This window comes from Xanthomonas sp. NCPPB 4037, from assembly GCF_041475695.2.
GTDB lineage: Bacteria > Pseudomonadota > Gammaproteobacteria > Xanthomonadales > Xanthomonadaceae > Xanthomonas > Xanthomonas campestris.
Window position 1 is genome coordinate 2910479 of record NZ_CM191261.1, and the last position, 57671, is coordinate 2968149.

Annotated in this window: 36 protein-coding genes, 1 other RNA gene and 1 pseudogene (2 of these 38 running past the window's edge); 19 read left to right on the top strand and 19 right to left on the bottom strand. The window is 66.6% G+C overall.

Going from position 1 to position 57671, the window contains the following annotated elements; translation table 11 throughout:
- On the bottom strand, window positions 1-681 hold the 5' end (the start) of the coding sequence (locus ACCQ01_RS13145; RefSeq protein ID WP_228432140.1) for an NAD-dependent succinate-semialdehyde dehydrogenase. It extends 684 nt beyond the left edge of the window; 681 of the gene's 1365 nt are visible here — the first part of the coding sequence; its start codon is at window positions 679-681; its stop codon lies off the left edge, out of view.
- A gap of 494 nt (window positions 682-1175) precedes the next feature.
- On the opposite strand from ACCQ01_RS13145, the gene ACCQ01_RS13150 reads away from it, so the two are divergent.
- Complete coding sequence (locus ACCQ01_RS13150; protein WP_372358804.1) at window positions 1176-1355, top strand: hypothetical protein; 180 nt, start codon at window positions 1176-1178, stop codon at window positions 1353-1355.
- Between the two features lie 155 nt (window positions 1356-1510).
- Here the strand turns inward: ACCQ01_RS13150 and ACCQ01_RS13155 are convergent, their stop codons facing one another.
- From ACCQ01_RS13155 to ACCQ01_RS13205, 11 genes are all read right to left on the bottom strand, one after another.
- Window positions 1511-2359 carry an ABC transporter permease subunit gene (locus ACCQ01_RS13155; protein WP_042597719.1) on the bottom strand — a complete coding sequence of 283 codons (849 nt, stop codon included), beginning with the start codon at window positions 2357-2359 and terminating at the stop codon, window positions 1511-1513.
- Window positions 2356-3267, bottom strand: coding sequence for an ABC transporter permease subunit (locus ACCQ01_RS13160; protein WP_115573119.1), 912 nt, complete (start codon window positions 3265-3267; stop codon window positions 2356-2358). The genes ACCQ01_RS13155 and ACCQ01_RS13160 overlap by 4 nt, the downstream gene beginning before the upstream one ends.
- A non-coding RNA gene (locus ACCQ01_RS13165) (sX9 sRNA) lies at window positions 3259-3334 on the bottom strand. The genes ACCQ01_RS13160 and ACCQ01_RS13165 overlap by 9 nt, the downstream gene beginning before the upstream one ends.
- A gap of 76 nt (window positions 3335-3410) precedes the next feature.
- Window positions 3411-4541 carry an ABC transporter ATP-binding protein gene (locus ACCQ01_RS13170; RefSeq protein ID WP_043921804.1) on the bottom strand — a complete coding sequence of 377 codons (1131 nt, stop codon included), beginning with the start codon at window positions 4539-4541 and terminating at the stop codon, window positions 3411-3413.
- Between the two features lie 102 nt (window positions 4542-4643).
- On the bottom strand, window positions 4644-6137 hold the full coding sequence (locus ACCQ01_RS13175; RefSeq protein WP_161963389.1) for an efflux transporter outer membrane subunit: 1494 nt from the start codon (window positions 6135-6137) through the stop codon (window positions 4644-4646).
- Window positions 6138-6141: 4 nt separating this feature from the next.
- Entirely contained in the window at window positions 6142-7728 is a 1587-nt protein-coding gene (locus tag ACCQ01_RS13180) for an MDR family MFS transporter (RefSeq protein ID WP_228432144.1), read from the bottom strand.
- Window positions 7725-8924, bottom strand: coding sequence for an HlyD family secretion protein (locus ACCQ01_RS13185; RefSeq protein WP_115005073.1), 1200 nt, complete (start codon window positions 8922-8924; stop codon window positions 7725-7727). Before ACCQ01_RS13185 ends, ACCQ01_RS13180 begins: the two co-directional genes overlap by 4 nt.
- A 203-nt stretch (window positions 8925-9127) precedes the next feature.
- A complete protein-coding gene (locus ACCQ01_RS13190; protein ID WP_114998962.1) occupies window positions 9128-10243 on the bottom strand; it encodes a polyamine ABC transporter substrate-binding protein in 1116 nt (371 codons plus the stop codon).
- Window positions 10244-10460: 217 nt separating this feature from the next.
- Window positions 10461-11828, bottom strand: coding sequence for an aspartate aminotransferase family protein (locus ACCQ01_RS13195; protein WP_228432150.1), 1368 nt, complete (start codon window positions 11826-11828; stop codon window positions 10461-10463).
- A gap of 546 nt (window positions 11829-12374) precedes the next feature.
- Complete coding sequence (locus ACCQ01_RS13200) at window positions 12375-13760, bottom strand: glutamine synthetase family protein (RefSeq protein ID WP_014508026.1); 1386 nt, start codon at window positions 13758-13760, stop codon at window positions 12375-12377.
- A 6-nt stretch (window positions 13761-13766) separates the two neighbouring features.
- Window positions 13767-14522, bottom strand: a complete 756-nt coding sequence (locus ACCQ01_RS13205) for a gamma-glutamyl-gamma-aminobutyrate hydrolase family protein (RefSeq protein WP_228432153.1) — start codon at window positions 14520-14522, stop codon at window positions 13767-13769.
- Window positions 14523-14651: 129 nt separating this feature from the next.
- Here ACCQ01_RS13205 and ACCQ01_RS13210 point away from each other — a divergent pair, with 129 nt between their 5' ends.
- From ACCQ01_RS13210 to ACCQ01_RS13225, 4 genes and pseudogenes are all read left to right on the top strand, one after another.
- Window positions 14652-16031, top strand: a complete 1380-nt coding sequence (locus ACCQ01_RS13210) for a glutamine synthetase family protein (protein WP_228432158.1) — start codon at window positions 14652-14654, stop codon at window positions 16029-16031.
- Window positions 16031-17344, top strand: a complete 1314-nt coding sequence (locus ACCQ01_RS13215) for an NAD(P)/FAD-dependent oxidoreductase (RefSeq protein WP_228432160.1) — start codon at window positions 16031-16033, stop codon at window positions 17342-17344. Before ACCQ01_RS13210 ends, ACCQ01_RS13215 begins: the two co-directional genes overlap by 1 nt.
- Before the next feature lie 74 nt (window positions 17345-17418).
- Complete coding sequence (locus ACCQ01_RS13220; protein ID WP_042597728.1) at window positions 17419-18717, top strand: diguanylate cyclase; 1299 nt, start codon at window positions 17419-17421, stop codon at window positions 18715-18717.
- A gap of 85 nt (window positions 18718-18802) precedes the next feature.
- Window positions 18803-19258, top strand: a pseudogene (locus tag ACCQ01_RS13225) (bacteriohemerythrin); the annotation flags it as partial.
- Between the two features lie 416 nt (window positions 19259-19674).
- Here ACCQ01_RS13225 and ACCQ01_RS13230 read toward each other — a convergent pair.
- From ACCQ01_RS13230 to ACCQ01_RS13250, 5 genes are all read right to left on the bottom strand, one after another.
- Entirely contained in the window at window positions 19675-20955 is a 1281-nt protein-coding gene (locus tag ACCQ01_RS13230; protein WP_228432163.1) for an MFS transporter, read from the bottom strand.
- Window positions 20956-21365: 410 nt separating this feature from the next.
- On the bottom strand, window positions 21366-21635 hold the full coding sequence (locus ACCQ01_RS13235) for a hypothetical protein (RefSeq protein ID WP_228432166.1): 270 nt from the start codon (window positions 21633-21635) through the stop codon (window positions 21366-21368).
- Complete coding sequence (locus ACCQ01_RS13240; RefSeq protein WP_042597733.1) at window positions 21625-23973, bottom strand: FdhF/YdeP family oxidoreductase; 2349 nt, start codon at window positions 23971-23973, stop codon at window positions 21625-21627. Before ACCQ01_RS13240 ends, ACCQ01_RS13235 begins: the two co-directional genes overlap by 11 nt.
- Window positions 23970-24815: a formate dehydrogenase accessory sulfurtransferase FdhD gene (gene fdhD, locus ACCQ01_RS13245; protein WP_011037498.1), complete on the bottom strand. Its 846-nt coding sequence runs from the start codon at window positions 24813-24815 to the stop codon at window positions 23970-23972. Before fdhD ends, ACCQ01_RS13240 begins: the two co-directional genes overlap by 4 nt.
- A 6-nt stretch (window positions 24816-24821) precedes the next feature.
- Window positions 24822-26501, bottom strand: coding sequence for an OFA family MFS transporter (locus ACCQ01_RS13250; RefSeq protein WP_011037499.1), 1680 nt, complete (start codon window positions 26499-26501; stop codon window positions 24822-24824).
- A 358-nt stretch (window positions 26502-26859) separates the two neighbouring features.
- Between ACCQ01_RS13250 and aptA the strand changes: the two genes are divergently transcribed.
- The 7 genes from aptA to ACCQ01_RS13285 all read left to right on the top strand — a co-directional run bounded on the left by aptA (window position 26860) and on the right by ACCQ01_RS13285 (window position 38118).
- Complete coding sequence (gene aptA / locus ACCQ01_RS13255; protein WP_228432168.1) at window positions 26860-28212, top strand: omega-aminotransferase AptA; 1353 nt, start codon at window positions 26860-26862, stop codon at window positions 28210-28212.
- Window positions 28213-28452: 240 nt separating this feature from the next.
- Window positions 28453-29307, top strand: coding sequence for a plasmid replication/partition related protein (locus ACCQ01_RS13260; RefSeq protein ID WP_042597741.1), 855 nt, complete (start codon window positions 28453-28455; stop codon window positions 29305-29307).
- A gap of 274 nt (window positions 29308-29581) precedes the next feature.
- Entirely contained in the window at window positions 29582-30886 is a 1305-nt protein-coding gene (locus ACCQ01_RS13265) for a DUF445 domain-containing protein (protein WP_012438094.1), read from the top strand.
- A gap of 155 nt (window positions 30887-31041) precedes the next feature.
- Window positions 31042-35136, top strand: a complete 4095-nt coding sequence (locus ACCQ01_RS13270) for a CHASE domain-containing hybrid sensor histidine kinase/response regulator (RefSeq protein ID WP_228432171.1) — start codon at window positions 31042-31044, stop codon at window positions 35134-35136.
- Window positions 35137-35169: 33 nt separating this feature from the next.
- A complete protein-coding gene (locus tag ACCQ01_RS13275; RefSeq protein ID WP_042597746.1) occupies window positions 35170-36153 on the top strand; it encodes an HD-GYP domain-containing protein in 984 nt (327 codons plus the stop codon).
- A gap of 327 nt (window positions 36154-36480) precedes the next feature.
- Window positions 36481-37911 carry a DHA2 family efflux MFS transporter permease subunit gene (locus ACCQ01_RS13280; protein ID WP_103702160.1) on the top strand — a complete coding sequence of 477 codons (1431 nt, stop codon included), beginning with the start codon at window positions 36481-36483 and terminating at the stop codon, window positions 37909-37911.
- Between the two features lie 12 nt (window positions 37912-37923).
- Window positions 37924-38118 (top strand): hypothetical protein, encoded by a 195-nt coding sequence (locus ACCQ01_RS13285; RefSeq protein WP_228432173.1) that lies wholly within the window; start codon window positions 37924-37926, stop codon window positions 38116-38118.
- A gap of 309 nt (window positions 38119-38427) precedes the next feature.
- Here the strand turns inward: ACCQ01_RS13285 and ACCQ01_RS13290 are convergent, their stop codons facing one another.
- Window positions 38428-43437, bottom strand: a complete 5010-nt coding sequence (locus ACCQ01_RS13290) for an NAD-glutamate dehydrogenase (protein WP_228432176.1) — start codon at window positions 43435-43437, stop codon at window positions 38428-38430.
- Between the two features lie 288 nt (window positions 43438-43725).
- Between ACCQ01_RS13290 and ACCQ01_RS13295 the strand changes: the two genes are divergently transcribed.
- The 3 genes from ACCQ01_RS13295 to ACCQ01_RS13305 are packed head-to-tail and all read left to right on the top strand — an operon-like array spanning window position 43726 to window position 48893.
- Window positions 43726-44385, top strand: a complete 660-nt coding sequence (locus tag ACCQ01_RS13295; RefSeq protein ID WP_228432179.1) for a TetR/AcrR family transcriptional regulator — start codon at window positions 43726-43728, stop codon at window positions 44383-44385.
- A gap of 14 nt (window positions 44386-44399) precedes the next feature.
- Window positions 44400-45710 (top strand): efflux RND transporter periplasmic adaptor subunit, encoded by a 1311-nt coding sequence (locus ACCQ01_RS13300; RefSeq protein ID WP_228432182.1) that lies wholly within the window; start codon window positions 44400-44402, stop codon window positions 45708-45710.
- A 12-nt stretch (window positions 45711-45722) separates the two neighbouring features.
- Window positions 45723-48893, top strand: coding sequence for a multidrug efflux RND transporter permease subunit (locus tag ACCQ01_RS13305; RefSeq protein WP_042597756.1), 3171 nt, complete (start codon window positions 45723-45725; stop codon window positions 48891-48893).
- A 935-nt stretch (window positions 48894-49828) separates the two neighbouring features.
- Here ACCQ01_RS13305 and ACCQ01_RS13310 read toward each other — a convergent pair.
- Window positions 49829-50824: a LacI family DNA-binding transcriptional regulator gene (locus tag ACCQ01_RS13310; protein ID WP_115005109.1), complete on the bottom strand. Its 996-nt coding sequence runs from the start codon at window positions 50822-50824 to the stop codon at window positions 49829-49831.
- A gap of 162 nt (window positions 50825-50986) precedes the next feature.
- Here ACCQ01_RS13310 and ptsP point away from each other — a divergent pair, with 162 nt between their 5' ends.
- From ptsP to ACCQ01_RS13330, 4 genes are all read left to right on the top strand, one after another.
- Complete coding sequence (ptsP, locus tag ACCQ01_RS13315) at window positions 50987-53503, top strand: phosphoenolpyruvate--protein phosphotransferase (RefSeq protein ID WP_228432185.1); 2517 nt, start codon at window positions 50987-50989, stop codon at window positions 53501-53503.
- Window positions 53500-54456 carry a 1-phosphofructokinase gene (pfkB, locus tag ACCQ01_RS13320; protein ID WP_228432188.1) on the top strand — a complete coding sequence of 319 codons (957 nt, stop codon included), beginning with the start codon at window positions 53500-53502 and terminating at the stop codon, window positions 54454-54456. Before ptsP ends, pfkB begins: the two co-directional genes overlap by 4 nt.
- Before the next feature lie 152 nt (window positions 54457-54608).
- Window positions 54609-56348, top strand: coding sequence for a PTS fructose transporter subunit IIC (locus ACCQ01_RS13325; RefSeq protein WP_228432191.1), 1740 nt, complete (start codon window positions 54609-54611; stop codon window positions 56346-56348).
- Window positions 56349-56519: 171 nt separating this feature from the next.
- On the top strand, window positions 56520-57671 hold the 5' portion of the coding sequence (locus ACCQ01_RS13330; RefSeq protein ID WP_228432194.1) for a carbohydrate porin. The gene runs 126 nt beyond the window's last position; the window shows 1152 of its 1278 coding nt (coding positions 1-1152); its start codon is at window positions 56520-56522; the stop codon falls past the right edge of the window.

Sequence of the window (57671 nt, forward strand, 5' to 3'; positions counted from 1 at the left end):
CATCACGCACTTCTTCAGCTGATCGCCTGCGTTAGCGGCCAGCGAGCGGCCGGCACGTTCGCTGCCGGTGAGCGTGACTGCCGCAATGCGGTCATCGCGCAACACCTCGGCAGCCTGGTCGTTGTCGATATGCAGCACGTCGAACACACCCGGCGGAATGCCGGCGGCGTCTAGCACCTCCTTCATCGCATCGGCGCAACGCGGCACGTTGCTGGCGTGTTTGAGCAGCGCGACATTGCCGGCCATCAGGCCCGGCGCGAGAAAGCGAAACGCCTGCCACAGCGGGAAATTCCACGGCATCACCGCAAACACGCAGCCCAGCGGTTCATAGCGCACATAGCTGGACTGCGCCTCGGTTGGAATGGCGCGTGGCGCCAGGTACTCGGCCGCATGCTCGGCGTAATAGGCGCAGCCCTGCGCGCATTTATCGATCTCGGCCAGGGCTTCGCGACGCAGCTTGCCCATCTCGACGGTCATGATGCGCTGCAGGTCCTCGCGCCGCTTGGTCAGCTCCTCGCCCACCCGCCGCAACAAGGCGCCGCGCTCGGCCAGCGGCAGCGCCGCCCAGCTCGGAAACGCCTTGGCGGAAGCAGCCAGACGCGCCTCGATGGCGGCGGCGTCCAGCGTGTGCTGGGTATGTTCGACCTGGCCATTGGCCGGGTTGACGGTGTCGTAGGACATGATGGTCTCCTGTTACAAGGCGGCCATGCTAGTCGCCGGGAAGTTGCAGCCGCGTCACAACCGCTGCAAATCGCTGCAACGCTGTGTTTACCGCACCGCGCAGTGACGCACCTCTTCCGCACAGCTTGTGGCTCAATGGCAGCCGGGATGATGCACCCAGACAAGGTAACGAAAGCAGCCCTGCCCTATTCGCCAGTGCAACCGCGCAAAATGCTCCAGCATTTTGCAATGGCAGATTGATCCACCCAGGGAAGACCACCACGATGCGCCGGAATCTCATTGTTCTGGTTGTACTTGGCACCAGTGCGTGCCTTGCTGGATGTGCAGCCCTCCAGGACCTTCTGCGTGACCCGCGGCCCGGCCCGGCCGGGTTTGTCACTGTGAGCTGCACCAGCCTACAGCCCGACCCCGCGCAACCCTGCGAGCAAGAAGCGCTGCAAGCGTGCTCGGACACTGCCATCCGCCAACTCATCACCGCGCGGTCGTCACCGAACATGGTCCCGATCTTTCCTGACAAGCGAAAGTCCAAGAACGACGGCAAGGACAACCGCAAGGACCGCAACGACGAACAATCCAGCGTGGAGCAACGCGGCTACGACATCAGGGCCGAGTATCAGTGCTACCTGACCAAGCCACAGCCCTGGGACAGCGGATACACGCCTTCGACCAGGTAAGCACCGCCGATCGACTTGTTGCGCTTATCGGCCGGACTGCGCACTACGGGGTCGGAATCGACTTGCAGCTTTCGCACACACCGATGGCTCTAGCGTTTGCATCTATCTGGCGGCAGGTCGCTGCGGTGATTGGCCACCTCAGCGCCAGCGCGCCCTCAGGGAGCAGACTGCAGCGCAAGTTGCGCATCGCGTAGACGGCGTTTTTCACTGCGCGCCAGCAACCACCACCCGATCACCGCCGCCACCGACACCGCCAGCACCATCACCGTGGCCAGCGCATTGATCTTGGGGCTGATGCCCAGGCGTACCGACGAAAACACCTTGATCGGCAGCGTGGTGGAGCTTGGGCCCGCCAGGAAACTGGCAATGACCACATCGTCCAGCGAGAGCGTGAATGCCAACAGCCAGCCCGACGCAAGTGCTGGCGCGATGATCGGCAAGGTGATCAGGAAGAACACCTTCAGTGGCGTGGCGCCCAGATCCATGGCGGCTTCTTCCAGCGAGCGGTCCAGCTCCTGCAGCCGCGAGGAAATCACCACGGTCACGAATGAGACGGTGAAGGTGACATGCGCCACCCAGATGGCGACCGCGCCGCGCGGCGCGATGCCGAGCACGCCGCCCATCGAGACCAGCAGCAACAGGATCGACAGACCAATGATCACCTCCGGCATCACCAGCGGTGCGGTGATCAGCGCACCGAACAGCGTTTTGCCGGGAAACCGCCGCATGCGCACCATCGCCATCGCCGCCATGGTGCCGAGCACGGTGGACGCGCATGCGGTCCAGAACGCCACTTCCAGGCTCATCCAGGCCGCGTCCAGCAATTGGCGGTCACGCAGCAACTCGCCATACCAGCGGGTGGAAAAACCGCCCCACACCGTGGCCAGGCGCGAGGCGTTGAACGAATACACCATCAGCAACAGGATCGGCAGATACAAAAAACCGAACCCCAGCGCGAGCACACTGCCGCCCAGCACACGCCCACCGCGCGCGGCGCGCATCATGTCAGCCGCCCTTCCAGCTCGCGCTGCTGGTGACGGTGGAAGATCACGATCGGCACCAGCAGCAGCACCAGCATCACCGTGGCCACCGCGGCGGCCACCGGCCAGTCGCGGTTATTGAAGAATTCGCCCCATAGCACGCGGCCGATCATCAGCGTATCGGGACCGCCCAGCATCTCGGGAATCACGAACTCGCCCACCGCCGGAATCATCACCAGCATGCAGCCGGCGACGATGCCATTGCGCGACAGCGGCAAGGTGATGCGCACGAATGCCTGCCACGGCCGCGCGCCCAGGTCGTAAGCCGCCTCCAGCAGCCGCGAATCGTGCTTGACCAGGTTGGCATACAGCGGCAGCACCATGAAGGGCAGATAGCAATAGACGATGCCGATGTAGGCGGCGATCGGCGTGTACAGCAACTGCAGCGGTTGCTCGATCACACCCAGCGCCAGCAGGGCCTGATTGAGCAGGCCGTTGCCATCGAGAATGCCGATCCATGCGTACACACGGATCAGGAACGAGGTCCACGACGGCAACACCACCAGCATCATGGCCACGTTGCGGGTGGCCAGCGGCAGGCGCGCGATCACGTATGCCATCGGGTAGCCGATCAACAGCGCCAGTGCGGTGGAAATCGCGGCGATCTTGATCGAACTCAGGTAAGCGGCCACGTACTGGCTGTCGCGCAGCAGGGCCAGGTAGTTGCCCAGATGCAGTTTGAGGCTCACCGCGCCATCGGCCGCATACGCAAACAGCGGCGTGTACGGCGGCATCGCGGTTGCGCGTTCGGCAAACGAAATCTTCAGCACGATCAGGAACGGGATGGCGAAGAACACCAGCAACCACAGATACGGTGCGGCGATCACGCCCCAACGCGCACCCGGCAGACCACGACTAAGAGTGGTTAGCAAAACGTAGCGAGCAGTCGCCAGGGGGGCGCGGACGGCGCGGAGGAACCGCAGTGTACGTGTGGTACATGAGGATTCCGAGCACCGGCCGCGCCCCCCTGGTGACTGCGCAGTAGTTTTGCTGGCCACTCTTGGCAGGCGCGGCCTCATGCGGTGAGCACCACGCCGTCGTCCTCGCCCCACCCCACCCACACCGCATCGCCCCAGGTCAGCGCTTCGCTGGCCCAGCGTTGCCGATTGGCGAAATGCGCCATCAGCTTGATGCCGCTGGGTAGGCGCACGTGGTAGACCGAGTGGCTGCCGAAATAGGCAATGTCTTCGATCACGCCCTGCGCCTTGTTGCAGGCCTGCGCCGGCTCCTGCTTGCCGATGCCGAGTTTTTCCGGGCGTACTGCAAACGCCACAGCCTGCCCTTCGAACCCGGTGATGCCGTGGCCGATGCGAATCGGCGCGGCGAATGCCGCGGTGGTGAGACTGACCGAATCCGGCGCGTCTTCGGCGATGACCGCCTCGATCAGATTGACCGAGCCGATGAATTCGGCCGCGAAGCGGTTGGCCGGCTGCTCGTAGATTTCATCCGGCGTGCCCACCTGCTGGATCCAGCCGTGGTCCATCAGTGCGATGCGCGTCGCCATGGTCATGGCTTCTTCCTGGTCGTGGGTGACCATCACGCAGGTGACGCCGGAGGTTTCGATGATGTTGACCAGTTCCAGCTGCATCTGCGAACGCAGCTTCTTGTCCAGCGCGCCCATCGGCTCGTCCAGCAGCAGCAGCTTGGGCCGCTTGGCCAACGAGCGCGCCAGCGCCACGCGCTGCTGCTGCCCACCGGACAACTGATGCGGCTTGCGCTTGGCCAGGCGCGCAAGTTGCACCAGCTCGAGCATCTCGCCCACCCGCTGGGCCACCGCCGCCTTGGGCAAGCCTTCCTGCTTGAGCCCGAAGGCGATGTTCTGCTCCACCGTCATATGCGGGAACAGCGCATACGACTGGAACATCATGTTGATCGGCCGCTCGTACGGCGGCAACGCGTCGATGGGCTGGCCATCGAGCACGATGCTGCCCTTGGTGGGCCGCTCGAAGCCGGCAAGACAGCGCAGCAAGGTGGATTTGCCGCTGCCCGAGCCACCCAGCAGCGCGAAGATTTCGCCCTTGCGGATCTGCAGGCTGACATCGTCCACCGCCACGAAGCCGTCGAACTCCTTGCGGACCTCGCGGATCGACAGATACCCCGCATCGGCGGCGGCAGGTGCGGGCAAGACGGCTTCGGAAAGGGCCATGCATCCTCTCGGTGACAACAACGCGCCGGCGCCACCGTGGCGCCGTGCACGCATCATGGCAAAAGCGTGCCGGCGCTGCAGTGCGCGCCGACACGCGTGGCGCTAGCGGGCGGCGGCCTGCGGCGGCTCGCTCCAGCCCAGGCCCAGGCTCTTCTGCAGCGCCACGTAATACACCAGCAATTGCACCTGCGCCTGCGCGGCGGCGTCCTGCGCGGACAACTGCTGGCGCTGCACATCGAGCAGGTCGATGCTGGAGGTGGCACCGGCATCGCGGCGCTGCTGCATGAGCCCGGCAGAGCGCGTGGCCGAGGCCTCGGCCTGCCGCGCTACCACCAGTTGCTGGCGTGCCGAGCCAAACCGCGACAGTGCGGTATTGGCGTCCTGCAGCGCCGCCAGCACCGCGCCTTCATAGGCGGCCTCGCGCCCGGCATTGCCGGCACGCGCCTGTTCGACCTGCGCGCGGGTGCGGCCGAAGTCGAAGATCGACCAGCGCAGCATCGGCACTGCCAGTTTGGTCAGCGCATCGGAATTGAAATCGCTGGGCGAACCGGCCACCCAGCTCAGGCCGCCAAGCAGGCTGACCTGCGGGAAGTAGCCATTCAACGCCTCGCCGATCTGCGCACTGGACGCGGCCAGCTCGCGCTCGGCCTTGCGCACGTCCGGGCGCCGACGGATCAACGCACCGGCATCGTCCACGCGCACCTGGGTGGGCAGCATCGGCAGCGGTTGCGGTGCGGCAAGCTGCGCATCCAGCGCGCCCGGCTCGCGGCCGACCATCAACGCCAGCTGGTCCAGCGCTTCCTGTTGCTGCATCTGCAGCGGCAGGCGCTGGGCCTCCTGCTGCTGCACCTGGGTGGCGATCTGCTCGACCTGCAGGTCCGAGGCGGCACCCTGGCCGCGGCGCTGCTGCACCAGGGCCAGCGACTGCCGGATCTTGTCCAGGTTGCTGTCGGCAATCGCCAGGCGCGCCTGCAACCCGCGGTAGTTGAGATACACCTGCCCCACTTCGGCAGCCAGCTGCACCTGCGCGTCGGCCAGTTCGGCTTCGGACGCCTGCGCCTGGGCCAGCGCGCCTTCGGCGGCGCGGCGGCGGCGGCCAAACAGGTCCAGCTCCCAGCTGGCATCGAAGCCGGCGGTATAGAGCTCGGTCTTTTCCAGGTTCAGCGCCTGGCTGCCCTGCGCCGGGGGCTGGCCCTGCTGGCCGTTCTGCAGCCCGCCCAGCGTGTCGACGATGGTCTGCGGCGGTTCGGCATAGGCATACAGCGCACTGGCGTTGAGCTTGGGCAGCCGCTCGGCGCGACGCTGGTTGGCCAGCGCCCGATTGGCGCGCAGACGCGCCTGCGCCGCGCGCAGGTTGGGGCTGTCGGCCAGCGCCTGGGTCACGAGCTGAGTCAGCTGCGCATCGTGCAGGTCTTCCCACCAGTGATTCAGTGGTGCGGCGGCGACCACGTCGGCCGCACTGGCGCGATGCAGCGTGGGCGCCTGCACGGCGGTTTCGGCCACCGCGGGCGGCTTGGTGTAGTTGGGGCCGAGCATGCAGCCGCCCAGCAGCAGGGAGGCCAGCGCTGCCGCCAGCGGCATACGCGCCAGGCGCAGGGAATCAGTGCATTGCAAGGTGCGTCCCCTTGGGTAACGGCTTGAGCAAAAAGGCCAGCGGAATCGTGCAGACCACGATCACGCCAAAGATCCAGAACAGGTCGCTATAGGTCACCACCAACGCCTGCTGTTGCACCAGGCGCGCAAGTTGGGCAACCGCACGGATCGCCGCCTCGCCACCGGCGCTGCCCTGCATCTGCGCGTTCAACCCGGCCAGGAAATCCTGCGCGCGGCTGGCATTTGCAGTGACGGCGCTGCCGATGGTCTCGGTGTGGAAGGTCATGCGCCGCTCCTGGAAGGTGGAGATCAGCGCCAGTCCCACCGAGCCGCCGAGGTTGCGGCCGGCGTTGAACAGCCCGGACGCATCGCCGGCCAGCTCGGGCGGCACCGAGGAAATGGCCGCTTGGTTGAGCGACATCATCGCCAGTGCCAGGCCGCAGCCCTGCAACAACTGCCCGGCGACAAAATGCATGCCCACGGTGTCGGCGGTCAGCGACAGGTTGACGAAGCATGCCGCGGCAAAACACAGCAGCCCGGCGATCACCAGGATGCGCACGTCCACCACCTCCAGCAGCTTGGGCATCATCGGCATCAACAGCACCGTGGGCAGGCCGGACAGCAGCAACACATAGCCAGCCTGTTCGGTGTTGTAGCCGGAGATCACCGACAGGAACTGCGGGATCATGTACATGACCCCGAACAGGATCATGCCCACCGCCATGATCATGATGAACACCGCGCCGAAGCTGCGGTGCAGCAGCAGCGACAGCCGGATCACCGGTGCGCGCTGGCGAAACTGCGAGATCACCAGCGCCAAAAATCCACTCAGCGCGAATACGCTGAGCGTGTTGATTTCGCTGGACTCGAACCAGCGCTCGCGCTGGCCTTCTTCCAGCACCACGGTGAGCCCGCCCAGGCCGGCGGTGAGCCCATAGATGCCCAGCCAGTCCGCATCCAGCAGGCCGGCCCAGTTGCCTTTTTCGTGCTTGAGCCCGAGCAGCAACAGCGCCACCAGGCCTACGCAAATCGGCACGTTGATAAAAAACGCGTAGTGCCAGCTGACGTTTTCGGTCAGCCAGCCACCGAGCAGCGGGCCGATCACCGGGCCCATGATCACGGTCATGCCGAACAAGGCGGTGCCCATGGTCTGCTGGCTGGGCGGCAGGCGCGTGGCGACGATGGTCAGCGCGGTAGGGATCAACGCACCGCCGGCCAGGCCCTGGCCCACGCGGCCGATGATCATCATGGTCAGCGAGGTGGACAGCCCGCAGACCACCGAGAAGGCCGTGAACATCACCGCGCAGATCAGCAGGAAGTTGCGCAGGCCCAGCGTACGCACGAACCAGCCGGTGAGCGGGATCATGATGATTTCCGCCACCAGGTAGGCGGTGGAGATCCAGGTGCCCTCGGTGCCGCTGGCGCCTACTTCGCCCTGGATGGTGGGCAGCGCGGCGTTGACGATGGAGATGTCCAGCGTGGCCATGAACGAGCCGATGGTGCCGGCCAGTACCGCCAGCCACGCGCCCGGTTCGGCTTTCTCGCGTCCGGCGCTGCCGCCGGCACGCTCGCCGGTGGCCGCCGCGGCATTCATCGCGCGCGCTCCTGCGCCTGCACGCGGTCCGATTCCTCCTCGGCGCGCTGCTTGGCGTCCTTGGCCGAGCGCGTATCCACGGTGACCTCTACCGACATGCCCGGCACCAGCACCTTGCGCGCTTCCTCACCGGCCAGCACGCGGATGCGCACCGGCACGCGCTGCACCACCTTGGTGAAGTTGCCGGTGGCATTCTCCGGCGGCAACAGCGCGAACTGCGAGCCGGTGCCCGGCGACAGGCTTTCCACCTTGCCATGCAGCTTCACGCCCGACAGCGCGTCGACCTCGATCTCGGCCGGCTGGCCGGGGCGCATCAGGCCGACCTGGGTTTCCTTGAAGTTGGCCACCAGGTACAGCGACTGCTGCGGCACGATGGTCATGGTGCGGGTGCCGGCGGCGAGGAACTGCCCCACCTGCACGGTCTTGTCGCCCACCCGGCCGTGGATACGGCTGGTCAGGCGGGTGTCTTCCACCGCCACGCGCGCCTGGTCGGCATCGGCGGTGGCCTGCTTCACCCCGGCCTTGGCCTGCTCGAGCTGGGCGCTGCTGGCCTGGATCTGACTCTGCGCCCCCTTGGCCTGCGCCTGTGCGGCCTCGTACTGGGCGCGGGCGCGCTCCAGATCGTGCTGCAGGCTTTCCTGGTGTTCGTGGGTGTCGGCGCCGGAGGCGGCCAGCGGCGCGAAGCGCCTCACCTCGGCCTGTGCAAAGCGCAGGCTTGCCGCGGCCGAGGCCACCTGGGTGCGCGCCTGCACCAGCGACGATTCCTGCGCGGCCACATTGGCGGTGGCGGCGGCGATGTCGGCTTCACGCGCGGCGATCGCGGCTTCTGCCTGTTGCAGCGTAGCCTGGTAGGTGCGGTCGTCGATCTGCAGCAGAGGCTGGCCGGCGTCGACAATTTGGTTGTCGCCCACCATCACCTGAGTGACATAGCCGCTGACGCGCGGGGCCACCGCCACCGAGTCCGCCTGCAGGTAGGCGTTGTTGGTGTCCTGCATGTAGCGGCCCTTGATCAGGTAGTAGGCCAGCCAGATCACCAGCAGCACCACTACCAGCACGCCGACGATGATCAGCGTCCACTTCACCTTGGGATTCTTCAGCGGCGAGGGCTTCTTGGCGTCGTCGTCGCGGGACGCATTGCCCTGCCCGTCCGCTGCTGTGGACTGGCCATCGGTGGACTGCTGATCGTGGTTGCTCAAAGGGGGGCGTCCTGTGTCGTGGGCTGGGCGCGCGCGCTGGCATGCCCGCATCAACGGGCCCGGCGAGGCGGCGCAACCATACAATTATTTGAACCGCCCAGTACAGATTGCGTGATGACCCGGTCAGCCCCCGCTGTGACTCATTGGCACTTTATTAGTCCCGCCCTCGCACGGGCCGCACAGGGCATGTGAGAGAGCCCGCGTCAGCGACCCGTCTTGATCTCGGTCCATAGCCGCGTGTACAGGCGGTCCACCTCGGGTGGATTGATCGCGTAAGTGAACATCCGGGCGGTCACCTCCGGCGGTGGGTAGATGGTGGGGTCGTTGCGGATGGCCGCATCCACCAGCGGCGTGGCGGCGCTGACCGGATTGGCGTAGTGGATGAAATTGCTGTTGGCGGCCGCCACCTTGGGCGTCAGCAAATAATTGATGAAGGCGTAGGCGTTTTCCGGGTGCTTGGCATCCTTGGGGATCGCCAGCATGTCGAACCACTGCGGCGCGCCTTCCTTCGGGATGGAATACGCCACCTTGACAGTGTTGCCGGCTTCGGCCGCGCGGTCGCGGGCCTGGATGATGTCGCCCGACCAGCCCACCGCCAGGCAGGTGTTGCCATTGGCCAGCGAGGTCACGTACTGGCTGGAGTGGAAGTTCTGCACGTAGGGGCGGATGGTCTTGATCAGCGCGGCGGCTTTTTCGATCTCGGCCGGCGCGTTGCTGTGCGGGTCCAGGCCCAGGTAGTTCAACGCGATCGGAATCATGTCCGAGGGCGTATCGAGGATGGTGACCCCGCAGTCCTTGAGCTTGGACAGGTTCTCCGGCTTGAAGATCAGGTCCCAGCTGTTGGCGATCTCGGTGTTGCCAAACGCCGCCTTGAGCTTGTCGACGTTGTAGCCGATGCCGGTGGTGCCGATCATGTACGGCACGCCATAGGTGTTGCCGGGGTCCTGCGCGGCGATGCGGCGCATGATGTCCGGGTCGAGATTGGCCAGGTTCGGAATCTTGCTTTTATCCAGCGGCAGGAACACGCCGGCCTGGATCTGGCGGCCAAAGAAGTTGAGCGTGGGCACCACCACGTCGTAGTCGCTGCCACCGGCGAGCAACTTGGTTTCCACCATTTCGTCGCTGTCGAATACGTCGTAGGTGACCTTGATTCCGGTGCTCTTTTCGAACGCGGGGATGGTGTCTTCGGCGATGTAGTCAGAGTAGTTGTAAACGTTGAGCACCTTGGCCTGTGCATCGGCCTTGCCCGGGGCGCCACCGCCGCCACAGCCGGACAACAGGGTGATGGACAGGGTCAGGGCGAGCAGTCGCAGCGTCATGTGGGTCTCCAGGGCAGCGCGGTGGGGCGGCCCGGCATCGCGGCCGGTCTGCGCCCAGCCTACCCACCGCGTCCGTGTTTGCACAGCGTGCGGTCTCTGGGCGGCGGTGCGCGGGTGCGATGCGCGGCAGCGTCGGGGGACGACGAAAGTGACTGCGGCGGTGGCGCTCGCTGCGCCGTGGCTGCGCGGCTCGGCGGCGCGAAGCCTGCCGCCGCGCTTACTTGCCCAGCGCTTGCGCGGTGTCGTCCAGCGCGGCCCAGGTTTTGTCGAACAACTCATCGACCTGTTCGCAGGTGATGATCAACGGCGGCGACAGCAGCATGGCGTCGTAAGTGGCCCGCAGGATCAGCCCGCGCCGCAGGGCAAAATCGCGGCATAGCGCGCCCACCCGCCCGCGCTCCGGGAAGTACTCACCACGGCGGCGCTTGTCGGGCACCAGTTCCAGCGCACCGACCAGCCCGGCGATGCGCGCCTCGCCCACCAGACGGTGCGCGCCCAGTTCGGCCCAGCGCTGCGCCAGGTACGGCGCAATCTGCGTGCGTGCGGCGTCCACGATGCCCTCGTCCTGCAGTAGTCGCAGGTTTTCCAGCGCCACCGCAGCGCATACCGGATGCCCGGCATAGGTACCGCCGTGCGCCAGTTCACCGCCCTGACGCTTGAGCACACCGGCCACGCGGTCGTTGAACATCGCCGCAGCCAGCGGGATGTAGCCGGAGGTGATGCCCTTGGCCAGGGTCATCACATCGGGCTGGAAACCGAAATACTCCGCACCGAACCAGGCACCGGTGCGGCCGAACCCGCAGATCACCTCGTCGGCCACCAGCAGTACGTCGTAGCGCCGGCAGATGCGTTCGATTTCCGGCCAGTAGCTGCGCGGTGGGATGTAGACCCCGATCGCGCCCATGATCGGCTCACCGATAAAGGCCGCCACGGTGTCGGGCCCCAACTGCAGGATCTTCTCTTCCAACCGGCGCGCAGCGAGCAGACCGTAGCCGTCCGGGTCCATCTCGCCACCCTCGCCGAAATGGTTGGGCGGCGCGATGTGCTCGATCCCGGGAATCGGCAACCCGCCTTGCCGATGCATCCCGCGCATTCCGCCCAGACTGGCCCCGCCCATGGTGGTGCCGTGGTAGCCATCGTGACGGCCGATGAAGATGTGCTTTTGCGGCTGCCCCTGCACCGCCCAGAAATGCCGCACCAGCCGCAGGATGGTGTCGTTGGCCTCCGAGCCGGAATTGGCAAAGAACGCATGATTCAGATCGCCCGGCGCCAGCTCCGCCAACTTGGCAGCCAGGTGCACGGTGGGCTCGGTGGTGCATTGAAAGAAGCTGTTGTAGTACGCCAACTGCTCCATCTGCCGCGCCGCCGCCTGCGCAAGTTCGGCCCGCCCATAGCCCACGTTGACGCACCACAGCCCAGCAAACGCATCCAGCAACTTGTTGCCATCCGCATCCCACACATACACCCCCTCGCCCCGCGTCAGGATGCGCGTGCCCTTGGAAGCCAGTGCCGCGTTGTCATTGAACGGATGCAGATGATGCGCAGCATCGAGTTGCTGCAGGGACCTGAGCGCAGAAGGATCCACGACCCGCTCCGAACATGGGAAACAACGAGCATACCCGCGCACTGTTGCCATGCCGTGGATGGAGCGCAGAGGCATGCATAGCGAGCCAAAGCCTGCCTAGCATTGCACTGCTCTATACCGCTGCTGTGCTCTGCTTTGCACTGCTCTGCGCTCTACTCTGCTCTTTGCCCTGCTCTGCTCACGCTCTTCCGGAGCCCCATACCGCAGCGGCAAGGCCGGCAGATACAACCCGCAGGGCGGCGCGCATGGATGCGCGACGTTTTTGTAAGGGACATGGATGTCCCTTACAAAAATTTCTGCCGGACTTGCGCACCCGTCGCGCGCAGCGCGTCGGGCGCGAGGACGGGGTGTGCTTTCTTTTGGTTACTTTTCTTTGCACAAGCAAAGAAAAGTGACTCGCGCCCGAAGGGCGTGAAAGCCCTGCTTCCTGCTTCATCTTGCATCAAGGAAAACACACAGCCGCGGGGAAACCGTACAAAAAAACACAAAAACTGCACTCACCTCGCCACCAAGCAACCGGTCAACCGGTCAACCGGTCAACCAACCTCACACATTCAACAACAAGAACTCCCGCTCCCACGAACTGATCACCCGAAAAAACGTCTCGTATTCCTTCCGCTTCACGGAAATATAAGCCCGCACAAACCGCGGCCCCAACATCTCCTTCAACGCCTCACACCCCTCCAACTCATCCAACGCCTCCCCCAACGACCGCGGCAAATCGTAGCCCTGCTCCTTGCCGTTGCTGCTGATCGGCGCGGTCGGCTCCAGCTTCTCGCGGATGCCCAGGAGCCCGCATGCCAAGGTCGCTGCCATCGCCAGGTACGGGTTGGCATCGGAGCCCGCAAACCGGCTCTCCACCCGCATGTTCTGCGGCGCATCAATCGGCACCCGCAACCCGCAGGTGCGGTTGTCGAAGCCCCACAGCACATTGCTTGGCGAGACCTCGCCGAACATCAGCCGCCGGTACGAATTGACGTTGGGCGCCAACAGCCCCATCGCCATCGGAATGTATTTCTGCAGCCCGCCCAGATAATGCGCAAAGGTGTCGCTGAAGCCACCCTCGCGCTTGCCGCTGAACACGTTCTTGCCGGTGCCGGCATGCAACAGGCTCTGGTGGATATGCATCGCGCTGCCGGGCTCGGTCTCCATCGGTTTGGCCAGAAACGTGGCGTACACCCCGTGCCGCAGCGCCGCCTCGCGCATGGTGCGCTTGAACAGGAACACCTGGTCGGCGCGCGACAACGCATCGGCGTGGGTGAAATTGACTTCCAGCTGCGCGGCGCCGGATTCGTGGATCAAGGTATCCACGTCCAGCTCCATCGCATCGCAATAGTCGTACATCAGATCCAGGATCGGGTCGAACTCGTTCACCGCATCGATCGAATACGACTGCCGTGCAGTTTCCGGGCGCCCGGAGCGCCCTGCCGGCGGCAGCAGCGGAAAATCCGGGTCGGTATTTTTCTGCACCAGAAAAAATTCCAGTTCCGGCGCCACCACCGGCTGCAACTTGACCTCGGCATAGGCATCGAGCACGCGGCGCAGCACGTTGCGCGGCGCCAGTTCGTGCGGCTGCCCGTCCTTGGTGTAGCAATCGTGGATGACCTGCGCGGTGGGGTCGGCGGCCCACGGCACCATGCGCACGGTGGAGGCATCCGGGCGCAGGTGCATGTCCGAATCCGATGGCGAGGTCAGCGCGTAGTAATCGTCCGGAAAATCGCCGGTGACCGTGGTGGCGAAGATGCCTTCGGGCAGGCGCGTGCCGTAGTCATGGGAGAACTTGTCGGCTGGAATGATCTTGCCGCGCGCATTGCCGGTGATGTCTGGTACCAGGCATTCCACTTCGGTGATGTGGCGCTCCTTGAGCCAACGGCGCAGCGCGCTCTCCGGCTGCTTGGGCGTGGACTTGCGCGAACGTGTACGGATCGACATGCGAGCTCACTTTCCGCGCTGGGCGGCGTACTGGCGACAGGCCTCGCCAAAGGCGTGGAAGATGGCACGGTAGAACGGATGCTGTGTGACACGCCACTCCGGGTGCCACTGCACCGCGAGCAGAAACCCCGGGCCAGGGCCGCGAAAGGCCTCGATCAGGCCATCCGGCGCGGTGGCTTCCACCACCAGCCCCGCGGCCAGCGTGGCGATGCCTTGCCCATGCAGCGAGTTCACCTGCACCTGGGCGGTGTCGCTCATGCCGGCCAGCCAACCGCCCGGCTGCAGCTGCACCGGATGCGCGGGGCCGTATTGGGTGTCCAGCGGCGCGCTGCGGTCTTCGCGATGGTCCGCCAGGCCCGGCACCTCGTGCACGCGCTGGTGCAGGCGCCCGCCGAGCGCGACGTTGACCTCCTGCAGCCCGCGGCAGATGGCCAGCACCGGCAGGCCGCGCGCCAGTGCCTGCGGGATCAAGGCCAGGCTGGTGGCATCGCGCGCGGCATCGTGCGGGTTGCCCTCCCAACTGGGTTCGTCGCTGTAGTGATGCGGTTCCACATTGCTGACCGCCCCGGTCAACAGCAGGCCGTCGAGCCGCTGCAGCCACGCGCCGGCATCCAGCGGCGGTTGCAGGCTGGGCAACAGCACCGGCTGTGCACCGGCCGCCTCCACCACCGCGCGCACGTACTTCTCGCCCGCTGCCAGGAACGGGTGCGGCCCGTGCAGGCTGCGGTCGGTCGGCAACCCAACCAGGGGAACCATGGTCATCAACGCACTCCGCTGGCGGTCCTTCGAACTTAGCGCGCCGCCCGGTGCATTGCCACCGTGCGCACGCAACTCCTGCGCCTGCTCACGCCCGCTTTGCTACGCTGGCCTGCGATTTCACAGGTGTGGCCCATGGCAACCGAAACCCGTGTCGCGTCCCTGCCCAGCACCGATGCCGCCACCCTGGCCGCGATCGAGGGCTGTGCGCTGGTGGACCTGCTGCTGCCCGATACCAACGGCGTGTTGCGCGGCAAGCGTGTCACCCGCGAGGCGCTCGACAAGGTCTACCGCGACGGCGTGTGCCTGCCGATGTCGCTGATCGCCACCGACATCACCGGCAATACGGTGGAAGAAACCGGCCTGGGCTACGCCATTGGCGATGCCGATCGCATCTGCCGCCCGATCGCTGGCTCACTCCGCCCGGTGCCGTGGGCGCCACAGCCGATGGCGCAGCTGTTGCTGGCGATGCATACCCCCGACGGCGCCCTATTCGAGGTCGCGCCGCGCGCGGTGCTGCAGCGCGTGGTGCAGGGGTTCGCCGCGCTGGGCCTGACGCCGGTGATCGCCGTGGAGCTGGAGTTCTACCTGTTCGACGCCATGGCCGATGCCCAGGGCCGCCCGCAGACGCCGCGCGATGCACACACCGGCGAGCGCAACACCAGCACCCAGGTGTATGCATTGCAGGACCTGGACGACCACCGCAACTTTACCGATGCCGTCACCGCGGCGTGCCGGCAGCAAGGCATTCCGGCCGATACCGCGGTGGCCGAATACGCGCCCGGGCAGTTCGAGATCAACCTGCAGCACCGCGCCGATGCGGTGGCCGCATGCGACGAGGCGTTGCTGCTCAAGCGCACCATCAAGGCGATCGCGCAGCAGCAACACCTGCTGGCCAGTTTCATGGCCAAGCCGTTCGCCGGCCAGGCCGGCAGCGGGCTGCACGTGCACGTCAGCCTGCTCGATGCCGCCGGCCACAACGTGCTGCACGGCACAGCGGATGCGCCGGCCGCCGCCCTGCGCCATGCCATTGCCGGGCTGCAACGGCATGCGGACGCATCGCTGCTGCTTTTCGCGCCGCATGCCAACAGTTACCGCCGTTTCGTGCCGAATGCGTTCGTGCCGCTGGACGCCAGCTGGGGCTTCAACAACCGCACCGTGGCCTTGCGCATCCCGCACAGCGATGCGCACAACACCCGTATCGAACACCGCATCGCCGGCGCCGATGCCAACCCCTACCTGGTGGCGGCGGCTGTGTTGGCCGCGATGCTGGACGGCTTGCAGCACCCCGGCGAACCCACCGCCCCGGTGCAGGGCAACGCCTACGCGCAAGCGACCTTCACCCCGCGCACCTGGCAGGGCGCGGTGGATGCGTTCCTGCGCAGCGACTTCATCGACGCCCAATTGGGCACGCAGTTCCAGCACGTGTTTGGCCAGCAGAAGCAGCGCGAGCTGCTCGACTATCAGGCGCTGGTGCCGGACCTGGACTACGCCCGGTATCTGCGGACGGTCTGATGGCCACCGCCTTGCCCGCCGGCTCGACTGACGCACCGGGCAACGCGTATCCCGACAGCTGGTATGCGCGCAGCACGCCGCCCTTGCCTGCGCAGGCGCCGCTGCACGGCGCGCTGCGCAGCGATGTCTGCGTGCTCGGCGCCGGCTACACCGGGCTCACCGCGGCGCTGGCGCTGGCCGAGGCCGGCTACCAGGTCACCGTGCTGGAGGCGCGGCGGATTGGCTGGGGCGCCTCCGGGCGCAACGGCGGCCAGGCCATCGTGGGCTATGGCTGCGAACAGGACACGCTGGAAGCGCTGGTCGGCGACCGCGATGCACGCCTGCTGTTCGACTATTCGCGCGATGGCATGCGGCTGCTGCGCGAACGCATCGCGCGCCACGGCATTGCCTGCGACTGGCGCGACGGCCACGCGCACGTGCCACTGAAGCCACGCCAGGTGCAGGCCCTGCAGCGCGGCATCGTGCGCATGGCCGAACGCTATGACTATCCACTGCAGTGGTGGGACCGCAGCCAGCTGCGTGCGGAGCTGGACAGCCCGCTCTATCTCGGCGCCATGTTCGACCCGGCCAGCGGCCACCTGCAGCCGCTGGCCTATGCGCTGGGGCTGGCGCGCGCAGCGCTGGCCGCCGGTGTGCGCATCTACGAGCACAGCGCGGTGACGCGGGTGCAGCAAGGCGAGCGGATCGTGCTGCACACCGACCAGGGCAGCGTCTCGGCGGAGTTCGGCGTGCTTGCCGGCAATGCGCTGCTGCGCGGCGTCGCCGCACCGCTGGAGCGCCGCATCATGCCGGTGGGCACCTACGTCGGTGCCACCCCGCCGCTGGGCGCCGAGCGGGCCCGCAGCCTGATCCGCAACGACATGGCGGTGGCCGACACCAACTGGGCCCTGGACTACTACCGGCTCAGCGCCGACCACCGGCTGCTGTTCGGCGGGCGGGCCAGCTATTCGTCGCTGCCCCCGCCGGGGCTGGCGCAGCTAATGACCCGCCGCATGCACACCGTATTCCCGCAACTGCGCGACGTGCGGCTGGAAACAGTCTGGGGCGGTTACGTGGACATCTCGGCCAACCGGGCGCCGCACTGGGGCCGGCTGGCCCCGAACCTGTATTTCGCACAGGGCTTTTCCGGCCACGGGGTAGCTGCCACCGGGCTGGCCGGCCAGGTCATCGCCGAGGCCATCACCGGCCAGAGCCAGCGCCTGGACGTGTTCGCTCGCATTCCGCACGCGCCCTTTCCCGGCGGCCGGCTGCTGCGTACCCCGCTGCTGATGGCGGCGATGGGCTGGTACCGGCTGCGCGATGCGCTGTGGTGAGTGCGACGCAGTGCTCAAGTTCTGCCGAACCGAGCCGTTAGCTGACCTGACGGTTCGATCCAGACGGCTGACCGATGTCCCCAGGCACCCTACATCGCAACAGTGAAAGCGAAGTCCTGCCGCAGCGCGTGCTGCTGGTGGAGAACTCGCGCACGTTCACCAGCATGCTGCGCGAGGCCATCGAGCAACGCGTGGAGCTGCCGGTCACGGTCGTATCGACCCTGGCCGAAGCCGCGCGCGTGCTGGACGAAGAAAGTGGCTGGTTCCTGGTCCTGACCGGCCTGGTGCTGGTGGACGGCGACCGCGACAAGGTGGTGGAGTTCTTCCTCTCGCGCAACCTGCCCACCGTGGTGGTCAGTGGCGTCTACGACGAAGACCTGCGCCAGCGCGTGCTGCAGCAGCAGATCATCGATTACGTCCTAAAGAACGCGCCAGGCAGCATCGAATACCTGGCCTGGCTGGTGCAGCGCCTGGAGCGCAATCGCCGCATCGGCGCGCTGGTGGTGGACGACTCGTTGTCTGCACGCACCTATGCTGCGGCGTTGTTGTCGATGTATGGCTACCGCGTGGTGCTGGCTGCCGACGGTGCTGCCGGGCTGCAGGCGATCGAACGCGACCCCGGCATCCGCCTGACCATCGTCGACCAGGAAATGCCCGGCATGGAAGGGGTGGAATTCACCCGCCGGCTGCGTGCGATCCGCTCGCGCGACAAGGTGGCGGTGATCGGCATCTCCGGCAACAGCGATTCGTCGCTGATCCCGCGTTTTCTCAAGAACGGTGCCAACGACTTTTTGCGCAAGCCGTTCTCGCGCGAAGAATTCTTCTGCCGCGTCTCGCAGAACGTGGACCAGCTGGAGCTGATCGGCACGCTGCAGGACCTGGCCACCCGCGACTTCCTCACCGGCCTGCCCAACCGACGCTACTTCCTGGAGCAGAGCCAGCGGGTGATTCCCCAGCTGCTCTCGGAAGACCAGACCGTCACCGCGGCGATGCTGGATATCGACCACTTCAAGCACATCAACGACACCTGGGGCCATGAAGCCGGCGACCAGGCGCTGCGTGCGGTGGCAGCCTCGGTGTCCGGGCACGCCCGCCCGCAGGATCTGGTGGCCCGCTTCGGCGGCGAAGAATTCTGCCTGCTGGTTCCGGGGCTGGATGCCGCCAACGCCACGAGTTATTTCGAGACCCTGCGCGAGCGCATCAGTGCCCTGCGCGTGCGCATCGGCGACGAGACGCTGAGCATGACCGTGAGCATCGGCGTATGCATCGCCACCCAGCGTGACCAGTCGCTGCATCACCTGCTGGGCGAAGCAGACAAATACCTGTACCTGGCCAAGGCCGGCGGCCGCAACCAGGTGCGCCTGGCCAGCTGAGCCGCAGCGCTGGCTTGATCCAGATCAACGCGCCGGGCGCGCGTGGTGGCTATCGTGCGCCCATCGCATTGGGCAAGGCATATCGATGGCACTGCTGATCTGGCAGGACGACCTCAACACCGGGATCGAGGTGATCGATCACCAACACCGCCGCATCGTGGAGATGATCAATCACCTGCACGTGGCGCAGACCAGCCTGCAGCGGTTGGTGGTGTCGGACGTGATCGACGAATTGATCGACTACACGTTGTCGCATTTCGCCTTCGAAGAGGAGCTGATGGAAGAAGCCGGCTACCCCTTCAGCCACGCCCACCAGCGCGTGCACGCGGTGTTCGCCAAGCGCGTTGGCGACTATCGCCTACGTTTCCAGGCGGGCGAAGATGTCAGCGACGAACTCCGCAACATGCTCTCGCGCTGGTTGTTCAACCACATCCGCGGCGACGATCAGGCCTACGCCCCGCAGGTGATCGCGCACCTGGATCAATTCAGCCGCACCCATCAACACGGCAGCTGGCTCGGAAGAACGCTCAAGCGCTTGTTTCGCTGGTGCATTGCGGTGCTGATCCCGCGTAGGAGCGCGCTTGCGCGCGACCAACCGTTATCGGTAACGCCCATCGCGCGCAAGCGCGCTCCTACGGAAGCGTGGCCCATCTTCTTCAGCGCCACGGTGCATCAACTGCGCGCTCGCTCTCGGCGCATCATCTCAATCAGAACAAGCGGCCCTGGTAGGAGCGCGCTCGCGCGCGACCAACCGTCGTCGGTAACGCCCATCGCGCGCAAGCGCGCTCCTACGGATATGTGGCCCATCTTCTTCAGCGCCACGGTGCGTCAATTGCGCGCACTCTCTCGGCACGTCATTTCAATCAGAACCAGCGGCCCTGGTAGGAGCGCGCTCGCGCGCAACCAACCGTGGTCGGTAACGCCCATCGCGCGCAAGCGCGCAAACGCGCGCCTACCTCATCGCTGCGATCGACGTGCCAGCATCAACGCAAACAGGCTCAACACCGCCGCACCGCCGAGGTAATACCCCACCGCCTGCACGCCGTAGCGTGCGGCCAGTTGGGTGGCCACATACGGTGCCGGTGCCGCGCCCAGGATGCTGGCCAAATTGAACGACAACGACGCGCCGGTGTAACGCACTTCGGTGGGGTACAACTCGGCCAGCAAGGTGCCGCAGGGCCCATAGGTCAGGCCCATGAAGAAAAACCCCAGCGACAAAAACGCCAGCACCTGCAGCGGGTGATTGGCCTGGAACAACGGCGCGAACGCCAGGCCGAAGGCCACGATCGCCACGCTGGCCAGCATCATTGCCAACGGCGCGCCGTGGCGGTCGCCGAACTTGGCTGAGATCGGAATCCCAAGCGCGAAAAACACGATGCCGGCCATCTGCAGCAGCAGGAACTGCTCCTTGTCGTAGCCCAACGTCTTGGTGCCATAACCCAGCGCAAACACCGTCATCAGGTAGAACAACACGAACGTTGCAAACGCGCCCAAGGTGCCGATGATCAGTGCCGGCCAGTGCTGCGCAATCACCGTGCCCAGCGGCAGCCGCACACGGGTGTTGCGATCCAGGGCTTTCTGGAAGTCCGGAGTTTCGGTGATGCTCAGGCGCACCCACAGACCGCTGAGCACCAACGCGGCGCTGGCCAGGAAAGGGACGCGCCAGCCCCAGCGCATGAACTGCGCATCGTCCAGCAGCGCGCCCATGCCCAGAAAGGTGCCGGTGGAGAGCAAAAAGCCCAGCGGCGCGCCCAATTGCGGGAACATGCCGTACCACACGCGCTTGCCGGGCGGCGCGTTTTCGGTCGCCAGCAGCACCGCCCCACCCCACTCGCCGCCCAGGCCCAACCCCTGGCCGAACCGGCACAGCGCCAGCAGCAGCGGCGCGAATACGCCGATCTGCGCGTAGCTGGGCAGCAGCCCGATCGCCACAGTGGAAATGCCCATCGTCAGCAGTGCTGCCACCAGCGTGGCCTTGCGCCCGACACGATCACCAAAGTGCCCGAACACCGCCGAGCCCACCGGCCGCGCAATGAAGGCCACCGCGAACGTCGCCAGCGACTGCAGCATGGCCGCGCCGCCATCGCCGGCCGGGAAGAACAACGTGGGAAACACCAGCACCGCCGCAGTGGCGTAGATGTAGAAATCGAAAAACTCGATGGTGGTGCCGATGAGGCTGGCGAACAGCACGCGCGCAGGCGAATTGATGGGCGTGGCGAGCGGCGTGGCGGCAGTCATCGAGGATCGGCATCCATAGGAAAGACGGCCGATTCTCGCAGATCACACCTGGGCGTTGCGCAGCCTCCGCCAGCCCGCAAAAGTTGCATGCGTTACCGAACCACACACAGTGCGCTGCGTGTCACGGTTGGCCCGGGACCGTCCGGGTGAAGAACGACGCCGTCTTGTGTTGAAGGCGAGACGGAGACGTCTGTAGACAAGCGCTGTGCCTGGAGACGTCAACTGCACTCAACACGGAAGAGGTGCATCACTACCGAAGTGCGATGCTGATCAGCACGTTGTGCATCTGAATCGCCCAGCCCGGAGCGCGGCAGAGAAACATCACCGCGCCTGCAACGCCACACTGACCACGTTTCGAGATACGCGCAGCCGCACAGTCCGCCCCTGCAGCGAAGAGCAAACGCTTAGTACTACCCGTCCGCCAACGACCCACGCTGCGCATGCGCATCCACACCCGCCGGCGTCAGCACTGCAAACTGGCGCTCGCTGCGCTCCTCCACCCGGATCCAGCCCGGGCCCGGCTGGCCATCCAGATTGGCGCTGCCCAGCCAGGCCAGCGTGCGCAGCAACACGCTCATGCGCACGCCAAGCTGCTTGCACAGCCGCGCCAGCGATACGCCCGCGGGCGCATCGGCCAGCGCCTGCAGCAGCTGCGCGGTGAGCTGTGGATCAGCGGACAAGCACCGCTCCGATATCACGCGGCGCGGCATCGGCGGTTTCTGCGCGATGCGGCAACACCACCACCGGGATCGACTTGGACGTCGGCGTGCGCGCTTCGTCGGCAAAGCTCGACAGCGGCACCAACGCGTTGGTCTCCGGGTAATACGCAGCCAGGCAGCCGCGCGGGATGTTGTAGTCCACCAGCAGGAAGCGCCGTGCCTCGCGGTGCACGCCGTCCTCGCACAGGCTTTCAAGGTCCACCCAGTCGCCAGCCTTCATGTTCAACGCCGCGATATCCGCGCCGTTGATGAACAGCACGCGGCGCTCGCCGAACACACCGCGGTAGCGGTCGTCCAGGCCATAGATGGTGGTGTTGTATTGGTCGTGCGAACGCGTGGTGGCCAGCGTGAACACCATCTGCTCGCCCCGGCTGCGCCGCGCGCGATGGATCGGGTTGTCGGTGGGCACCGCATGCGGCTTGAACACCGCGCGTTGCTCCGGCGTCACCCACTGGCGGTCGCGCGCGGTATTGGACAGGCGGAAGCCGCCCGGCGTGCGCACACGCTGATTGAAATCCGCGAAGTCCGGGAACACCTGCGCGATCAGATCGCGAATGCGGTCATAGTCGCCTACCAGCCAGCGCCAGCGGATCGCGCTGCGCGCGCCCAACGTGGCCTCGGCCATGCGCGCCACGATCGCCGGCTCGGATAGCAAATCCTGCGACGCCGGCGGATTGATGCCGGCCGACAGGTGCACCATGCTCATCGAATCTTCCACGGTGACGCCTTGCGAGCCGGCGTCCTGGATGTCGATTTCGGTCCGTCCCAGGCACGGCAGGATCAATGCATCCTTGCCGTGCACCAGATGGCTGCGATTGAGCTTGGTGGTCACGTGCACGGTCAGTTCGCAATTGCGCAGCGCGCGGTGCGTGGCGTCGGTATCGGGCGTGGCCGCCGCGAAGTTGCCGCCCATCGCGAAGAACACCTTGCCGCGCCCGTCCAGCATCGCCTCGATCGCACCAACCGTATCGAAACCGTCCGCACGCGGCGGGTCGAAGCCGAACACCGACTGCAGCGTGTCCAGGAACGTGGCCGGCGGCTTTTCGTAGATCATCATCGTGCGGTCGCCCTGCACGTTGCTGTGGCCGCGCACCGGGCACACGCCTGCGCCGGGGCGGCCCAGGTGGCCGCGCAGCAACAGCAGGTTGGTGATCATGTGGATGGTGGCCACCGAATGCTTGTGCTGGGTGATGCCCATGCCCCAGCAGGCGATCACGCGCTCGGCCTTGAGGTAGATCTCGCCGGCCTTGCGCAGCGCTGCCTCGTCCAGGCCGGACTCTTCGACGATGGTGTCCCAGGCTTCCGCATGCACGTCGGCAGCGAAGGCGTCAAAATTGGCGGTGTGCTCGGCGATGAATTCCAGGTCCAGCAAACGGGGCGTGCCATCGCGCTGTGCCTGCGCATCGCGCTCCAGCACGTGCTTGATCATGCCCTTCACCGCGGCCAGGTCGCCACCGATCTTGAGCTGGAAATAATCCGAGGCGATGCGCGTGGAGCCGTTATGCAGCATCTCCAGCTTGTCCTGCGGGTCGGCAAATTTCTCCAGCCCGCGCTCACGCAGCGGATTGAACGCGGCAATCGCTGCGCCACGCTTGGAGGCCTGGCGCAACTCGCCCAGCATGCGCGGGTGGTTGGTGCCCGGGTTCTGGCCGAAGATCAGGATTGCATCGGCCAGCTCGAAATCATGCAGCGACACCGTGCCCTTGCCCACGCCAATCTGCGAGCGCAGCGCGGTGCCGGATGGCTCATGGCACATGTTCGAGCAATCGGGGAAGTTGTTGGTGCCGAACTCGCGCACGAACAGCTGGTACAGGAACGCCGCCTCGTTGCTGGTACGCCCGGAGGTGTAGAAGATCGCCTCGTCCGGCGTGGCCAGGCCATTGAGATGCCCGGCGATGTGCGCGAATGCGTCGTCCCAGCTCACCGGCACGTAATGGTCGGTGGCCGCGTCGTAGCGCATCGGATGCGTCAGGCGGCCCTGCCCTTCCAGCCAGTAGTCGCTGTATTGCGACAGCAGGCTCACGCTGTGGGACGCGAACAACTCCAGCCCGGCGCGGCGCGCGGTGGATTCGGCGGCCACGGCCTTGGCGCCGTTCTCGCAGAATTCAAAGGTGGAGGTGTGGTCGCGATCCGGCCACGCGCAACCCGGGCAATCGAAGCCGTCGGGCTGGTTGGCGTGCAGCAGCGTCTTGGCGCCCTGCACCGCGATGTCCTGTTCCATCAGGTGTTTGGCCACCGAGCGCAATGCGCCCCAGCCGCCCGCGGGATTGTCGTACTGCTTGATGGTTTTCTTGCTCATGCGGGCTCTCCCACGGCAACGCCCAGGTCCAGGCGTTGAGGATGGCTGTAAACAACACAATCGTGATCGCGGGCAAACCCGATCAGGGTCAGACCCGCACTGTCGGCCAGACTGATCGCCAGCGCAGTGGGTGCCGAAATCGCCGCCAACAGCGGGATTCGGGCCTGCGCAGCTTTCATGGCCATCTCGTAACTTGCGCGGCTGGTCACCACCGCAAACCCTTGCGTTGCATCGACGCGCGCACGCGCCAACGCACCGATCAACTTATCCAACGCGTTATGCCGGCCCACGTCTTCGCGGACCAACTGCACCATGCCCTGCGCATCGGCCCAACCGGCCGCATGCACCGCGCCGGTCTGTGCGGCAATCGGCTGCCGCGCGTGCAGTGCATCCAGCGCGCGCGCCAACGCGTCGACATCGATGCGCAATGCCGACTGCAGGACCGGCGGCACACGCAACACTGCTTCGATCGACTCGTTGCCGCACACCCCGCAACCGCTGCGCCCGTCCAGATTGCGCCGCCGCTGATCCAACGCGGCCGCGCGCTCGGGCGGGATCTCGATCTGCAGCGAGGCGCCTTCCAGAAAGGTGTCCACCGCCACCACCCGCAGGTCCTGCGGGTGGTCCACGATGCCCTCGCTCAACGAAAACCCCAGCGCGAAATCTTCCAGGTCTTCGGGGGTGGCCATCATCACTGCGAACGGCACGCCGTTGTAGTTGAAGGCGACCGGCATTTCGGCCGCCACCATGTCCTGCACGGTGGCGCTGCGGCCACCGCGATGGCGGCGGACCGTGCGCACCACACTGCCGGGGCGCACGGGAGTGGAAGGCTGGCCGGTCATCTCATCTCAATGAAACAGCACGAAGGCTTTTTGCAGCGTGACCCAGATGCCGAATGCCATCGGGACGCCCACTGCCAACCAGGCAAACGCCACCAGCGCAGGATTGCCGCCGTGGCCGATGCGCGCCATGTCTTCTGGCGCCAGCACGGCCTGCCCACTGCGGTCCACCTTTTCGTGGGCCAGCTGCTTTTCGCGCGCCAGTTCGTCGGGCGTCATGAAGTGACGCGCGGCTACCGGGCGCACCAGCAGGTTGCAGATCAGACCAAGCACGAGCATGCCGGCGAGGATGTACATGGTGGTGTTGTAGACCTGTGACGGCGGGCTGCCGTGCGCCAGCTGGTACTCGCGCATGTAGCCAACTACCACCGGGCCGAGGATGCCGGCAGTGGCCCAGGCGGTGAGCAGGCGGCCGTGGATGGCGCCGACCATCTGGGTCCCGAACAGGTCGGCCAGGTACGCGGGAATGGTGGCAAAACCGCCGCCATACATCGACAGGATGATGCAGAAGATGCCCACGAACAGCGCGATACCGCCCACGCCGCCGGCCGACGGCGCCGCCGCGTACAGGCAGATACCCAGCAGGAAGAACAGCGTGTAGGTGTTCTTGCGGCCGAGCTTGTCGGACATGCTGGCCCAGAAGAAGCGGCCACCGATGTTGAACAGACTCAACAGGCCGGTGAAGCCGGCCGCAATCGCGGCGATGCTGGCCAGCTGCGCGGCATCCAGGCTGCCGAAGCCGGCATCCACACCGATCAGACGGCCGCCGAACACTTCCTGCAGCATCGGCGAGGACATGCCGATCACGCCGATACCCGCCGACACGTTGAGGCACAGCACGCCCCACAGCAGCCAGAACTGCGGAATGCCCCAGACCTTTTTCACGTGCACGTGGTTGGCAGTGATCATGGCGTTGTTGGAGGCCACCGGCGCGGTCCAGCCGGCCGGCGTCCAGCCGCTGGGCGGCACGCGGTAGCCGAAGGCGCCAGCCATCATGAAGACGAAATACAGGGCCGCCATCACCAGGAAGGTTTCCATCACGCCCACCGAGGTGGGGGTGGCGAAGTGGCGCATCAACGCATCGGCCAGCGGGCTGCCGATCATCGCGCCGCCGCCGAAGCCCATGATCGCCATGCCGGTCGCCATGCCGCGGCGGTCGGGGAACCATTTGATCAGGGTGGACACCGGCGAGATGTAGCCCAGGCCCAGACCAATGCCGCCGATCACGCCCGAGCCCAGCCACAGCATCCAGATCTGGTGGAAGTGGATCCCCGCCGCGGAAATCACCAGGCCGCCGCACCAGCACAGTGCCGAGACCACGCCGGCCTTGCGCGGGCCGGCGCGTTCGAGCCAGCCGCCCCAGATCGCTGCAGAGCAACCCAGCAGCACGAAGAACAACGTGTACATCCACTGTAGCTCGCTGATCTTCCAATCGCAGGTGGTGGCCACCATGCGCGCGAACAGGCCCATGTCGGCCGGGCAGGCGATCGATTCGGTGATGCCCAGCGCCTTGGACAACGGCAGCCAGAACACGCTGAACCCGTAGGCCATGCCGATGCACAAATGAATCGCCAAGGCAGCCGGCGGCACCAACCAACGATTAAAACCAGGCCGCGCCACAATGCGCTCCTTGGACAACAAACCGGCATCTGCGCCGTTGGCGTTCGCCACGGTGGACCCTTGCGTCATGCGTATTTCCCCTAACTGACTGATGTGAAGTCCATTGATGGCTGCGATCGATCTGCGCGATCCGATGGGTGCAGCGGCGACGCTTGGGTCCGTCTGGTGGTCGTCTCGCGCATCATCGACGATCACCACCGGTTTGCAACGCTTTACAGCGCGCCAAAGCGTCTCAAAAACCTGCCGCGCGCGGCCGCACGCAAGCGTTCCTTGAGGTTAGCGGCCGACGCTGCGACTAATTGACTAGTCCCTATGGATTAGGCGTACGGCCGCCACGCGGCCCGGGTGCGCCAGGTGCGCGCCGCTGCGGTTCCAGATGACGCAGCTGCTGCCGTAGAGTCGGCCCATCCCCGCCCCGGAGCCTGCGATGCACGACCACCCTTCGAGCGATGCCGCCCACGCGGCACAGACACCGGCGGCGATGGAGGCGTTCTGGATGCCGTTCACGGCCAACCGGCAGTTCAAGGCGCGCCCGCGCCTGCTGGCCTCGGCCGCAGGCATGTATTACCGCGACGTGGAGGGCCGGCAGATCCTGGATGGCACCGCGGGGCTGTGGTGCTGCAACGCCGGCCATGCGCGCGAGCGCATCGTGGCGGCGATCTGCGCGCAGGCCGGCACGCTGGATTTTGCGCCCACCTTCCAGATGGGCTCACCGCTGCCATTCGCACTGGCCGAACGGCTGGCCGCGTTGGCCCCGCCGGGCCTGGGCCATGTGTTCTTCACCAACTCCGGCTCGGAGGCCGTGGATAGCGCGATGAAGATCGTGCTGGCCTATCACCGCCTGCGCGGCGAGGGCCAGCGCACCCGCTTCATCGGCCGCGAGAAGGCCTACCACGGGGTTGGCTTCGGCGGGATGTCGATCGGCGGGCTGCCCAATAACCGTAAATGGTTCGGCCCGCTGCTGGCCGGCACCGATCATCTACGGCACACGCTGGATCTGCAGCGCAATGCGTATTCGCGGGGACTGCCCGCCTTCGGGGTGGAGCTGGCCGACGACCTGGAACGGCTGATCGCCCTGCACGACGCCTCCACCATCGCCGCAGTGTTCGTCGAACCGGTGTCCGGCTCGGCCGGGGTGATCCTGCCGCCGGAGGGCTATCTGCAGCGCCTGCGCGCCATCTGCGACCGCCACGGCATCGTGCTGGTGTTCGACGAGGTGATCACCGGCTTCGGGCGCGTGGGCGAGGCGTTCGCCGCGCAGCGCTTCGGGGTGACCCCGGACCTGATCACCGCCGCCAAGGGCCTGACCAGCGGCACGGTGCCGATGGGCGCGGTGCTGGTGGCCGATGCGATCCACGATGCGTTCATGCATGGGCCGCAGGCGGCGATCGAGCTGTTCCATGGCTACACCTATTCCGGACATCCGCTGGCCTGCGCCGCAGCCCTGGCCACGCTGGACACCTACGCCGAAGAACAGCTGTTCACGCGGGCGATCACGCTGGGGCCGCAGTGGGAGGACGCGTTGCACAGCCTGCGCGGGCTGCCGCACGTCATCGACATCCGCAACATCGGGCTGATTGGTGCGATCGAGCTGCCGCCGCGCGAGGGTGCGCCCGGGGCACGCGGCTACGAGGTGTTCGAACGCTGCTTCCACGAGGGCGGCCTGCTGGTACGTGTCACCGGCGATGTCATTGCGTTGTCGCCGCCGTTGATCGTCACCCCCGAGCAGATCGGACAAATGGTGGAGACGCTGGCCACGATCCTGCGCAAGGTGGACTAAAGGCCTTGCAGTGCGAGCGGCCGCTCGCATCGAAGTGGCGGCGCGCTGACTGGCCAGTGCGTGTCACCCGGCCGCGCCCTGCCCGCCACACGGCGACGTCCCGTGCCGCTGCGCCTCACTGCGAGCAATTAAGACCCGGCAACAGGCGCCCGCGTGTCATGCCGACGGGCGCCACGTCAAGCGCGCAAAGCCGGGGCAGGCTCACTACAATGCCGGCCCCGCTCCTCCCGCAGTTGCCGCATGAACATCGTTGTCAAAGAAGAACTCAAGGCCTACATCGACCCGCTGACGCCCGACGAGCACGAGGCGCTGGAGCGCAGCCTGCTGGCCGAAGGCTGCCGCGATGCGCTGGTGCTCTGGGGCGAGGTGCTGGTGGATGGGCACAACCGCTACGGCATCTGCCAGAAGCATGGTTTGCCGTTCCAGACCGTGCAGAACCCGCGCTTCCAGTCGATGCAGGACGTGCATCTGTGGATGATCGAGCAGCACCTGGGCCGGCGCAGCGTGTCGGACTTCCAGCGCGGCGTGCTGGCGCTGCGCAAGCGCGAGATCCTGGCGGCCCGCCAGCGCAGCCAGCGCGATGCCGATGCCGCCGGCAGCCCCCCGGAAGCAAACGATGCCGAGCTCAACGTCGATACCCCCGACGCCGCAGCGCGCCCGGCTGAGGACCTGGACAGCCCGCCGTGGGAGGAGACCTCCACGCCAGTCAGCCGCGCCGAGCTGGCACGCGAAGCACGCCTGAGCAGCAACCAGGTGACCATGATCGAGCGCATCCACAAGCAGGCAGCGCCGGAAGTGGTGCAGGCGGTCAAGGCCGGTGAGATTTCGATCAGCGCCGCCGCCGCGGTGGCTACCTTGTCCGAAGACGAGCAACGCGCCGCCGCCCACGCCGGCAAGGCCGAGCTGAAGCAGGCCGCCAAGCGGGTACGCGACGCCAAGCGCAAGCCCAAGCCGGACGAGGCCGAAGGCGGCGAAGCCGAACGCCGCGACGTGAAGGCGTTGCAACGGCGCGTCACCGAACTGGAAAACGAGAACGCCGCCCTGCAGACCAAGGTCGCCGCGCTGCAGGCGCAGCTGGAGCGGCTGCGCGGCTGAGGCCGCGGCGGCAAGGTCTCTGGCCTCCCGTGGGAGCGCCCTCGGGCGCGAGGGCATTCCCGGTAACGCCTCATCGCGCCCAAGGGCGCTCCTACGTCGGCACGGGGCTTTGAGAAACCAAGGTCGCTCACGCCGCTGAAACGCGCGGCCACATCCTAGGAGCGCATCCGGGCGAGACGGGCTTTGCCGGCAATGCCCTCGCGCCCAAGGGCGCCCCTACCGCCACCACACAGCGTGGACATGCCCTCGCATCCCGACTGGGTACACTTCGCCGATGGAACCACGCGTCAGCGACACCCGTCCGATCGATCCCCGCCGCGCACAGCTGCAGCGCATGAAACTGCTGGCAGTGGCCCTGTTGCTGGCCATGTTCGCCGGCTTCGTCGTCAGCCACCTGATGGGCGAACACGGCATCTGGGCCTGGGTGTCGGCATTCTGCGAAGCCGCCACCGTCGGCGCGCTCGCCGACTGGTTCGCGGTGGTGGCCCTGTTTCGCCGCCCAATGGGCTTGCCGATTCCGCATACCGCGATCCTGCCGCGCGGCAAGGAGCGGCTGGCCGATGGGCTGGCCGGCTTCGTGCGCGATCAGTTCCTGGCACCGGACGCGCTGATGGAAAAGCTGCGCGTGTTCGACCCGGCCAGTCGCCTGGGCGAATGGCTGTCCAAGCCGGAGCAGGCACGCATGTTGGCGCAGATGGCGCGCGGCTGGCTGCTACAGGCCTTGAACCTGCTGGATGAAGAAGCCGTCCGCCGCGCGATCCAGCGCTTCGTGGTCGACCGCCTGCGCAAATGGAATGCCGCCGCCACCGCCGGCGATGTGATGGCCTTGCTCACCACCGATGGCCGCCACCAGAAGTTGCTCGATGAGGTGCTGCTGCGGCTGGGCCAGTGGCTGGACGAAGAGAAGGTGAAGACGCGCACGTCAGCGCTGATCGTGCGCTACGCACGCCGCGAGTGGCCCAAGCTGGTGGGCACGGTGAACTGGGTCAAGCCAATCGAAGAGATCGGCGACAGCCTGGCCGACCGCATGGCGCGCGCGGCCATCGACGAACTGCAGGACATCCTCACCACGCCCGAGCATCCAATCAGGCTCGACTATGAGGCGTGGCTGCAAACCTACATCGCCCGCCTGCGCGAGGAGCCGGAAATGGCCGCGCGCGTGGAAGAACTCAAGCAACGCGCGATCGAGCACCCTGCCCTGCAGGAATACGTGCAAGGCCTGTGGAGCGAGATCCGCGAAGCGCTGCGCAATGATCTGGCGAAGGAGGATTCGTCGATGGCCGCGCACATGGAGCGTTCGATGCAGTCGCTCGGCCAGTCGCTGTCACAAGACCCATCGCTGCGCGAAGCACTCAACGTGCACATGCTCGATGCAGCCGACAAACTCACCACGCGTCTGCGTGCATCGGTCACCGAGCACATCGCATCGACGATGAAAAGTTGGGACGAACGTCACCTCGTCGAACAATTGGAATTGGGGGTCGGCCGCGATCTGCAATACATTCGCTTCAACGGAACGTTGGTGGGTGGATTGATCGGACTTGCGCTGCACGCCTTGTCGATCTGGCTGTCGTTCTGATGCTGCAAGCGCAGCGGTGATCATCACGCACGTGAATGCACTAGCCGTGTGGTGGCCGTGTGTGGTTTGCTGCGATACGTTGCGTCACACCGCAAGGCCGGCATCGCGTCGACCGCGGTAGGACGCAAGGCAACAGGCAAGGCAAAGGAAGAAACATGCCGCACGGCCGCTGGGATTTGCGCAGGAAATACGGACGCCGTGCATCAATCGGCGCCGTCCTGCTGCTGAGCGCAGGCCTGATCGCCGCATTCCTGGTCGGCTTCGCGGTGCATCGGCATAACGAGCTGGAGCGTGAGCGGCGCTTCGATCTGGTGGTGCGGGTACTGGCGCGCAACATCAGCGAGCGCATGTACACCTTCGAGCATGGCCTGCGCGGCGCGCGCGGTGCGGTGATCGGTGCCGGCAGCGATGTGATCAGTCGAGACCGCTTCACCCGTTACAGCCGCTCGCGCGATTACCCGCGCGAATTTCCAGGCGTGCTCGGCTACGGCTACATCCATCGCGTTGCCGCCGCAGATGAAGCGGCCTTCCTGGATGCCGCACGCGCCGACGGTGCGCCCGATATTCAGCGCAGGCTGCTGGCGCCGTGGGATGGCGAGCGCTTCATCGTGCTGTATTTCGAACCGGAGTCATCCGGTAACCGTCCGCTTGGGTTGGATGTTGCGTCCGAGCCACGCCGGCGGACCGCAGCGATCGCAGCCGCGCGCAGCGGCCAGCCGACCATGACCTCGCCGGTCTCGCTGTCGGGCTACCAGATTCCCAGCGAAGGCGGCTTTTTGGTGTTGCTGCCGGTCTACCGCGAAGGCATGCCACTGCAGACACCACAGCAGCGCATGGACGCGACCACCGGCTGGGCCTACGCGCCACTCAGCGTCAAACAGATGCTGGAGAGCACCCTGGGCGACCGCGATGATGTTGCGATTAGCCTGAGTGATCGCGAGGACACCCAGCACACCTTCTACCGGAGTGGCATTGCCGCGCCGGAAAGCATGCGCCGCGCTGCACACACCCAGCTGCTGCCGATCTATGGCCGCACCTGGGTGCTCACCGCGCGGCCCACGCTGCACTTCATCGGCTCGCTCAACCAGAACTCGCCGTGGCTGATGGGCAGCCTGGTCCTGGGCACCGCCATTCTGCTGGCCGCGCTGCTCGGGCTGTATTTCAGCAACGGCCTGCGTCGCGAAGAAGTGCTGCGCAAGCAGATGGAACTGGCCGCCCTGGTCAGCCATTCCAGCGAAGCGATCGTGGCCGAAACACCAGACGGTGAAATCACGCACTGGAACCCGGCAGCCGAGGCCATGTTCGGTTATCCGGCCGATGTGGCGATCGGCCAGAATCTGACCAGGCTGCTGTCGCCGCAACCCTATGCCATGCCGCAGATCGACCAGGACGAGGCACCGCCGGTCGCAGCCGTCTCCGCCGCGCAGGCCATGCGCCACCGCGACGGGCATCAGGTGTTCGTGCTGGCGAGCAAGGCGCCGATCATCGAGCACGACAATGCGGTCAGCGGCCACTCGCATTTCTTCCGTGACATTTCCGAGCGTGTGCGCTCGCATCAGCGCATTGTCGATCTCAACGCCTCGCTCGAGCATCAGGTGGCCGAACGCACCAGCGAGCTGGTGCAGTTCTCGGTGCTGCAACGCGCGATCCTGGCGCACGCCGGTTACGCCATCATCGCCACCGATTCCAGCGGCTTTGTCACCCTGTTCAATCCAGCCGCAGAAAAACTGCTTGGCTACAGCGCCGACGATGTGATCGGCCGCCGCAAGGCCAGCCAGTTCATTGAAGCGGACGAACTGCAGGAGCGCGCACTGCGGCTGGCCGAACAGACCGGCACCCCGGTCGCCGGCACGCTGGAAGCGGTCGCTGCGCTCACCAGCCTCGGCCGCAGCGACACCAGCGAATGGACCTATGTCAGCCAGGACGGCCGTCGCCTGCCAGTGCTGCTGACCTTGAGCACGTTGCGCGACGACAACGACCAGGTGATCGGTTACCTGGGCGTGGCGGTGGACCTCACCGAGCAGAAACTGCACGAAAAACAGCTGCGCTTGGCGATGGACGCGGCCAGAAGCGCCAACCAGTCCAAGTCGGATTTCCTGGCCAACATGAGCCATGAAATCCGCACGCCGATGAACGCGATCCTCGGCATGCTGTATCTGCTCCAGCGCAGCGAGTTGCCGGGCGCCGCGCAGGACATGGTGACCAAGATCGACCGCTCGGCGCGCTCGCTGCTGGAAATCATCAACGACATCCTGGACTTCTCCAAGATCGAGGCCGGGCGCATCGATCTGGAGCGCGCTCCGTTCGACCTCAATGAATTGTTCGACAACATCGCCGACCTGATGCGCTCCTCGCTCAGCGCCAAGCCGGTGGAGATGATCGTCGAGCCGTTGCCGCGCGAATGCCGCTGGCTGCTCGGCGATGCGCTGCGCATCAACCAGGTGCTGGTCAACCTGGTCGGCAACGCGATCAAGTTCACCGAACAAGGCGAAGTGGTGTTGTCGGTGCGCCGCTTCCCCAGTGGCGACCCCAACAAGATCAAGCTGCTGTTCTCGGTACGCGATACCGGCATCGGCATCTCCAAGGAAAAGCAGAGCCTGATCTTCTCGCCGTTCCTGCAGGCCGATACCTCCACCAGCCGCCGCTACGGCGGCAGCGGGCTGGGTCTCACCATCAGCCGGCGCTTGATCGAACTGATGGGCGGCGCGCTGGAAGTGGAAAGCGTGCCCGGGCGTGGCAGCGAGTTCTATTTCGTGATCACGCTGGAAAGAACCGATCCACCCAAGGCCCAGCAGGAAGCGGCACTACTGCCGCCCGAATCCATGCCGCGCGTGCTGATTGCCGACGACCACGATGCAGCCTTGAACAACCTGGTGCGCATCGCCACCGAGCTGGGCTGGCGGGTGGATGCGGTGGCCAGCGGCCAGGCCGCGATGCAGGCGATCGAAGACGCCACCGAGCCGTACGACATCTTCCTGCTGGACTGGCGCATGCCCGACATCGACGGCGTGGCGATCGCGCGCCAGGTGCGTGCCCGCGCCACACCGGGCCGGCATCCGGTGATCGTGATGGTCACCGCCTACGAACGCCGGCTGCTGGAGCAACACCCCGAGCAGCAGGACCTGGATGCGGTGATGACCAAGCCGGTGACCAGCGCTGCGCTGCATCGGCTGGTGGAACAATTGGTCGACGAGCGCCCCAACGCGCGCCCGAGCACGCCAACCTTCGTCGCGCGACGGCTCGAGGGCGCGCAGCTGCTGCTGGTGGACGACAGCGAGATCAACTGCGAAGTGGCACAGCGCATTCTCGAAGGCGAAGGCGCCATGGTCACCGTGGCCCACGACGGCGAGCAGGCCGTGAACACGCTCAAGCGCGCGCCGGATCTGTTCCACCTGGTGCTGATGGATGTGCAGATGCCGGTGGTGGATGGCTACGAGGCCACCCGCCGCCTGCGGCAGATTCCGTCGCTGGCCAGCCTGCCGGTGATCGCGCTGACTGCCGGCGCCTTCCGCCCGCAGCAGGAAAAAGCGCTGGAAGCAGGCATGAACGGTTTCATCGCCAAGCCCTTCAACGTGGAGGAACTGGTCACCGCGATCCGGCACTTCCTGCAGCCCGGCAGCCGGCGGGTGTCCTCGCTGCCGCACGAACGCGCGCCGGCCGCAGGCCCGGAGTGGGCGCACACCGATCCGCTGCTGCTGGATGCCGCACGCGCGCAAAGCCTGTGGCGTGAGCGCGAGCCGTACGAGCGCTACCTGCTCAAATTGCTGCGCGACAACCCCGACCCCGCCGAGACCGCCGCCGCGCATCTGCGCAACAACGAGCTGCCGGCGATTGGCGCACTGGCGCACAAGCTGCGTGGCGCCGCCGGCTCGCTGGCCCTGCCCGCCCTGGCCGGCGCGTCGGGCGATCTGGAATCGCGTGTGGAACAGGGCCACGACCTGACCGCCGCACTGCTCGCGCTAAAGGACACCATGGCGCAGACCACCGCGGCCATCCACGCCTTCCTGCAGACCAGCCCCAGCACGCAAGACGCCGGGCAAACCGGTGCCGCCTTGGACGACGACAGCGCGCTGATCCTGGAAAACGCGCTGCGCAGCGACGATGCCGACAAGATCGACCACGCGCTGCTGATCTGTGCCCCACGTCTGCCACCGCCCTTGCAGGAAGACCTGCAGCGCGCCGTGGACGACTTCGATTTCCGCCGCGCCGAAGCCACCCTGCGCGATTGGCAAGCCAACCACCCACGCTGACCGTGTCCCCGTACCGGTTCGCAAGGACTCCGCATGCCAGCCCGTCCCCTGCTCTGTGTCGACGATGAATCCAGCAATCTGGCCACCCTGCGCCAATTGCTGCGCGACGACTATCCACTGGTGTTTGCCAAATCCGGCGGTGAAGCCCTCGATGCGGTGGCCCGGCATGCGCCGGCGCTGATCCTGCTGGACGTGGAATTGCCGGACATGGATGGCTACGCAGTGGCGCGCACGCTCAAGCAGGACCCGGACAGCACCGCCATCCCGATCCTGTTTGTGACCTCGCGCAGTACCGAGCACGACGAGCGCACCGGCCTGGAGGCAGGCGCCGCCGATTACGTGAGCCGGCCCTACTCCGCCGCCTTGCTCAAGGCGCGCATCGCCACGCATCTGACCCTGGCCGAAAACGCGCGCCTGGCGCAGCAATACCGCGACGCCATCCATCTGCTGGGCACCGCCGGCCAGGGCCAGGACGCGGACACCGGCGCGCACATCTGGCGCATGGCCGCCTACGCGCGCCTGCTAGCGGAGAAAGTCGGCTGGCCACCCGCGCAGGCACAGCTGCTGGAAGATGCCGCGCCATTACATGACGCCGGCAAGATCGCCGTGCCCGGCAGCATCCTGCACAAGCCCGATTCCCTGGACGAGCACGAGCGCGAGGTGGTGCGCCAGCATCCCCAGGTGGGCCACGACCTGCTGCGGCACGGCCGCGGGCCGCTGTTCCAGCTGGCCGCCGATATCGCCCTGCACCACCACGAATGCTGGGACGGCAGCGGCTATCCGCAGGGCGTGGCGGGCGATGCCATCCCCGAAGCCGCACGCATCGTGGCGGTGGCCGATGTGTTCGATGCACTGTGCGGGCGCCGCGCCTACAAGGCGCCGTGGGCGGTGGAAGACGCCATGCGCAAGCTCGACAGCATGGCCGGCAAGCAACTGGAGCCACGTTTGGTGCACGCGTTTCGCGATGCCCTGCCGCAGATGCTGCAGATCAAGGACGCCTGGGATCGGGAGCGTTGAGAGCTGGGAATCGGGAATCGGGAATTGGGAATGGGGGGTCATCGGGGGCGTTGTTGATCTTGGTGCTGTCGCGCACTTGGATTCGCGAGACGGTGCGTCGGTCGCGCTAATTGGCGAGAGCTGGTGCGATCGCTGGCCAACGGTCTCGCCTAGCTAGGCAAGCCCTCGCAAACCGCCACGTTGCGCACGCAGTGTTGCCCGCTGCGTGCTTGAACCATCTGGCCGGCAGGCGGACAATGCCCATGTTGCGCCGCACAACACCGTGCGACGCGGGCCGCTCCAGCTGTCGCACCGTGCTGTTGCAGCGGCCCCGCAACCGAGACTCCGATGTCCTCCAGCGTGTCCGAGGCCGGCGCAGCGCCGGCGCCGCGTTATCCCGATTACCGCATCATCTCGCTGATCCTGGCCTGCGCCATTTTCATGGAGCAGATGGATGCCACCGTGCTGGCGACGGCACTGCCGACCCTGGCGCGCGACTTCGGCGTGGCCGCGCCGGCGATGAGCATCGCCATGACCAGCTACCTGCTGGCGCTGGCGGTGCTGATCCCGGCCAGCGGCGCGATCGCCGACCGCTTCGGGCTGCGTCGCGTGTTCAGCGCCTCCATCTGGGTGTTCATTGGCGGCTCCATCCTGTGCTCGCTGGCCGACAGCCTGCCGACCATGGTGGCCGCGCGGGTGCTGCAGGGCGCCGGCGGCGCGATGATGGCCCCGCTCGGGCGGTTGATCCTGCTGCGCACCGTGGAGCGCCGCCATCTGGTGTCGGCGATGGCCTGGACGCTGGTGCCGGCCTTCATCGGCCCGATGCTGGGGCCGCCGCTGGGCGGGTTCTTCGTGTCCTACCTGGACTGGCGCTGGATCTTCTACATCAATGTGCCAATCGGCATCGCCGGCTTTTTGCTGGTGCGGCGCTTCATTCCCGATATTCCCAGCGAATCGGCGCCCGCGCGCTTTGATCTGCGCGGCTTCGTGCTGTGCGGCACCGCCCTGGGCTGCCTGCTGTTCGGGCTGGAAATGGTCAGCCAGGAAGATGGCATCCCGCGCGCCAGCTGGCTGCTGGCCATCGGTGGTGCCGCGGCGCTGGGCTATCTGTGGCATGCGCGCCAGCATCCGGCGCCGTTGCTGGATCTGAGCCTGCTGCGGATCGACTCGTTCCGGCTGTCGGTGATCGGTGGCGCGCTGATGCGCATTACCCAGGGCGCGCATCCGTTCCTGCTGCCGCTGCTGTTCCAGATCAGCTTCGGTTTCAGCGCCGCGCACAGCGGCCGCCTGATCCTGGCCACCGCGCTGGGCGCGCTGCTGATGCGCAGCATCACCCCGCAATTGCTGCGCCGCTTCGGCTACCGCAACAGCCTGATCGGCAACGGCGTGCTGGCCAGCCTGGGCTACATGGTGTGCGCGCTGTTCCGGCCAGACTGGCCGCCGGCGCTGATGTTCGGGTTGCTGCTGTGCTGCGGGGCGTTCATGTCGTTCCAGTTTGCCGCCTACAACACCATCGCCTACGAAAACGTGCCGGCCGCGCGCATGAGCCGCGCCAGCAGCCTGTACACAACGCTGCAGCAATTGATGCTGTCGGTCGGTGTGTGTGCCGGCGCAATGATCCTCAAGCTGGCGATGCTGGCGGGCGATCATCTGCAGCCGCAGCAACGCGATTTTTCGCTGGCGTTCTGCGTGGTCAGCCTGATCTCGCTCAGCGCCACGTGGTGGCACGTGCGCTTCGACAAGCATGCCGGGCAGGAAATGAGCGGGCACCGGGCCTGAGCCTGCGTCGCCGTGGCGAACGCACTGCACTTGGCTGAGCGCGCCCGTCATCGCGTGATGGCTGACCGGGTGCGCGACGCTGCCGAACAATCCGGTTACAAAACCGCAGTGTCGTTCCGGCAGCGCTTCAACCAGGCGTTCCAGACCAGCCCGCGCGAATGGCGCAAGCGATTCACCCTGCTAGAGCAGGAATCGTTGCGGGTTTGAACAAGGCGTTTTCTGCGCATCGTCATGCGTTGCGTGACACGGATGCCGCGCAAAAAAAAGCGCCCGCAACTGCATGCGAGCGCTTTTCAAATCAGAGCGTCAGGCGACGCGGAGCACGCAGACGTTGCGTCCTGGGTGCAGTAACACGTCACCACCGCCGTTGTTTCTGCCAGGCGTGGCCACGCTAAATCAATCCAGCACACCGGCAGGCCTGAAAGGCCGAAAGCACCCGGCCACCACGCGCAACGCTACCGCTCACCAAACGCATGACGGCGAAGTCGCAACTCCGCCGTCATGCCACACCTACGATTACACGCCGTGTGCTGCCAGCTGGCCCAAACGTTGCACGGCCACCGACACGGTCGGGTAGTCGAGCGTTTTCTGCTCGGCCACATCGCTCAGCATCGCCAGGGTGAAACGCAGGCTGGAGTCGTCGCGTGCCAGCCAGTTGGCCACCTTGTCCTCGGCACTGGCGCCGGGCATCGACAACACCTGACCGGCCAGCGTGCGCTGGTGCGCGGCCAGCTCGTCACGCAGCACGCCACGTGCCACCGCGTGCCAACGGCCGTTGACCTCCAACGCGTCGATCTGCTCGAACAGCCACGGCAGACGCAGCGCTTCGCCAAGACGGAAATGCACCTTGGAGACTTCCACCGGCTTGAGCTTGCGCGTGCGCGCCAGTTCGATGATGTCGAAGGCCGGTTCCAGGTAACGCAACTCGCACAGCTGTTGCGCCAGCTCGGGCGTGAGCCCCTTCTCCTGCCATTCCTGCACGCTGGCCTCGTACACCGGGCGCTGCGCATCCGGCAGCACGCCGGAGGCCACGCGGATGTCGTTGAACGGGCCGTGGTAGCGCTCCACCGCCGCAGTGATCCGCGGCATCTGGCCCGGGCGCGACAACAACCAGCGCACGAACGAGCGCTGCAGGCGCCAGATCACTTCCAGCGCGTCGATCTGCACCGATTCGGGCACCTTGCCATCCAGCGCGTCGATCTGCGTCCACAGCGCGCGCGCATCCAGCGTTTCGCGGCTGATGGTGTAGGCCTTGGCCACTTCGGCAATGCTGCGGCCGGTGTCTTCCTGCATGCGCATCAGGAAGGTGGCGCCCATGCGATTGATGGTGGTGTTGGTCACCGCGGTGGCGATGATCTCGCGCTTGAGGCGGTGGCGCTCCATCGCATCGGCGTACTTTTTCTGCAGCGGCTGCGGGAAATACCGCTGCAGCTCCTTGGACAGGTACGGGTCCTCGGGGATGTCCGATTCCAGCAACTGCTGGAACGCCACCAGCTTGGAGTACGACAGCAGCACCGACAGCTCCGGCCGGGTCATGCCCTGCCCGCGTGCCTTACGGGCAGACAGCTCGGCGTCGGAGGGCAGGTATTCGATCTGCCGATCCAGCAGGCCCTGCAGCTCCAGCGTGCGAATGAAATGCTGCTTGGAACCCAGGCGCTTGACGCTCATCCGCTCCATCAGGCTGATGGCCTGGTTCTGGCGGTAGTTGTCCCACAGCACCAGGTCGGCCACTTCGTTGGTCATCGACGCGAGCAGCTTGTTGCGCGCGTCGTAGGTGAGCTTCTTGGCCTGCACCACATCGTTGAGCAGGATCTTGATGTTCACCTCATGATCGGAGGTGTCCACGCCGGCCGAGTTGTCGATGAAGTCGGTGTTGAGCAACACGCCGGTCTGCGCAGCCTCGATGCGGCCAAGCTGGGTCAAGCCCAAATTACCGCCCTCGCCCACCACCTTGCAGCGCAGCTCGCCACCATTGACGCGCAGGCCGTTGTTGGCGCGGTCGCCGACGTCGCCGTGCGACTCGCTGGACGCCTTGACGTAGGTGCCGATGCCGCCGTTCCAGAACAGGTCCACCGGCGCCCTGAGGATGGCGTTCATCAGCGCGTTCGGCGAGAGCTGCTTGACGCTGGCGTCCAGCCCCAGCGCCTCGCGCACCGGTGCGCTGAGTTCGATCGACTTGAGCGTGCGCGGGTAGATGCCGCCACCGGCGCTGATCAGCTTGGCGTCGTAATCGGCCCAGCTGGAACGCGGCAACGCGAACAGCCGCTCACGTTCGGCGAAGGACGCCGCCGCATCCGGGTTCGGGTCCAGGAAGATATGCCGGTGATCGAACGCCGCCAGCAGGCGGATGTGGCGCGACAACAGCATGCCGTTGCCGAACACGTCGCCATACATGTCGCCGATGCCGACCACGCTGAAATCCTGGCTCTGGCAATCGCGTCCCAGTGCACGGAAGTGGCGCTTGACCGACTCCCACGCACCGCGCGCGGTGATGCCCATGCCCTTGTGGTCGTAACCGACCGAGCCACCGGAAGCGAATGCATCGCCCATCCAGAAGCCGTGGTCCAGCGCAAGGCCATTGGCGATGTCGGAGAAGGTGGCCGTGCCCTTGTCGGCCGCCACCACCAGGTACGGGTCGTCCTGGTCATGACGCACCACCTGCGGCGGCGGCACGATCTTGCCGCCGACGATGTTGTCGGTGATGTCCAGCAGGCTCTGGATAAACAGCTTGTAGCAGGCGATGCCCTCGGCCTGGATCGCATCGCGATCGCCGCCCACCGGCGAGCGCTTGACGTAGAAACCGCCCTTGGCGCCGACCGGCACGATGACGGTGTTCTTGACCATCTGCGCCTTGACCAGGCCCAGCACCTCGGTACGGAAATCCTCGCGGCGGTCCGACCAACGCAGGCCGCCACGCGCCACCGCGCCAAAGCGCAGGTGCACGCCTTCCACGCGCGGGCCGTACACGAAGATCTCGCGGTACGGGCGCGGCTTGGGCAGGTCCGGCACCAGCGACGAGTCCAGCTTGAAGCTGATGCAATGGCCGTGCTTGCCGTCCTTGCTGGTCTGGTAATAGTTGGTGCGCAGCGTGGCGTCGATCACGTCGATGAAGCTGCGCAGGATGCGGTCTTCGTCCAGGCTGGAGACGCGGTCCATCAGCTTGAGCAAGGCGGCGCGGGTGGCTTCCTGCTGCGCGGCGCGGTCGCTGCCGCGCGCCTGCAGCACCGGTTCCAGTGCCTTCAGCGTGGCCTCGTCGCCGGCAGCCAGCACCGACAACTGCTCGCGCAGGCGCTCTTGCCCGGCAAGGATCTGCGCCTTGGTTTCACCGCCGGTGGACGGGTCGAAGCGCGCTTCGAACAATTCCACGAGCAGGCGGGCCAGCAGCGGGTAACGGGTGAAGGTGGCCTCGACATACGCCTGCGAGAACGGCGTGGCCGTCTGCAGCAGGTATTTGCAGTAGCCGCGCAGCAGCGCGACCTGGCGCCAATGCAGGCCGGCAGCCAGGATCAGCCGGTTGAAACCGTCGTTTTCCGCATCGCCATTCCAGATGCGCTCGAACGCCTCGCCAAACGCCGCATCGGCGCTGCTGGCGTCGATGTGGCCGGCGGTGGATTCAACCTCGAAGTCCTGGATGTAGACCGGCGTGTCGCTGACCTGCAAGCGGTACGGGCGCTCGGAGATCACCCGCAGGCCCATGTTTTCCATCATCGGCATCGCGTCGGACAATGGGATGTCGTCGAGCTGGCGGTACAGCTTCAGGCGCAGGCCGTCGCCAGTATCCAGGCGCACCGCGCTATCGCGGCGCACTTCCTGCAGGCTCAGATGCAGATCGTTAGGGCCATCCAGCGCGGCCAGGTGTTCGACGTCGGCGACCGCCGATTCGATCGACGAATCCTCGATGTAACCGGCCGGCAGCGCGCGGCCGAAATTGGCCGCCATACGCAGGCCATGCGCTTCGCCATGACGGGCGACCAAGGCCTCGCGCAGAGCGTCGTGCCAGTTGCGCAGCACATGCGCCAGGCGGGCTTCCAGCGCGGTGGTGTCGAACTCCAGCGCCTCGCCACTCTTGGCACGCACGATCAGATGCAGCTGCGCCAACGGCGATTCGCCCAGCACCACGCTGGAATCGATGTACTCGCCATGCAGCGCATCTTTCAGCAGCGCTTCGATGCGCAGACGCACATCGGTGTTGAAGCGCTCGCGCGGGATGTACACCAGCGCGGAAATGAAACGGCTGTACTTGTCGCGACGCAGGAACATGCGGCTGCGCACGCGCTCCTGCAGCCCCAGGATGCCGATCGCAGTGCGATACAGCTCGTCCTGGTTGGACTGGAACAACTCCTCGCGCGGCAGCGTTTCCAGGATGTGGCGCAGCGCCTTGCCGCTATGGCTGCTCGGGGTCAGCCCGGACTTGCTCATCACGTATTCGTAGCGCTGGCGCACCAGCGGGATTTCCCACGGCCGGCGGTTGTACGCACTGGAGGTGAACAGACCCAGGAAGCGCTGCTCGCCGACGATGCGGCCCTTGGCATCGAATTCCAGGATGCCGATGTAATCCATGTAGCCCACCCGATGCACGCGCGAACGTGCATTGGTCTTGGTCAGGATCAGCGCATCCTTGAGCTTGGCCGAGGTGTTCAGGCCATGCGCGGCCAGCGAGGTCACCGGCCGTGCCGGCGAAATGTCATGCCCGCGCATCAGGCCCAGGCCGCTTTCTTCCACCGGCGCCAGCACCTCCTGGCCGTCCTGCTTCTCCACGCGGTATTCGCGGTAGCCGAAGAAGGTGAAGTGGTCCGAGGCCGCCCAGCGCAGGAATTCCTGCGCTTCGTGGCGGCTGATGTCGTCCATCGGCAAGCGGCGCGTGGCCAGGTCGTCGGCCAGCATCACCATCTTTTCGCGCATCGCTGCCCAGTCGTGCACGATCGCGCGCACTTCGGCCAGCACCTTGCGGATGGCCGCTTCCACCTTGGGCATTTCGTCGGCCGGCTGGCGGTCGATCTCCAGCACCATCAGCGATTCGCTCTTGCCCTCGCCCACCGCGGTGAGCTTGCCGCCCTTGTCGCGCGCAATGCGCAGCACCGGGTGGCCAAGCACGTGCACGCCGATCCCGAGTTCCGACAGCGTCATGCTCACCGAGTCCACCAGGAACGGCATGTCGTCGTTGACGATCTGCAGCAGCGTGTGCGGCGACTCGTAGCCGTGGCTCTTCAGGGTCGGGTTGAACACCCGCACATTGACCGTGCCGGCCTTGCGCGTGCGCGCAAACTCCAGCATGTCCGCCGCCAGCGCCGCCCACTGTTCCGGCGGGTGGTTGGGAAACTCGTCTTCTTCCATGCGGCGGTAGAAATCGGCGGCGAACAGCTGCACTTCCGACTGACGCGCGGCCGGGTAGCGCTTGCGCAATGCGGCAAACACCGGCTCGAGGGTGATCTCCTGCGGAGCAGTGGCGACCACGGGGACGGCACGTTCGGCGACCGGCTTGGCTGACGTCGTGGACGAGTTCGAAGCGGCTTTCTTGGCTTTCATGAGAGAGCTGGGATGCTCGGTGGAAAACCTGAATTGTACCGATGCACGATGACGACGCCTTGCTGCATAGCGCAAACGCAGGCAGGCCACGGCTTTTGCAAACTGGAGTAACGCCGGCGGCGGCGCATTACAGGAGTGAAGCGTCGCCCAACCGCCTCTTGAGGGCCTCGATTGCCCGCGCGCCAGACGGCGCAAGGCTTGCGGACCTGGGTCGCAGAAAAGTTGCGCAGACCAGACGGCGCCGTCAAGGCTGTTTAAAAACTAAACTGGACGGTATAGTCTACCGCCATGACCCCTCGTTCCCCCCGTGCTGCCCGGCGTTCGGACTGCGACCGCCGTATCCACGCTGCCGTGCGCGCGCTGCTGGCCGAGCGCGGCATGCGGGTGAGCATGACGGCGGTGGCCGAGCGCGCGGGCTGTTCCAAGCAGACCCTGTACAGCCACTACGGCTGCAAGGAAAACCTGCTGCGCGATGTGCTGCAGGAACACGTACAACTGGCCACGGTGCCGCTCGGGACCGCCACCGGCGACCTGCGTGAAGACCTGCTGGCCTTCGCACTGGCCCATCTTGACCGGCTCAATCGCCCGGATGTGCTACAGACCTGCCGTCTGGTGGAGGCGGAATCGCACCGGTTCCCCGGCCAGTCGCAGCAGATCTTTCATGAAGGCGTGGTTGGCATGCAGGAACGACTTGCGTCGCGGTTTGCACAAGCAATCGACGCCGGTCAGCTGCGGCATGACGATCCGCACTTCATGGCCGAGCTGCTGCTCAGCATGATTGTTGGCCTGGATTTCGACCGTCAGCGCTTTCAGGTGCCACACCGCGCCGGCCTGCCCGCCAGGCAGCAGTGGGCACAGTTCGCTGTCGACACGTTTATGCGTGCGTTCGCCGCGGTGGTTACGCCGCCCCGGACGCCCGCGCGTTCCTTTCTCACTTCAAGACCCTAACGGAGTTCCTCCTCATGATTGCCCCGCTCCGCACCTTCGGCCTGGCCTGTGCCATCACCGTGGCGCTCGCTGCCTGCAGCAAGCCCGAACAACAGCAGGCTCCGCCGCCGCCGGAAGTGTCGGTGCTGGAAATGAAACCGCAGACGCTGCCACTGGAACGTGACCTGGTCGGTCGCCTGTCGGCGTTCCGCTCGGCCGACGTGCGTGCCCGTGTGGACGGGGTGCTGCTCAAGCGCCTGTACACCGAAGGCACCGACGTCAAGGAAGGCCAGCCGCTGTTCGAGATCGACCCGATGCCGCTGCGCGCAACGCTGCTGCAGGCACAGGGCCAGCTGGCTGCCGCCGAGGCAACCTATGCCAACGCTAAGATCGCCGCGCAGCGCGCGCGCAGCCTGGCGCCGCAGCAGTACGTCTCGCGCGCCGACATCGACACCGCCGAAGCCACCGAGCGTTCGTCCGGCGCCAGCGTGCAGCAGGCGCGCGGTGTGGTCGAGTCCGCCCGCATCCAGCTCAGCTTCGCCAGCGTGACCTCGCCGATCACCGGCCGCGCCGGCATTCAGCGCGTCACCGAAGGCGCGCTGGTCGGGTCGGGTGAAGCCACCCTGCTGACCACGGTCGACCAGATCGACCCGCTGTACGTGAATTTCGCCATGAGCAGCGAAGAACTGGCGGCACTGCGTCAGGCGCAGAGCAGCGGCAATGTGCAGCTCAGCGGCGACGGCAAGTCCACCATCAACGTGGAACTGGGCAATGGCACGCAGTACCCGCACCCCGGCACGCTGGACGTGTCCGCGGTGACGGTGGACCCGAGCACCGGTGCGGTGTCGCTGCGCGCCACCCTGCCCAACCCGGAAATGGCGCTGCTGCCGGGCGCGTTCGTGACCTTCAAGGCCAGCCTGGGCCAGCGCAACAATGCCTATCTGGTGCCGCAGCAGGCGCTGCAGCGCGATGCCACCGGCGCCTACGCGCTGGTGCTGGGCAAGGACGGCAAGGTGGTCCGCAAGAACCTCACCGTCGACGGCCAGCAGAAGGGCCAGTGGATCGTCACCGCCGGCGTCGCGCAGGGCGACCAGGTCATCGTCGATGGCGTGCAGAAGGCGAAGGAAGGCCAGCCCGCCAAGGGCGTGCCGTGGGATCCGAACAAGCCCGCACAGGGCGGCCAGCCCGGTGCGCCGGGTGCAGCCCCGGCCGCGGGCCAGGCCGGCAACGGCCAGGGCGCGCCGGCCGGCGCCGGCAAGGCCGACGCCCCCGCTCCGGCGGCTGGCGAGCAGCCCAAGTCCGATGACGCGGCCCAGCCGTCCGATTCCCAGTCCAAGCAGCAGTGACGGAACCCCGCCATGCCTAAGTTTTTTATCGAACACCCGGTCTTTGCCTGGGTGGTGGCGATCCTGATCTCGCTCGCGGGCGTGATCTCGATCCTGAATCTGGGTATCGAGTCGTACCCCACGATCGCCCCGCCGCAGGTCACCGTCACCGCCAACTTCCCCGGTGCCAGCGCCGATACCGCCGAAAAGGCGGTGACGCAGGTCATCGAACAGCAGCTCACCGGTATCGACCATCTGCTGTACTTCAACTCCTCGTCGGCCTCCAACGGCCGCGTGACCATCACGCTGACCTTCGAAACCGGCACCGACGCGGATATCGCGCAGGTGCAGGTGCAGAATAAGGTGTCGCTGGCCACGCCGCGCTTGCCCTCGGAAGTGACCCAGCAGGGTGTGGTGGTGGCCAAGGCCAATGCCGGCTTCCTGATGGTGGCCGCGCTGCGCTCGGACAACCCGTCGATCGACCGCGATGCGCTCAACGACATCGTCGGTTCGCGCGTGCTCGAGCAGATCTCGCGTGTGCCCGGCGTGGGCAGCACCAACCAGTTCGGCGCCGAGTACGCCATGAACATCTGGTTGAACCCGGAGAAGCTGCAGGGCTACAACCTGTCGGCCACCCAGGTGCTGACCGCGGTGCGTAACCAGAACGTGCAGTTCGCGGCCGGTTCGGTCGGTGCCGACCCCACCCCGCAGGGCATCAGCTTCACCGCGACCGTCTCGGCCGAAGGCCGTTTCAGCTCGCCGCAGGAGTTCGAAAACATCATCCTGCGTACCGATAACAACGGTGCCACGGTGCGGCTTAAAGACGTTGCACGCGTCACGGTGGGCCCGAGCAACTACGGCTTCGACACCCAGTACAACGGCAAGCCGACCGGTGCCTTTGGTATCCAGTTGCTGCCGGGCGCCAATGCGCTGAACGTCTCCGAGGCGGTCGGTGCCAAGCTCGACGAGCTGCAGCCCACCTTCCCGCAGGGCGTGACCTGGTTCGCGCCATACGAGTCCACCACCTTCGTGCGTATCTCCATCGAAGAAGTGGTGCACACGCTGGTGGAAGCCATCGTGCTGGTGTTCCTGGTGATGCTGCTGTTCCTGCAGAACTTCCGCGCCACGGTCATCCCGACCCTGGTGATCCCGGTGGCGCTGCTGGGCACGTTCTTCGGCATGTACGTGATCGGCTTCACCATCAACCAGCTGACGCTGTTTGCGATGGTGCTGGCGATCGGCATCGTGGTGGACGACGCGATCGTGGTGATCGAGAACGTCGAGCGCATCATGAGCGAGGAGCACCTGGAGCCGAAGGCGGCCACGCAGAAGGCGATGACCCAGATCACCGGCGCGGTGGTGGCCATCACCGTGGTGCTGGCGGCGGTGTTCATTCCCTCGGCCATGCAGCCGGGCGCCTCGGGCGCGATCTACAAGCAGTTCGCATTGACCATCGCGATGGCGATGGCGTTCTCTGCGTTCCTGGCGCTGAGCTTCACCCCGGCCCTGTGTGCGGCGTTCCTGAAGTCCACCCATTCGGACAAGAAGAACTGGATCTACCGCACCTTCGACAAGTACTACGACAAGCTGGCGCATCGCTATGTCGGCGTGGTCGGCAACACGCTCAAGCGTTCGCCGGCCTGGATGGTGGTGTTCGTGGTGCTGGTGGTGCTGTGCGGCTTCCTGTTCACGCGCATGCCGGGCAGCTTCCTGCCGGAAGAAGACCAGGGCTTTGCCGTGGCCATCGTGCAGTTGCCGCCGGGCGCCACCAAGATCCGCACCAACGAGGCCTTCGCGCAGATGCGTGCGGTGCTGGAGAAGCAGCCGGCCGTGGAAGGCATGCTGCAGATTGCCGGCTTCAGCTTCCTGGGCTCGGGCGAAAACGTCGGCATGGGCTTCATCCGGCTCAAGCCGTGGGAAGAGCGTGACGTCACCGCCGAGCAGTTGATCCAGCAACTCAACGGTGCCTTCTATGGCATCAAGGGCGCGCAGATCTTCGTGGTCAACCTGCCCACCGTGCAGGGTCTTGGCCAGTTCGGCGGCTTCGACATGTGGCTGCAGGACCGTTCCGGCGCAGGCCAGGAGGCGCTGACCCAGGCGCGCAACATCGTGCTCGGCAAGGCGGCGCAGAAGCAGGACACCGTGGTGGGCGTGCGCCCGAACGGCCTGGAAAACTCGCCGCAGCTGCAGTTGCATGTGGACCGCGTGCAGGCGCAGTCGATGGGCCTGGAAGTCAGCGACATCTACAGCTCGATCCAGCTGATGCTGGCCCCGGTGTACGTCAACGACTACTTCTCCGAAGGCCGCATCAAGCGCGTCAACATCCGTGCCGACGACCAGTTCCGTACCGGCCCCGAGTCGCTGCGCAACTTCTTCACTCCCAGCACCACGGCGACGGGTGCAGATGGTCAGCCGGGGATGATCCCGCTGAGCAATGTGGTCAAGGCCGAGTGGACCTACGCCTCGCCGGCGTTGAACCGCTACAACGGCTATTCGGCGGTGAACATCGTCGGTAACCCGGCCCCGGGCGGCAGCTCCGGCCAGGCGATGCAGGCGATGGAGGAGATCGTCAACAACGATCTGCCGCCGGGCTTCGGCTTCGACTGGAGCGGTATGTCGTACCAGGAAATCATCGCCGGTAACGCCGCAACGCTGCTGCTCGCGTTGTCGGTGGTGGTGGTGTTCCTCTGCCTGGCGGCACTGTACGAAAGCTGGTCGATTCCGGTGGCCGTGCTGTTGGTGGTGCCGATCGGCGTGCTGGGTGCGATCACCTTCTCGATGCTGCGTGGCCTGCCGAACGATCTGTACTTCAAGATCGGCATGATCACAGTGATCGGCCTGGCGGCAAAGAACGCGATCTTGATCGTGGAGTTCGCAGTCGAGCAGCGCGCGGCCGGCAAGACGCTGCGCGAGGCAACACTGGAAGCGGCGCATCTGCGCTTCCGCCCGATCCTGATGACCTCGTTCGCGTTCATCCTGGGTGTGTTGCCGCTGGCCATCTCCACCGGCGCCGGCGCCAACTCGCGTCACTCCATCGGTACCGGCGTGATCGGCGGCATGGTGTTCGCCACCGTGCTCGGCGTGATCTTCATCCCGCTGTTCTTCGTGGTGGTGCGCCGCATGCTCGGCGACAAGCTCGACGAGCCGTCCAAGGAATACCTGGCCGTGCAGAACGACAGCGGCACGCATCGCCCGGATCGTTGAGTCAGGCGTTCGCTGTAAACCAAAAAGCCCCGGCAATGCCGGGGCTTTTTTTGTGTGCTGCAGCGACGAACGGGATACTCCGTAGGAGCGCCCTTGGGCACGATGGAGCTCTACCGCCTCAGCGTATCGAAGTGATTCGACAGTGCGGAGAGATCAGTTGTAGAGCAGCTGATCTGCGGCGTCGGTGCAGGCCCTTGCCCGCCTACCATCGCGGGACACGCTGCAAGTACGTCCCTGTAGGGAGTTTTGGTTGTCTGGACGTGACTGGAGAGTGCGGATAAATCAGGTGTAGAGCGGCTGATCTGCGGCTTTGCTGCAGGGCCCTTGCACGCCTACCCTCGCGGGACACGGCGCAAGTACGTCCATGTAGCCTCTTACGCGGCATCCATGCCGCGTAAGGTCCCGCGACGGTAGGCGGGCAAGGACCAGTCGAGATGATCGGTGTGCATGGTTGCCAGCAGGGCATGACGTGCTTCTAATTGGCCAGCTATCGTGTTCTGCGAACCATGCCAGCAAGCCTACGCAACGTGCGAGGCGACCAGCTTTTTATCCAGCTACCGACCAACGTCCTGGTGCGGTGTCCTTACCGATTGCGGGACCGTGTGGAGGCATGGATGCCGCCGCCGAACCCCAGGGACGGGTTCACAGCGTGTCCCGCGAGCGGTGAGGGCACCGCACGCGCGACGAGCCAGGATTTTTGGCCGGCGCTGGCGCTACTTCGGGACAGTTAGATACCCGGCCTGCGGGCGCCGGTGGAGCCACGCACCACGCAGCGGCCGGTCATCACCATGCGGCGAATCGGCAGCTGCGGGCTGGCCAGGCGTTCGAGCAGCAACGCCCCAGGGACGGGTTCACGGCGTGTGCCGCGAGCGGTGAGGCACCGCACGCGCGACGAGCCAGGATTTTTGGCCGGCGCTGGCGCTACTTCGGGACAGTTAGATACCCGGCCTGCGGGCGCCGGTGGAGCCGCGCACCACGCAGCGACCGGTCATCACCATGCGGCGGATCGGCAGCTGCGGGCTGGCCAGGCGTTCGAGCAGCAGCGACATCGCCGCGCGGCCCATGTCCTCCACCGGCTGTTCGACCACGGTGATGCCGGGTTCGACCAGATCGGTCCAGCGCTCGTTATCAAATCCCGCCAGCGCCAGGTCCTGCGGCAGCCGCAGGCCGGCGGTACGGGCGGCCTTCAATGCGCCCATCAGCAGCAGGCTGTTACTGGTGACGATGGCCTCGGGGCGGTCGGCGGCGGCCAACCACTGCTCCAGTTCGGCAATCGCGGCCTCGGCGGTGGGTGCCACTTCGCGGTAGTCCGGTGCCAGACCCTGGGCATGCATGGCGGCCAGGTAGCCGTCGCGGCGCTCGGCCGCGGTGGTGCTGGTGCTGCCGAACAACCCGCCGATGCGGCGGTAGCCCTGCGCTTGCAGATGCGCGACCAGCTCGGCCATGGCCGCGGCGTTGTCCAGCACCACGCTGTCGTAGCGGCTGCCGGGGCCGGCGCGGTCCACCAGCACGGTGGGGTAATCCAGCACCAGTTCGTGCATGCGCCCCACCGTGACCCGGGTGGGCGCGAAGATCAGCCCGGTGATGCGTTCTTCCTGCATCAGCTCCAGGTACAGCGCCTCGCGCTCGGGATCTTCATCGGTATTGCACAGGGTCACGCGCATACCGGCCTTGTAAGCGACCTCTTCCACGGCACGGATCAGCGCGGTGAAGTACGGGTTGCGGATGTCGGCCACGATCACCCCGAGGATGCCGGAGTGCTGCGAACGCAGCCGACGCGCCATCAGGTTGGGGCGATAGCCGGTCTGGCGCACCGCAGCTTCCACCTTGGCGCGCACTTCTTCGCTCACCGGGCCGGTGCCCAAGGCGCGCGACACCGTGGACTTGGACACCCCGGCCACGCGGGCCACGTCATTGATGCTGATACTCACTGGGACCGTTCCCGCTCCATATTGCGCACCTGGACCCAGGCGCCCTGCGATTCCGATGCTAACCCGAAAGCACTACAGGGTTTTTGTGCACCGCACATTGACCTGGACCGTGGGAACGTTCCCACTATACTTCCCAGCCGTTCCCCACCCCCGGAGCCCGCCTTGTCCTCTCCGTCGATTGCCCCCGTCACCCCCGACCTGGTGCGCCTGCGCGCCACTGCCCGCGACAAGGACGACGCCATTGCCCAGGCCGCCCAGCTGCTGGTGGCAGCCGGTTGCGTGGCGCCGGGCTACGACGCCAGCATGCGGCGCCGCGAGGGCCTGGCGAATACCTTCCTGGGCCACGGCCTGGCGATCCCACACGGCGTAGGCGAAGACCGGCACCTGGTGCGCCGCGACGGCATCGCGGTGTTGCAGCTGCCCGAGGGCGTGGAATGGAACCCCGGCCAGACCACCCGCCTGGTGGTGGGCATCGCCGCCCAGTCCGACACCCACATCACCCTGCTGCGCCGGCTGACCCGCCTGATCCAGGATCCCGCCCAGCTGGAAGCGCTGTTCACCACCGACGACCCGGCCGTGATCGTGGCCGCGCTGACCGGCGACCGCGCACCCGACACCAGCGCCGCCCCGGCCACCGACCTGGCCGAACGGTTCGAATGGACCATCGCCTACCCTAGCGGCCTGCACGCGCGCCCGGCCACCCGCTGGGCGGAGACCGCGCGCGGCTTTTCGGCCCGCGCCCAGGTCCGCGCCGGCGACCAGGCCGCCGATGCCAAGAGCCTGGTCGGCCTGCTGCAACTGGGCCTGCGCGCCGGCGACAGCATTACCGTCTCGGCCGAAGGTAGCGATGCCCCCGCCCTGCTCAAGCGCCTGCGCGCGGTGATGGACAGCCTGACCGCGCAGGAAAAGGCCGATGCCGAACGTGCCGCGCAACGCCGCGCCGCACCGGTCATCGGCTGGATCCCGCCGCAGGCACAGCCGGCCATCGTCGGCATCGGCGCCAGCCCGGGCGTGGCGATCGGCATCGTGCACCGCCTGCGTGCCGCACAGACCGAGGTGGCCGACCAGCCGATCGGCCTGGGCGATGGCGGCGCGCTGCTGCATGACGCCCTCACCCGCACCCGCCAGCAGCTGGCCGCCATCCAGGACGACACCCAGCGCCGCCTGGGCGCCTCGGACGCGGCGATCTTCAAGGCCCAGGCCGAGCTGCTCAACGACACCGACCTGATCACCCGCACCTGCCAGCTGATGGTCGAAGGCCATGGCGTGGCGTGGTCGTGGCATCAGGCGGTGGAACAGATCGCCTCCGGCCTGGCCGCACTGGGCAACCCGGTGCTGGCCGGCCGTGCCGCCGACCTGCGCGACGTGGGCCGCCGCGTGCTGGCCCAACTCGACCCGGCAGCGGCCGGCGCCGGCCTCACCGACCTGCCCGAGCAACCCTGCATCCTGCTGGCCGGCGACCTGTCGCCGTCGGACACCGCCAACCTGGACACCGACCGCGTGCTTGGCCTGGCCACCGCCCAGGGCGGGCCGACCTCGCACACCGCCATCCTGTCGCGCACGCTCGGCCTGCCGGCGCTGGTGGCCGCTGGCGGCCAGCTGCTGGATATCGAAGACGGCGTCACCGCCATCATCGACGGCAGCAGCGGGCGGCTGTACATCAACCCGTCAGAACAGGACCTGGACGCCGCACGCGCGCATATCGCCGAGCAGCAGGCCATCCGCGAGCGCGAAGCCGCCCAGCGCGCCCTGCCCGCCGAAACCACCGACGGCCACCACATCGACATCGGCGCCAACGTCAACCTGCCCGAGCAGGTCGCCATGGCCTTGACCCAGGGCGCCGAAGGCGTGGGCCTGATGCGCACAGAGTTCCTGTTCCTGGAGCGCGGCAGCACGCCCACCGAGGACGAGCAGTACCAGACCTACCTGGCGATGGCGCAGGCCCTGGACGGCCGCCCGCTGATCGTGCGGGCGCTGGACATCGGCGGCGACAAACAAGTGGCGCATCTGGAGCTGCCGCACGAAGAAAACCCGTTCCTGGGCGTGCGCGGCGCGCGCCTGCTGCTGCGCCGCCCCGACCTGCTCGAGCCACAGCTGCGGGCGCTGTATCGCGCGGCCAAGGACGGCGCACGGCTGTCGATCATGTTCCCGATGATCACCTCGGTGCCGGAGCTGATCAGCCTGCGCGAGATCTGCGCACGCATCCGCGCCGAACTCGACGCACCGGAGCTGCCGATCGGCATCATGATCGAAGTGCCCGCCGCCGCCGCCCAGGCCGATGTGCTGGCACGGCACGCAGATTTCTTCTCGATCGGCACCAACGACCTCACCCAATACGTGCTGGCGATCGACCGCCAGAACCCCGAGCTGGCCGCCGAAGCCGACAGCCTGCATCCGGCGGTGCTGCGCATGATCCGCAGCACGATTGACGGCGCGCGCAAGCACGACCGCTGGGTCGGGGTGTGCGGCGGGCTGGCCGGCGACCCGTTCGGCGCCAGCCTGCTGGCCGGGCTGGGCGTGCAGGAATTGTCGATGACGCCCAACGACATTCCCGCAGTCAAGGCGCGCCTGCGTGGCACGGCGCTGAGCGCCTTGCAGCAGTTGGCCGAGCAGGCGCTGAACTGCGAAACCGCTGAGCAGGTGCGTGCGCTTGAAGCGCAGCGCGAGGCCCAGGCATGAGCCTGCAGGCCATCACCGTTACGCTGAATCCGGCGATCGACCAGACCATCCAGCTCGATCGCCTGCAACCTGGCGCAGTGCACCGCGCCAGCAGCGTGCGCAACGATGCCGGCGGCAAGGGCATCAACGTGGCCGCCTGTCTGGCCGACTGGGGCAGCCAGGTCGCCGCGCTTGGCGTGCTTGGCGTGGGCAACGCGGGAGTGTTCGAAGCGCTGTTCCGCGAGCGCGGCATTACCGATCAATGCCAACGCGTGGCCGGCGACACCCGCACCAACCTCAAGCTGGTCGAAGCGCAGGTCAATGAGACCACCGACATCAATCTGCCCGGCCTGCAGCTGGGCCAGGCGCATCTGCAAGGCGTGGCCGATCACATGGCCCCGCTGCTGCGCGCCGGCTTGCCGGTGGTGCTGTCGGGCAGCCTGCCGGCCGGTTTGCCGGACGACAGCTGGGCGCAGTTGCAGGCCCAAGCCAGCGCCGCCGGTGCGCGGGTGCTGCTGGACACCAGTGGCGCGCCGCTGGTGGCTGCACTCGGTGCCGCTCCCGCCGCAATGCCGTATGCGGTGAAGCCGAACCGCCACGAGCTGGAAGCCTGGACCGGCCACCCGCTCGGCGACCACGCCGCACTGGTCGCCGCCGCGCATGCGCTGATCGCCCGTGGCATCCAGCTGGTGGTGATTTCCATGGGCACCGAGGGCGCGCTATTCGTACAGCACAACCAACAGCTCATCGCACGCCCGCCACGGCTGGCGCAAGGCAGCAGCGTGGGCGCCGGCGATGCCATGGTGGCCGGCCTGGCGGCCGCGTTGCTGGACGACGCCACCGCGCTGGAACAGTGCGCGCGGCTGGCCACGGCGTTTTCGATGTGCCGGCTGGAAAGCGGCGATGCGCGCCGGATTACGCCCGAAGGCGTGCGCCGCGCCGCCGCCGCCGTCGTCATCGAGGCGGTGCCGTGAGCGCAGCCGTACACCGGCCGCAGCGCGCTGCGCTGTACGCGCCATCGCCGGCCGCACCGCCTTGCTGCGCTGCTATCTGGCAGCCGCGCGCCTAGCCCTTCGAATCCCCCCGCCGGCTACGCCGGCGACCGCAATACAGCAGGAGTTTTGCCATGTCCTCTTCCATCGTGGTCATCGCCGCCGGCGAACGCAGTACCGAGGCCGTCCTGGCCGCCGAAGCGCTGCGACGTGCGGCCACCGCCGCCGGCCGCAGCGTGACGATCGAAATCCGCAGCGACCAGGGCGTGCTGGGTGCCCTGCCCGCCGAGCTGACCCGTGGCGCGGCCCAGGTGCTGGTGATCGGCGATGCCGACGCCGACACCGCCCGCTTCGGTGACGCGCCGCTGCTGCGCCTGAGCCTGGGCGCGGTGCTGGACGACCCGGCCGCTGCGGTCAACCAGCTCGCCACACCAGCAAGCGCTGGCGCCACGTCCAACGCGGGCGGTGCGTCTTCCAGCGCCAGCAAACGTATCGTGGCGATCACCTCCTGCCCCACCGGCATCGCGCACACCTTCATGGCCGCCGAGGGCCTGCAGCAGGCAGCCAAGAAGCTCGGCTACCAGATGCGGGTGGAAACCCAGGGCTCGGTGGGCGCTCAGGATGCGCTGACCGACGAAGAGATCCGCGACGCCGACGTGGTCATCATCGCTGCCGACCGCGAAGTGGACCTGGCCCGTTTCGGTGGCAAGCGGCTGTTCAAGAGCGGCACCAAGCCGGCGATCAACGATGGCCCCGCCCTGATCAACAAGGCGCTGGCCGAGGCCGGCGTGCATGGCGGCAGCGCACCGGCGGCTCGCGCGGCAAAACCCGAGGGCAAGGCCAACGGCCGCACCGGCGCCTACAAGCATCTGATGACCGGCGTGTCGTTCATGCTGCCGTTCGTCACCGCCGGCGGCCTGTTGATCGCGCTGGCCTTCGCGCTCGGCGGCATCTATGCCGGCGACGACGCGCACCAGGGCACGCTGGCTTGGTCGCTGTTCCAGATCGGCGCCAAGGCCGGCTTCACCCTGATGGTGCCCGCGCTGGCCGGTTACATCGCCTACTCCATCGCCGACCGCCCCGGCATTGCGCCCGGCATGATCGGTGGTTTGGTCGCCGCCAACCTCAACGCGGGCTTCCTCGGCGGCATCATCGCCGGCTTCATCGCTGGCTACGGCGTGGCCGCGCTCAACCGCTACATCAAGCTGCCGCGCAACCTCGAAGGGCTCAAGCCGGTATTGATCCTGCCAGTGCTCGGCACGCTGCTGGTCGGCCTGGCGATGATGTACGTGTTCGGTCAACCAGTGGCCGACCTGCTGGCCTGGCTCACCGCCTGGCTGCGCGGCATGCAGGGCAGCAGTGCGCTGCTGCTGGGCCTGTTGCTCGGCGGCATGATGGCCTTCGACATGGGCGGGCCGGTCAACAAGGCCGCGTACGCGTTCTCCACCGGCCTGATCGCCAGCCAGGTCTATACCCCGATGGCCGCGGCCATGGTGGCCGGCATGACCCCGCCGCTGGGCATCGCGCTGGCCACCTGGGTGTTCCGCAACCGCTTCACCCTCGAAGAGCGTGGCTCGGCCACCGCCGCCGGCGTGCTCGGGCTGGCGTTCGTCACCGAAGGGGCGATTCCGTACGCCGCACGCGACCCGCTGCGCACCATTCCCGCGCTGGTGATCGGCTCGGCCGTGGCCGGTGCGATCTCGATGTCGGTCGGCGCCGAACTGAAGGCGCCGCATGGCGGCATCTTCGTGTTGCTGATCCCCAATGCCGTGACCCATCTGGCGATGTACGTGCTGGCCTTGCTCGCCGGCGTGGTGGTCACGGCCGTGGCCCTGCGCCTGCTCAAGAAGCCGGTGGCCGACGTCATCGCCTGACGCCGGCACCCTGCGGCGGCCGCGTGCCGCCGCACCCGACGTGCCGGACGCGCGTCACCCCTGATCGATCACCGCTGCGCCGCGTACCGATGTGCGCCGCCAACGGCTTGCCCACCCACGTGCTGTCGCGTCCGCCATCTCGGCCACGCCCTCTTTGTTCGGAGTCCTGCCATGACCGCCCTGCCCTCCCACCGCGCCCATCCCCGTCTGCTGTGCCTGTCGCTGGCCCTTGCGCTGGCCCCGCTCGCCCACGCGCAGGACGCCGCCGACGCCTTCAAACTCAAGCTCGGCTACACCGGCGAAGCCGCCTCGATGATCGACGGCGGCCGCAAGGGCGGCGACGCTTACGCCGGCCAGTTGATGGTCGGCACCGACGTCGATCTGAACAGCCTGTTCGGCTGGCACGGCGCCACCGTCAAGGCCTATGTCACCAACCGTCACGGCACCAACCTGTCCAACAGCAGCATCGGCAACAGCACCTCGGTGCAGGAAATCTACGGCGGCCAGGGCACCCGCCTGGCTAACCTCACCCTGGTGCAGAAACTGTTCGACGACCGCCTGGAACTGGAAGCCGGCCGCAGCGTGGCCAACATCCATTTCCTCGGCTCGGACCTGTGCCAGTACTTCCAGGGCAACTCCGCCTGCGGCAACCCCACCTTCGTGTTCCGCACCAGCAACTTCACCTACTGGCCGGTGTCCAGCTGGGCCGCGCATGCCACCGCCTGGGTCACGCCCAAGGTCTACATGCATGTGGGCGCCTACGAGGTGAACCCGGTGCAGGCCCAGGATGGCCAGCACGGCCTGAAGTGGAGCACCGACGACACCACCGGCGTGGTGGTGCCCTACGCCATCGGCTACAAGAACAAGGGCGGCGACGGCACGCTGGCGGCGATGTACGAACTCGGCGGCTGGCAGGACAACTCCGACTACACCGACCCGCTGCGCGACCGCAACGGCAACCCGGCCGTGCTCAGTGGCCTGGGCTATGAAAACAAGCAGGGCCGCTCCGGGTTGTTTGGCCGCTTCGAACAACAGGTCACCAACCCGAACCCGTCCGGCACCCAGGGCCTGACCGTCTTCGCCGCCATTCTCAAGAGCACCAGTGGCCAGGCCATCGAGGATCACTTCGTGCAGCTCGGCCTGGTGCAGAAAGGCACCTTCGCCAGCCGCCCGCAGGACAACATTGCGTTCGTGATCACCCAGCAGAAATACAGCGACGAAGCCATCGAAAACCTGCGCCTGGCCCGCGCCTCGGCCGGCGGCACCGGCACCCCGGCCGACAACCAGATCATGATGGAGCTGAGCTACGGCATCCAGGTCACC

Excerpts from the sequence above, each read along its gene's own strand:
- ACCQ01_RS13150 (WP_372358804.1), top strand. The coding sequence starts at position 1,176 with ATGGTCCCGATCTTTCCTGACAAGCGAAAGTCCAAGAACGACGGCAAG.
- ACCQ01_RS13155 (WP_042597719.1), bottom strand. The coding sequence starts at position 2,359 with ATGATGCGCGCCGCGCGCGGTGGGCGTGTGCTGGGCGGCAGTGTGCTC.
- ACCQ01_RS13170 (WP_043921804.1), bottom strand. The coding sequence starts at position 4,541 with ATGGCCCTTTCCGAAGCCGTCTTGCCCGCACCTGCCGCCGCCGATGCG.
- ACCQ01_RS13180 (WP_228432144.1), bottom strand. The coding sequence starts at position 7,728 with ATGAATGCCGCGGCGGCCACCGGCGAGCGTGCCGGCGGCAGCGCCGGA.
- ACCQ01_RS13190 (WP_114998962.1), bottom strand. The coding sequence starts at position 10,243 with ATGACGCTGCGACTGCTCGCCCTGACCCTGTCCATCACCCTGTTGTCC.
- ACCQ01_RS13200 (WP_014508026.1), bottom strand. The coding sequence starts at position 13,760 with ATGTCGATCCGTACACGTTCGCGCAAGTCCACGCCCAAGCAGCCGGAG.
- ACCQ01_RS13205 (WP_228432153.1), bottom strand. The coding sequence starts at position 14,522 with ATGACCATGGTTCCCCTGGTTGGGTTGCCGACCGACCGCAGCCTGCAC.
- ACCQ01_RS13210 (WP_228432158.1), top strand. The coding sequence starts at position 14,652 with ATGGCAACCGAAACCCGTGTCGCGTCCCTGCCCAGCACCGATGCCGCC.
- ACCQ01_RS13215 (WP_228432160.1), top strand. The coding sequence starts at position 16,031 with ATGGCCACCGCCTTGCCCGCCGGCTCGACTGACGCACCGGGCAACGCG.
- ACCQ01_RS13220 (WP_042597728.1), top strand. The coding sequence starts at position 17,419 with ATGTCCCCAGGCACCCTACATCGCAACAGTGAAAGCGAAGTCCTGCCG.
- ACCQ01_RS13230 (WP_228432163.1), bottom strand. The coding sequence starts at position 20,955 with ATGACTGCCGCCACGCCGCTCGCCACGCCCATCAATTCGCCTGCGCGC.
- ACCQ01_RS13240 (WP_042597733.1), bottom strand. The coding sequence starts at position 23,973 with ATGAGCAAGAAAACCATCAAGCAGTACGACAATCCCGCGGGCGGCTGG.
- fdhD (WP_011037498.1), bottom strand. The coding sequence starts at position 24,815 with ATGACCGGCCAGCCTTCCACTCCCGTGCGCCCCGGCAGTGTGGTGCGC.
- ACCQ01_RS13250 (WP_011037499.1), bottom strand. The coding sequence starts at position 26,501 with ATGACGCAAGGGTCCACCGTGGCGAACGCCAACGGCGCAGATGCCGGT.
- aptA (WP_228432168.1), top strand. The coding sequence starts at position 26,860 with ATGCACGACCACCCTTCGAGCGATGCCGCCCACGCGGCACAGACACCG.
- ACCQ01_RS13260 (WP_042597741.1), top strand. The coding sequence starts at position 28,453 with ATGAACATCGTTGTCAAAGAAGAACTCAAGGCCTACATCGACCCGCTG.
- ACCQ01_RS13265 (WP_012438094.1), top strand. The coding sequence starts at position 29,582 with ATGGAACCACGCGTCAGCGACACCCGTCCGATCGATCCCCGCCGCGCA.
- ACCQ01_RS13270 (WP_228432171.1), top strand. The coding sequence starts at position 31,042 with ATGCCGCACGGCCGCTGGGATTTGCGCAGGAAATACGGACGCCGTGCA.
- ACCQ01_RS13275 (WP_042597746.1), top strand. The coding sequence starts at position 35,170 with ATGCCAGCCCGTCCCCTGCTCTGTGTCGACGATGAATCCAGCAATCTG.
- ACCQ01_RS13280 (WP_103702160.1), top strand. The coding sequence starts at position 36,481 with ATGTCCTCCAGCGTGTCCGAGGCCGGCGCAGCGCCGGCGCCGCGTTAT.
- ACCQ01_RS13290 (WP_228432176.1), bottom strand. The coding sequence starts at position 43,437 with ATGAAAGCCAAGAAAGCCGCTTCGAACTCGTCCACGACGTCAGCCAAG.
- ACCQ01_RS13295 (WP_228432179.1), top strand. The coding sequence starts at position 43,726 with ATGACCCCTCGTTCCCCCCGTGCTGCCCGGCGTTCGGACTGCGACCGC.
- ACCQ01_RS13300 (WP_228432182.1), top strand. The coding sequence starts at position 44,400 with ATGATTGCCCCGCTCCGCACCTTCGGCCTGGCCTGTGCCATCACCGTG.
- ACCQ01_RS13305 (WP_042597756.1), top strand. The coding sequence starts at position 45,723 with ATGCCTAAGTTTTTTATCGAACACCCGGTCTTTGCCTGGGTGGTGGCG.
- pfkB (WP_228432188.1), top strand. The coding sequence starts at position 53,500 with ATGAGCCTGCAGGCCATCACCGTTACGCTGAATCCGGCGATCGACCAG.
- ACCQ01_RS13325 (WP_228432191.1), top strand. The coding sequence starts at position 54,609 with ATGTCCTCTTCCATCGTGGTCATCGCCGCCGGCGAACGCAGTACCGAG.